The 44,507-nt window shown below is 60.0% G+C and carries 43 protein-coding genes and 6 pseudogenes; 23 read left to right on the top strand and 26 right to left on the bottom strand.

All coding sequences use genetic code 11. From position 1 onward, the window contains the following. The first annotated feature begins 265 nt into the window (after positions 1–265). The 13 genes from M529_RS41650 to M529_RS41595 all read left to right on the top strand — a co-directional run bounded on the left by M529_RS41650 (position 266) and on the right by M529_RS41595 (position 10,948). Complete coding sequence (locus M529_RS41650; protein ID WP_007685993.1) at positions 266–862, top strand: recombinase family protein; 597 nt, start codon at positions 266–268, stop codon at positions 860–862. Next, positions 855–2,507 (top strand): IS481 family transposase, encoded by a 1,653-nt coding sequence (locus M529_RS41645; RefSeq protein WP_007685992.1) that lies wholly within the window; start codon positions 855–857, stop codon positions 2,505–2,507. The genes M529_RS41650 and M529_RS41645 overlap by 8 nt, the downstream gene beginning before the upstream one ends. Beyond that, on the top strand, positions 2,507–3,484 hold the full coding sequence (locus tag M529_RS41640) for an ExeA family protein (protein ID WP_007685991.1): 978 nt from the start codon (positions 2,507–2,509) through the stop codon (positions 3,482–3,484). Before M529_RS41645 ends, M529_RS41640 begins: the two co-directional genes overlap by 1 nt. A 100-nt stretch (positions 3,485–3,584) precedes the next feature. Next, entirely contained in the window at positions 3,585–4,154 is a 570-nt protein-coding gene (locus tag M529_RS49380; RefSeq protein WP_062121710.1) for a hypothetical protein, read from the top strand. Positions 4,155–4,517: 363 nt separating this feature from the next. Continuing rightward, entirely contained in the window at positions 4,518–5,252 is a 735-nt protein-coding gene (locus M529_RS41635) for a sigma factor-like helix-turn-helix DNA-binding protein (protein ID WP_006953917.1), read from the top strand. After that, positions 5,242–5,940 (top strand): recombinase family protein, encoded by a 699-nt coding sequence (locus M529_RS41630; protein ID WP_004213279.1) that lies wholly within the window; start codon positions 5,242–5,244, stop codon positions 5,938–5,940. Before M529_RS41635 ends, M529_RS41630 begins: the two co-directional genes overlap by 11 nt. A gap of 393 nt (positions 5,941–6,333) precedes the next feature. Next, the gene (locus tag M529_RS41625) at positions 6,334–6,648 is read left to right on the top strand and encodes a single-stranded DNA-binding protein (protein ID WP_004213277.1); all 315 of its coding nucleotides are present in this window, start codon (positions 6,334–6,336) and stop codon (positions 6,646–6,648) included. A 108-nt stretch (positions 6,649–6,756) separates the two neighbouring features. Next, on the top strand, positions 6,757–7,008 hold the full coding sequence (locus tag M529_RS41620) for a helix-turn-helix transcriptional regulator (RefSeq protein ID WP_007016081.1): 252 nt from the start codon (positions 6,757–6,759) through the stop codon (positions 7,006–7,008). A 9-nt stretch (positions 7,009–7,017) separates the two neighbouring features. Then, the gene (locus M529_RS41615; RefSeq protein ID WP_004213276.1) at positions 7,018–7,365 is read left to right on the top strand and encodes a hypothetical protein; all 348 of its coding nucleotides are present in this window, start codon (positions 7,018–7,020) and stop codon (positions 7,363–7,365) included. 30 nt (positions 7,366–7,395) lie between these two features. Next, the gene (locus M529_RS41610) at positions 7,396–8,154 is read left to right on the top strand and encodes a ParA family protein (RefSeq protein ID WP_004213275.1); all 759 of its coding nucleotides are present in this window, start codon (positions 7,396–7,398) and stop codon (positions 8,152–8,154) included. After that, positions 8,151–9,176 (top strand): ParB/RepB/Spo0J family partition protein, encoded by a 1,026-nt coding sequence (locus M529_RS41605; RefSeq protein WP_004213274.1) that lies wholly within the window; start codon positions 8,151–8,153, stop codon positions 9,174–9,176. The genes M529_RS41610 and M529_RS41605 overlap by 4 nt, the downstream gene beginning before the upstream one ends. A 190-nt stretch (positions 9,177–9,366) precedes the next feature. After that, positions 9,367–9,918 (top strand): plasmid mobilization relaxosome protein MobC, encoded by a 552-nt coding sequence (mobC, locus tag M529_RS41600; protein ID WP_004213273.1) that lies wholly within the window; start codon positions 9,367–9,369, stop codon positions 9,916–9,918. A 79-nt stretch (positions 9,919–9,997) separates the two neighbouring features. Then, positions 9,998–10,948, top strand: a complete 951-nt coding sequence (locus tag M529_RS41595; RefSeq protein ID WP_236617710.1) for a relaxase/mobilization nuclease domain-containing protein — start codon at positions 9,998–10,000, stop codon at positions 10,946–10,948. Here the strand turns inward: M529_RS41595 and M529_RS48575 are convergent, their stop codons facing one another. Beyond that, positions 10,949–11,179: a hypothetical protein gene (locus M529_RS48575; protein WP_006953926.1), complete on the bottom strand. Its 231-nt coding sequence runs from the start codon at positions 11,177–11,179 to the stop codon at positions 10,949–10,951. Positions 11,180–11,219: 40 nt separating this feature from the next. Further along, a pseudogene (locus M529_RS41590) lies at positions 11,220–11,882 on the bottom strand (Tn3 family transposase); the annotation flags it as partial. Between the two features lie 321 nt (positions 11,883–12,203). On the opposite strand from M529_RS41590, the gene M529_RS41580 reads away from it, so the two are divergent. Beyond that, positions 12,204–12,839, top strand: coding sequence for a recombinase family protein (locus tag M529_RS41580; protein ID WP_021319154.1), 636 nt, complete (start codon positions 12,204–12,206; stop codon positions 12,837–12,839). Here M529_RS41580 and M529_RS50360 read toward each other — a convergent pair. After that, positions 12,796–12,951: pseudogene (locus M529_RS50360) on the bottom strand (transcription elongation protein SprT); the annotation flags it as partial. The gene M529_RS41580 and the pseudogene M529_RS50360 overlap by 44 nt on opposite strands. Before the next feature lie 511 nt (positions 12,952–13,462). Here M529_RS50360 and M529_RS41575 point away from each other — a divergent pair. From M529_RS41575 to M529_RS48560, 3 genes and pseudogenes are all read left to right on the top strand, one after another. Further along, positions 13,463–13,690, top strand: a complete 228-nt coding sequence (locus M529_RS41575) for a DUF4160 domain-containing protein (RefSeq protein WP_017503387.1) — start codon at positions 13,463–13,465, stop codon at positions 13,688–13,690. Beyond that, positions 13,687–14,139 carry a DUF2442 domain-containing protein gene (locus tag M529_RS41570; protein ID WP_021319153.1) on the top strand — a complete coding sequence of 151 codons (453 nt, stop codon included), beginning with the start codon at positions 13,687–13,689 and terminating at the stop codon, positions 14,137–14,139. Before M529_RS41575 ends, M529_RS41570 begins: the two co-directional genes overlap by 4 nt. 8 nt (positions 14,140–14,147) lie before the next feature. Continuing rightward, positions 14,148–14,371, top strand: a pseudogene (locus M529_RS48560) (phosphoglycerate mutase family protein); the annotation flags it as partial. 210 nt (positions 14,372–14,581) lie between these two features. On the opposite strand, the pseudogene M529_RS0124955 reads toward M529_RS48560, so the two are convergent. The 8 genes and pseudogenes from M529_RS0124955 to M529_RS0124950 form a co-directional block, all read right to left on the bottom strand. Then, positions 14,582–14,803 (bottom strand): annotated as a pseudogene (locus M529_RS0124955) (MucR family transcriptional regulator); the annotation flags it as partial. Between the two features lie 168 nt (positions 14,804–14,971). Then, a complete protein-coding gene (locus M529_RS41565) occupies positions 14,972–16,342 on the bottom strand; it encodes an IS1380 family transposase (RefSeq protein ID WP_020817822.1) in 1,371 nt (456 codons plus the stop codon). 110 nt (positions 16,343–16,452) lie between these two features. Beyond that, positions 16,453–16,707, bottom strand: a pseudogene (locus M529_RS48555) (MucR family transcriptional regulator); the annotation flags it as partial. Between the two features lie 219 nt (positions 16,708–16,926). Further along, positions 16,927–18,098 (bottom strand): IS3 family transposase gene (locus M529_RS41560; protein ID WP_096673909.1). Its coding sequence is split into 2 segments (ribosomal slippage): positions 16,927–17,834 and positions 17,834–18,098, totalling 1,173 coding nucleotides; the frame shifts between segments, so codons are not numbered across the junction. A gap of 37 nt (positions 18,099–18,135) precedes the next feature. After that, positions 18,136–18,480 (bottom strand): annotated as a pseudogene (locus tag M529_RS41550) (site-specific integrase); the annotation flags it as partial. After that, the gene (locus tag M529_RS41545) at positions 18,477–18,803 is read right to left on the bottom strand and encodes a hypothetical protein (RefSeq protein WP_021319148.1); all 327 of its coding nucleotides are present in this window, start codon (positions 18,801–18,803) and stop codon (positions 18,477–18,479) included. The pseudogene M529_RS41550 and the gene M529_RS41545, both read right to left, overlap by 4 nt. Positions 18,804–18,845: 42 nt before the next feature. After that, positions 18,846–19,196: a hypothetical protein gene (locus M529_RS41540; RefSeq protein ID WP_021319147.1), complete on the bottom strand. Its 351-nt coding sequence runs from the start codon at positions 19,194–19,196 to the stop codon at positions 18,846–18,848. Between the two features lie 215 nt (positions 19,197–19,411). After that, a complete protein-coding gene (locus tag M529_RS0124950; RefSeq protein ID WP_133058544.1) occupies positions 19,412–20,467 on the bottom strand; it encodes a M48 family metallopeptidase in 1,056 nt (351 codons plus the stop codon). 38 nt (positions 20,468–20,505) lie between these two features. On the opposite strand from M529_RS0124950, the gene M529_RS0124945 reads away from it, so the two are divergent. Beyond that, entirely contained in the window at positions 20,506–21,342 is an 837-nt protein-coding gene (locus M529_RS0124945) for a metallophosphoesterase family protein (RefSeq protein ID WP_051184081.1), read from the top strand. Between the two features lie 59 nt (positions 21,343–21,401). Then, positions 21,402–21,638 (top strand): hypothetical protein, encoded by a 237-nt coding sequence (locus M529_RS41535; protein WP_133066618.1) that lies wholly within the window; start codon positions 21,402–21,404, stop codon positions 21,636–21,638. Between the two features lie 227 nt (positions 21,639–21,865). Here M529_RS41535 and M529_RS49795 read toward each other — a convergent pair whose 3' ends face one another. Next, entirely contained in the window at positions 21,866–22,042 is a 177-nt protein-coding gene (locus M529_RS49795; protein WP_021319142.1) for a hypothetical protein, read from the bottom strand. Between the two features lie 161 nt (positions 22,043–22,203). On the opposite strand from M529_RS49795, the gene M529_RS41530 reads away from it, so the two are divergent. The 4 genes from M529_RS41530 (at position 22,204) to M529_RS41515 (ending at position 27,538) form a co-directional block, all read left to right on the top strand. Beyond that, the gene (locus tag M529_RS41530; protein WP_021319141.1) at positions 22,204–22,545 is read left to right on the top strand and encodes a hypothetical protein; all 342 of its coding nucleotides are present in this window, start codon (positions 22,204–22,206) and stop codon (positions 22,543–22,545) included. Positions 22,546–22,615: 70 nt separating this feature from the next. After that, entirely contained in the window at positions 22,616–24,439 is a 1,824-nt protein-coding gene (gene glmS / locus M529_RS41525) for a glutamine--fructose-6-phosphate transaminase (isomerizing) (protein WP_021319140.1), read from the top strand. A 105-nt stretch (positions 24,440–24,544) separates the two neighbouring features. Further along, the gene (locus tag M529_RS41520) at positions 24,545–26,479 is read left to right on the top strand and encodes a polysaccharide biosynthesis protein (RefSeq protein ID WP_086458014.1); all 1,935 of its coding nucleotides are present in this window, start codon (positions 24,545–24,547) and stop codon (positions 26,477–26,479) included. A gap of 24 nt (positions 26,480–26,503) precedes the next feature. Then, complete coding sequence (locus M529_RS41515) at positions 26,504–27,538, top strand: NAD-dependent epimerase/dehydratase family protein (protein ID WP_031295254.1); 1,035 nt, start codon at positions 26,504–26,506, stop codon at positions 27,536–27,538. 153 nt (positions 27,539–27,691) lie between these two features. On the opposite strand, the gene M529_RS41510 is transcribed toward M529_RS41515, so the two are convergent. From M529_RS41510 to istA, 14 genes are all read right to left on the bottom strand, one after another. Beyond that, positions 27,692–28,330 carry an acyltransferase gene (locus M529_RS41510; protein WP_021319137.1) on the bottom strand — a complete coding sequence of 213 codons (639 nt, stop codon included), beginning with the start codon at positions 28,328–28,330 and terminating at the stop codon, positions 27,692–27,694. A 146-nt stretch (positions 28,331–28,476) separates the two neighbouring features. Then, a complete protein-coding gene (locus M529_RS41505; protein ID WP_084491237.1) occupies positions 28,477–29,589 on the bottom strand; it encodes a glycosyltransferase in 1,113 nt (370 codons plus the stop codon). Next, positions 29,541–30,674 (bottom strand): glycosyltransferase family 4 protein, encoded by a 1,134-nt coding sequence (locus M529_RS41500; RefSeq protein WP_021319135.1) that lies wholly within the window; start codon positions 30,672–30,674, stop codon positions 29,541–29,543. The genes M529_RS41505 and M529_RS41500 overlap by 49 nt, the downstream gene beginning before the upstream one ends. A 3-nt stretch (positions 30,675–30,677) precedes the next feature. Next, the gene (locus tag M529_RS41495; RefSeq protein ID WP_133058545.1) at positions 30,678–31,745 is read right to left on the bottom strand and encodes a hypothetical protein; all 1,068 of its coding nucleotides are present in this window, start codon (positions 31,743–31,745) and stop codon (positions 30,678–30,680) included. Positions 31,746–31,755: 10 nt separating this feature from the next. Further along, on the bottom strand, positions 31,756–32,763 hold the full coding sequence (locus M529_RS41490; RefSeq protein WP_021319133.1) for a hypothetical protein: 1,008 nt from the start codon (positions 32,761–32,763) through the stop codon (positions 31,756–31,758). A gap of 4 nt (positions 32,764–32,767) precedes the next feature. Then, positions 32,768–34,165 (bottom strand): glycosyltransferase family 2 protein, encoded by a 1,398-nt coding sequence (locus M529_RS47835; RefSeq protein ID WP_021319132.1) that lies wholly within the window; start codon positions 34,163–34,165, stop codon positions 32,768–32,770. Between the two features lie 83 nt (positions 34,166–34,248). Continuing rightward, on the bottom strand, positions 34,249–35,955 hold the full coding sequence (locus M529_RS48550; RefSeq protein WP_021319131.1) for an N-acetylneuraminate synthase family protein: 1,707 nt from the start codon (positions 35,953–35,955) through the stop codon (positions 34,249–34,251). After that, positions 35,952–36,521 carry an acyltransferase gene (locus M529_RS50355; protein WP_021319130.1) on the bottom strand — a complete coding sequence of 190 codons (570 nt, stop codon included), beginning with the start codon at positions 36,519–36,521 and terminating at the stop codon, positions 35,952–35,954. Before M529_RS50355 ends, M529_RS48550 begins: the two co-directional genes overlap by 4 nt. Positions 36,522–36,587: 66 nt before the next feature. Continuing rightward, positions 36,588–38,477, bottom strand: a complete 1,890-nt coding sequence (locus tag M529_RS41485) for an ABC transporter ATP-binding protein (protein ID WP_021319129.1) — start codon at positions 38,475–38,477, stop codon at positions 36,588–36,590. Beyond that, positions 38,464–39,747 carry a Vi polysaccharide biosynthesis UDP-N-acetylglucosamine C-6 dehydrogenase TviB gene (gene tviB, locus M529_RS41480; RefSeq protein ID WP_021319128.1) on the bottom strand — a complete coding sequence of 428 codons (1,284 nt, stop codon included), beginning with the start codon at positions 39,745–39,747 and terminating at the stop codon, positions 38,464–38,466. Before tviB ends, M529_RS41485 begins: the two co-directional genes overlap by 14 nt. A 72-nt stretch (positions 39,748–39,819) precedes the next feature. Further along, positions 39,820–40,206: a MarR family EPS-associated transcriptional regulator gene (locus M529_RS48545; RefSeq protein WP_084491235.1), complete on the bottom strand. Its 387-nt coding sequence runs from the start codon at positions 40,204–40,206 to the stop codon at positions 39,820–39,822. A 137-nt stretch (positions 40,207–40,343) separates the two neighbouring features. Then, entirely contained in the window at positions 40,344–41,996 is a 1,653-nt protein-coding gene (gene asnB, locus M529_RS41470) for an asparagine synthase (glutamine-hydrolyzing) (RefSeq protein WP_269078884.1), read from the bottom strand. Between the two features lie 133 nt (positions 41,997–42,129). Beyond that, complete coding sequence (gene istB, locus M529_RS41465; RefSeq protein WP_007686288.1) at positions 42,130–42,897, bottom strand: IS21-like element ISSsp5 family helper ATPase IstB; 768 nt, start codon at positions 42,895–42,897, stop codon at positions 42,130–42,132. Next, positions 42,894–44,387 carry an IS21 family transposase gene (gene istA / locus M529_RS41460; protein WP_031294232.1) on the bottom strand — a complete coding sequence of 498 codons (1,494 nt, stop codon included), beginning with the start codon at positions 44,385–44,387 and terminating at the stop codon, positions 42,894–42,896. The genes istB and istA overlap by 4 nt, the downstream gene beginning before the upstream one ends. Positions 44,388–44,507 lie beyond the last annotated feature (120 nt).

Here is a 44,507-nt window from a genome sequence, read left to right as displayed (position 1 = left end):
GGTTCGAGCGCAGGCGCAGATCGAAGGTGCGCTCGATTGCGAGGAAGAAGTCGGTGTCGTCGCCATCACCGACCCAGCCAACCGTATCGAGCACCTGCATGAACCCGGCTCCTCAGCGGTTCTGCAAAACGACCGTTTCTGACGAGCCGATCGCCTTGCTGGGCCGGCAACGTAAATCTGCGGGCCGCACTTTGTCAAAACTGTTCTGGAAACCCGCGTCGCAAAACGGTATGCCCCGCACGAGTTTGGAGAAGATCAGACGCTCATGCGGGTCGGCTATGCCAGGGTCAGCACCAGCGACCAGAACCCCGAGCTCCAGCTCGATGCGCTGCGGCGGGCCGGCTGCGAGCGGGTGTTCACCGAAAAGGCGTCGGGCGCGCGCGATGACCGGCCCGAACTGGCGCGCATTCTGGAAGACGTGCTGCGCGCAGGCGACACGCTGGTTGTTTGGAAGCTCGACCGCCTCGCCCGCTCGCTCAAGAAGTTGATCGCCACGGCCGAGGATCTGGAGCGCGAGAAGATCGGGCTGGTGTCGCTGACCGAGAGCATCGACACGACAACGCCGGGTGGCATGCTCACCTTTCACGTGTTCGGCGCCATCGCGCAGTTCGAGCGTGCCCTGATCCGCGAGCGAACTACCGCGGGGCTAGTGGAGGCGCGCCGGCAGGGTCGCAAGGGTGGCCGCCCATCGGCAATGCGCCCGAGCGACGTCGCCGCGGCACGGGCGATGATGAAGGAGGGCACGTTGCCGGTGCGCGACATCGCCAAGCGCATGGGCGTGTCGGTCGCGACCCTCTATCGCTATGCAGGCAAGCGCGGCAGCGGTGCATCGATCAAGGAGGCTGCAACAGCCCATGGCTGACCGGGCGAAGCGACCGCCTGGAGAGGCGCTGATCGATCTTCGCCGACGGTTGTCGCTGTTGCCCCCACGCGACCCCGGTCGCACCGAGATCATCGCCCGTGCGGCCGAGGCCTATGGCATCTCCATCTGGACCCTTTACCGGGCGTTGCGCGAGCTGAACCGCCCCAAGTCGGTGCGCCGGTCCGACCATGGTGCGACGCGGGTTGCCCCGCAGGCCGAGATGGAGCGCTACGCCGAGATCGTCGCCGCACTGAAGATCAGGACCACCAACAAGAAGGGCCGGCACGTTTCGACCGCCCGCGCCATCGAGTTCCTGGAAACCGATGGCGTCGAGACGCCGGAGGGCCTGGTCAAGGTAGCACCCGGCCTGCTGAAGCGGGCGACCATCGACCGGCTGCTCCGCTCATCAGGGCTGGACTATGCCCGCGTGACCCGCCCCCACGCAGCCGTTCGTTTTCAGGCGCGGCGATCCAACGAGCTGTGGCACTTCGACATGAGCCCGTCCGACCTCAAGCAGGTCGAGGCGCCGCTCTGGATCGAGCAGGGTCGCGGCAAACCCACGCTGATGCTGTTCTCGGCCGTCGATGACTGCTCGGGCGTGGTCTACCAGGAATATCGCAGCGTCTATGGCGAGGATGCCGAGTCCGCGCTGCGCTTTCTATTCAACGCCTTCGCCGCCAAGCCTGAGCCCGAACTGCCGTTCCAGGGCCTGCCGGTCACGATCTACATGGACAACGGCCCGGTCAGCCGGTCGCGCGTGTTCCAGTCGGTGATGGGCAGCCTCGGCGTGCGCGTCCTCACCCATCTGCCGCCGAAGGCCGACGACCGGCACACCGCGGCCCGCGCCAAGGGCAAGGTCGAGCGGCCGTTCCGCACGGTGAAGGAGGTGCACGAGACGTTGTACCACTTCCACAAACCCAAGGACGAGGCGGAAGCCAATCTGTGGATGCGGCGTGCGCTGGTCACCTACAACAACGGCGACCATCGTTCCGAGCCACACGCGCGGATCGAGCACTGGCTGCGGCACCTGCCCGGCGATGGCGTGCGGGCCATGTGTTCATGGGAGCGGTTCTGCGCCTTCGCTCGTGAGCCCGAGCGGCGCACCGTTGCGGGCGACGCGACCGTCTCGGTTGAGGGCGCTTCCTACGAGGTCGAGCCCGAGCTCGCCGGCGAGACGGTGACGCTGCTCTGGGGGCTGTTCGACCAGCAGCTCTTCGTGGAGCATGACGGCAAGCGGCATGGCCCTTACGAGCCGTCGCGCGGCGCCGTGCCGCTCTACCGCTATCGCAAGTATCAGAAGAGCCGCGCCGAGGAGCGGCTCGACAAGGTGGTCCGGCTCGCTGACCAGCTGGGGCTGCCCCGCGCGACCGTGACGGGCGGCGACCGGCCGCTGCCGTCGCTGCCGCCCTCCACCGCAGGGCTCGCGGTGCGGCAAACACCTTTTCCGGAGCCGGCGGTCGAGACGGCATACCCGACCGGGCTCGCGGCGCGCCACGCCATCGTCGACCAGCTCCGGCGACCGCTCGGCTCGCTGCCTGAGGCAGACCGCGCCTTCATCGACGCGCTGCTGGGCGAAACGCTCGACAAGACCATCATCGCTGACCGCATCCGAGAGCGGTTCCAGTCAAGACGGGGGACAAGCTGATGCTCGCCGACGTTCAATCCAGCTACGGGCTCGCCCGCCCGTTCCAAGGCGTCGGCAACTTCGAGACAGAGCATCAGCGCAACCTCGTGCGCGAGGTCTGTGCGGCCGTGCAGACCGGCAGGTTGATCGTCGTCTCCGGCCTGGTCGGATCGGGCAAGACGCACCTGCTGCGCCGCATCGAGGACGAGCTGGCCCGGGCGGGCAAGGTCGCCGTCGCCAAGTCGCTTGCGGTCGACAAGCGCCGCACCTCGTTGCCCTCGCTGATCGAGGCGCTGTTCTACGATCTCTCGCCCGGTGACCGTGCCCAGGTGAAGATTCCCAAGCAGGCCGAGCGCCGCGAGCGCGACCTGCGCGACATCATGCGCAAGGGCAAGCGCCCGGTCGTACTGGTGGTCGACGAGGCGCATGACCTGCACCACAAGACGCTGACCGGCCTCAAGCGGTTGATGGAGGTGGTGGCTGATGCCGGCGTGCTGCTGTCGGTCCTTCTGGTCGGCCATCCTCGGCTACGCAACGACCTGCGCCGCCCGCAAATGGAAGAGATCGGCTACCGCACGACCACCTTCGACTATGAGGGCATCGGCGCCGAACGCCGCGACTATGTTGCCTGGCTGCTCGGCGCCTGTGCGGCCGAGGGGGTCAAGGTTGCCGACTTGATGAACGAGGACGCGATCGACCTCATCGCCGAGCGCCTGCGCACCCCGCTCCAGATCGAGATGCACCTGACACTCGCCTTCGAGCAGGGCTTCCGCTTCGCTGCCAAGCCCGTCACGGCCGAGATCGTCGAGCAGGTGCTGTCGCGGGCGATTGACGACCTCGAACCCACGCTGACGCGCAACGGTTACGATGCGGGCGCGCTCGCCAGCCAGCTCAACACCCGGCCGTCCGACATACGCGCGTTCCTCGCCGGAACGCTGGACGCCGAACACACCCGCGACCTGACCGAGCGGCTCCGCGAAGCCGGTGTGCCGATATGATACTGGCTGTCCTCGCCTTGGTATCTCCCGCACGCGGACGCAACGCATGTCGTCTGTGCCACCGATTGTGGACGTTGCGCTTCTCTCATAGCCTGCCGGCATGAACAGGCATCTTACCGCAGCTTCTTTATCGATCGTCAGCTTGCTCAGCGCGTGCTCGGCCTCGGCCGAGAGGAGGTTGGAGGGACGAGTCTTCGACATCCCGAGAGCCAACGACATATCCGACAATGATAAGCCGTTCTTTCTACCAGCGCTCGATCCCAGCGACGGGTTCTCGTTCTACCTAAATCCGAGCGCAAGCTTGCCGGAGCGAAACTTGGTGGGCGTGGCAAGCAAGAAGCGGATGTGTGCCCGCGCAGCGGGAACAGAGGCGCTTGTCAACTCGACTGTCTGCGCAAGTCGCCCGCTTTCATGGCGCGGCCGAACACTGCGCAAGGTAAGTGATGGTGTTTTCTGGACATACCAGTTGCCAGCCGAAGCAGGTCAGAAGCGTCCTCCATCGCTGGCGAGTTGCTCCGCCATGGGCGGAGGCTCGCGGCCGGGGCTCTGCACGGCCAATCTGCCGTATGACAATCTCGTGCTGACGATTCACTTCCGAGACAATCAGGTCGGCTCGCTCCAGGCATTATACGATCAATCCGTTGCTAGCCTGAGGAAGTGGGAGCGCTGATGCTTACGGCAAACCCGGCGGGAACGATCGCTGCCAGACCGCTCACCGGCACTCCTCGCTATTGGCAGAAAGCGAGAACAGGCCTTCTCCGTTTGCGAGCAGGCGCGGATGATGGCGAGCACATTGTCGCATAGCGTGAGCAGCATGGCCCACCTGCTGTCAGCAAATCTGAGCAGAAATCCGCGCTGTTTGCGAGCAGAGGCCAGTATCTTTGCAATCGCCTACAGCTAGGCGCAGAATGTCGGCACGGGCAGCATGGCGCAATAGGGTTGCTCTAGAAGCTATTTGCGCCATGGCTTTCGCGCCTAGCGCAGATGGTATAGATTGTGCGCCATATTTGGACGAGCGAGGTTCAAACCCTGCATGGACGGTCAGGACGACGCGATGAAATCGGCCATGGAGCTGTTCGCAGCTCGGCTTGCAAAGCGCGATGTAGAGAGGCCGATCACCGACCATCGAACCGTCGAGCGGTTGATCGCGATGCTGGAACCGCATGAGCAACAGGTTGTCCGCTTGCGGATCGGGCTTGGCCCCTCTCCCGCGCTCACTCTTGCCGCGACTGCAAAGATCGTCGGTGTGTCGCCAAGCCGCATCGGCCAAATCGAGGACAAGGCATTCCGAAGGATCAGATGGGTCTGCAACAACATAGACATTCACGATCGTTCGGCGCTGGATGCTTTGATCGCGCGCAGGCGTGATGAAGCGGCTGAGGCCGAGCGGATCAGGAAACGCGATGCCTTGCAAAAGGCGCTAGATCAGGAGCGGAAGCGCAAAGCCAAGCAAGACCGGGACGAGGTCAGGCGAGCGAAGGCGCGCGATTCCGCTTGGAACCGCAAACTACGCGTGGCGCAGGCTGAGCTTGATCGGATGAGATCCGACGCTCAGTTTTTTGCCGAACAGATCGCTCAAATCGAGCAGCGCGCTAATTGGCTGAGGGCAATTTTGCCGCGCGACCGCCAATTGGCGGCGCTGCGCGAACAGGCCGATGAAATCCGCGATGCGATCGCGAGCGCAGAAGCCAGCATATCCAACATGCTGGCCTCGCCCCCGGATGGTCCCCAGCTAGGCAAGGAAGCTTCAACAAACGATGGCCACTGATATTGAGCCGTCCCCCGCCTTCGCGCCGCAGATCGGCCGCGTTTATTTGCGCGTCAGCACCGATGCACAGGACTTACGCCGACAGGATGCCATCGTAGCCGAGGCGAAGGCAGCGGGCTATTATGTCGCGGCAGTCTATCGGGAGAAGGCATCGGGTGCCCGTGCCGACCGCCCCGAGTTGCTGCGTATGATTGCCGATCTTCAACCCGGTGAAGTGGTGATTGCCGAGAAGATTGACCGGATTAGTCGTCTTCCCTTGGCCGAGGCCGAGCAGCTGGTTGAGACAATTCGTGCGCGAGGCGCGCGACTTGCCATTCCCGGCGTCGTGGACCTGTCCGACCTCGCGGCCGACGCCGAGGGCATCGCCCGCATCGTGCTCGAATCTGTTCAGGCGATGCTCTTGAAGATCGCCCTGCAGATGGCTCACGACGATTACACCGATCGCCGCGAGCGACAGCGCCAAGGTATCGCCTTGGCAAAGGCCGCAGGGCGCAGCGGAGGGCGCAAAGGCGATCGGGCAACGCACGCCCGCATTGTGGCATTGCGCGAAGCGGGCAAGAGCATTGCCAAAACGGCAGAGCTGGCCGATTGCGACCGCAGCACCGTCAAGCGGGTGTGGGCGGCCCATCGTGCCGCCCAGGTGCAAGAACCCAGCCCTCAGCGAAATCATCGTGAGCGGAACCGCTGATTGCCCTTTCTGTTCGGCTTCAAGCCGGTGGCAGCTGCCACCGGCAGTCCCCTGCTCGCGTCAACGGACTGCCAGCTACGGAAAGAGCGGCGGAGCCGCGACAGGGTTTTCCAATCCCCGCCGTGCCGATCGAGCGCAGCGACCTATGGGTGCCAATGGCCAGTGGCAGCTGCCACCGCCGCCAGTCCAAATTGCTGCATCTACTCGGGCCGTTTCCTTTGGGCGTTGCTGTCTGACGGATACGAACTCCACATCGCCACTAATGCGGGCAAGCAGAAAACCGGCCTTCGGCCTTGGGTTTCCGCAAGCGGACCCTCCCATTTTCAGCTTGCCCGCGTAGCTCAGCTCCGCCGCAAAAAATCCGTCAGCAACGCTTATCCAAAGGAGACTACCATGCAGAACATCGCTGAATTTCGGATCATCGGCCGCGTTGGCAGTGTCGATACGACCGATAAAGTCACCCATGTTTCCGTCGCCGCGAACTACAACCGCAAGGATGGCGATGAATGGAAGACCGATACGCACTGGAACCGCGTGACGTTCTTCCGCCAGCTGGCAGAGCGCGCCGCTGACTTGGGCAAGGGCGACCTGGTTCACATCACCGGACGGGTCCGCCAGAACAGCTACGAGAGCAATGGCGAAACCCGCTACTCGGTGGACCTGATCGCTGAGGGGCTGGGTATCTTGGTTCGGGGCGGGGCTGACTAAGCCCCCCCCCCTTTCACCTAAAACGGGCGGCCTGGTGGCCGCCCTTTTTTGTGGACAATGCTTTTCACAGACCCTAACAAGAATAGGGTTTAACTACGTGAGGCATGTGTGGCAGCCAAACTGTTCAATCGTGTAGCGAGCTTGCGCGTCGCTTCCGGACTTACGCAATCCGAGCTGGCAGCGAGGATTCAAGTCTCCCCTGAAACAGTCGCGGCCATCGAGAACGGCAGACAGGACGCCACTTTGCTGACGGCGCTACGTATGTCGCGTGCCCTGCGAACCGAGGTGCCGAACATCTTCAGGGAGCAGCCTTTCCCTAAGCTGATCGGCTCCGAGCGAGGCGAGAGCCGAACAGCTTAGGAGGCCGCTATGCGCCGTGAGATTGCCAGCAAACTTCGGCGCGCAGCCAGCGTGCTACGGACTGTCATGCTTTGGGCATCGCTTGCCCTGTGGCTTGCGATCGCGGCAACCGCGCTGATCGTCGTCCTTGCAGTCGGACTCGCGGCCTATTTCGCTTTTGGCTGGCTAGGAGTGGGAGCCGTCGCCGTCTTCGTGCTGATCGTTTTCTTCGGCAAAGACCCACCAACCGAACAGACCGGCCCGCGCCGCAAGGGCAAGGGCCTCAACCTGAACGACGATCCGAACCCATGGTATATGCAGTCGCAGTATCGCTTCGGATCGGGAAACAGCGCCGCTCATAACCGCTGGCACAAGTAGCCCGTGGCGCAGCCATTGAAGGGATTCTCAATGCGAACAATCGTAGTGACCAATGAGCGCGGCGGCATCGGCAAGACCACGCTTACCTGTCATATTGCGTGGCATCTGGCCGAGCAGGGCAAGCGTGTCGTGGTCCTGGACCTGGACAAGCAATGCCACAGTGCCGGGATGCTGAAAGCCGAGTTCGAGCAGATCGGCCCGGTTCAGTCGATTCTTGACTTCGACCCGAACGAAGAACCTCCGGCGCTGGCCTGTTTCAAGAACACACGGCAGATCGTCGAGTTGACGACTGACAGCCCGCAGCAAGGCCAGCACATCGGCGCTTATGTCCGCGCCATTCGTGCCGGCCTTGCCAAGCACTACGACTACTGCGTGATCGACACTGCGCCCGCGTGGGATGGCCGGAACCTCATGGCGCTGATTGCGTCCGATTATGTCGCGGTCCCACTGGACCCCGACAAAACCGCGCGTCAGTCGCTCAACGAAATCTCGCAAAGCATCAGCCTTGCAAACAAGGTGCGCGGGGAGGGTAACGCGACCCGGTTCGGGATCGTGTTCAACCGCGTTCAGACAACGAGCGAAGTTTCAAAAATGCTGATGGACCGCATTGGGCAGGCGCTTCCTGCCAATGTGGTGCCGCACACCATTCCGCACCGCGAGCACATGCGCGAGGCGGCTTTACTCGAAATTCCCGTTTGGCGCTTGGCAAAGGACACGCGGCGTAGCGCGCCGATCGTGCGCGAAGTCGTCTCCTACATTGTCGATCAAGCTGAGAGGGAAGCCGCATGAGCAAGGCAGCTGTCAAACCGGCGAAGAAGAGCTTTGCCGACTTCGATATGGACGCGATGGACTTTTCGGCCGTCCCCGCGAATACCGAGTTCAAGGCAGCTGGACGGTTTCAGCGCCTTCCGCTCGATGACATTGATCCAGACCCCACGCAGGTTCGCCGGGAGTTCGACCAGGCCGAGATTGATGCACTGGCCGCAACCATCAAGGACCGCGGCTTGCTGCAACCCATCGTTGTCGCGCCAACATCGAACGGTCGCTACATCATCCGCTACGGAGAGCGGCGCTATCGCGCGTGCCGCCAGCTTGGTTTCGACCAGATCGACACCGTTCTGGATCAGGCGGACGCCGAGCGCGATATTGGCCTCGACCAGTTTCTTGAGAACGAGCAACGCCAAGCCCTAAGTCTGGCTGAGCGCGTCAGTTTCATCGCGAGCCGCGTCAGTGACACGCTCTCGACAAAGGATCTAGCCGCGCGCATCGCCAAGCCGCATTCGGAAGTGAAGCGGCTCTACTCGCTGCGCACCTTGCCCGAGGACATTCTTGCCGCGTTGAAGAATTGTTCTCCGCGTGCCGCCGTCGCGATCAAACACGCGATCGAGCTGGACGAGCAGGCCACGCGCAATTTCGTGGCAGCAAACGAAAATCCGACAGCCGCCGCCTGTGAGCAGTTTCTTGCTACGCTCCAAGGCAGCCCCGAGGAAGAGACCGCGCAGGCCGGTGCCGCTAAAGCGATCGACGATCCAGCGTCGCCCCAAGAATCGCGCGCCTTGGTGGCAGCTGCTACCAGTGCGACGGACGATCGTCGGGAGCGGCCTGAACTGGACGCTCACGACGACGAGCGGGAAGGGGAGGGGGCCGTGCTTGCCGATCCTTCCGATCACAAGCCGCGCGCCCCCCGTCAGCCGAAAGAGGCTACCGACGCACCGGCTATCATCATTCAGGGCCGTCGCGGGATTGTTCTAAGTGGCCAGGTCACGGTTCGGTTCGACGGCGAGGCCGCGCCCCAAACCTTCGACTTCTGATAGCTTTTACCGTCCACGTTCTCTCAGCATCGAGGCGACGTGGAATTTAGAGCGGTGGCAGTTGCCACCGCTTTTTGTTTGTGGGGTAGGTATCTACTGTATGGCAGGATAAGCCTTGCGGCGGCTAATGTTAACCGATACGCTCAATCCTATCGGATCGCGCTTCACGGTTGGGAGATACCTACCCCACATGGAAAAGACGCTGGGCTTCAAGATCGAGGCAACCAAGCTCGCAAAGATTGACGCGCTTGCGCAGACGAGGGGAGGGCGCGGCCCCTTCATGCGTCAACTGGTTGACGCCGTGCTCCGGCAGTCCGGGGCGGCCAGCGAGGCCGCACCTCTTGTTGACCGCGAGGCCGCTGGCGAGCATCGCCTTTATCTTCGGCCGACCGAAACCGAACTGGCCGTGATCCGCCATCGCGCAAAAGAGCGCCGCATGACCCCGGCGACCTGGGCCATGGCTCTTGTGCGGCGACACATCGGCATTGCCGCGCCTGTCGATCGCGAATTGCGCGAAGAGCTGTTGAATTGCCGTCAGGCGTTGCAGCGCATTGGGCGCAACGTGAATCAGATCGCCCGAGCCGCTAACAAGATGGCGCTGGCGGACAATGCAGCGGAGATCGCCGGCGAGCTGCAAAAGGTCAACGACCTGCGCGCGGCGATCGGCGCGGCCGTCGAAGGTATCGGCGCCGCTACGAAAGCTGACCTGTCCTATTGGGAGGTTTCCAGTGAGCGACTTTGATAGCAGCTTTGAGGCGGGACAGCTTGCCGCGCTGTTCAAACCAAAGCTGACCAGCGACCCGAACAGGCGCGGGGCCGATATGTTGCTGCGCTCGCTGAGTTCGAGGCGGGCAGGCCAGGGCGGGAGCACGCGGGCGCGGCTTGCTCGCGTTGTCAGCCGTGCCCCGGAGGTCATGGTCAAGGTTACGGGCAGGCCGAAGGGCAAGAACCACGCGGCTGCGCATTTCGACTATATCGGCCGGAAAGGCGATGTGCCGCTTGAAACGCGTGATGGCGACATACTGACTGACAAGGAAGCTCGGGCGGAGCTGGCGCGCGATTGGGGCGATCCTGTCTATTGGCGTGACAATTCTACCGTAGCCGCCGTGAGCATGGTTTTTTCGATGCCGGCAGGGACAGACCCCGACAAGGTTCTTTCAGCGGTGCGCGAGGTCGCGCGCAGCGAGATCGGGCATGAGTGGGATTACGTCCTGGCGCTGCATACGGACACACCGCGGCCCCACGTGCATGTGACGGTTGCCGCGCGCGGCGACACAGGGCAACGCTTCAACCCGCGACCTCAAACGCTGCATCATTACCGGGAGCGCTTTGCAGAGGAATTGCGGGCGAGGGGGGTTACTGCCGAGGCAACGCCTCGCGCAGCGCGTGGTGTCGGCCGAGCCGGTCAGAGCATGGCCCTGAATCGGATGAGGCAGCGCTACATGGCCGGCACCGCACCTGCGCCGTTTGCCAATCAGAAGATCACTGCGGCCGCGCGAGACCAGCTGGCGGGGCGGTCAACCGCTCCGGATTTCGTGGTGCGCGGGCGGCAGGCATGGAATGAGACGCAACACCGCTATCTAGCTGCCGCCAAGCGGCTTGAGACAAGCAGCGATCCAGCTGACCGCCAGCTTGCCGACCAGGTGCGGCAATTTGTGGGGGCAGGGCGAACGCCTACAATTCATGAGCGATCGGTAGCCGCGATGGAGCGGAAGCGGCAGAGCGAACGATCTAGGAACCGCGATCGTTCGCGGGAAGGGCCAGGACGATAGTTATTGGCCGTGCTTGGTCCAACCAACGCTGTTTGCACGTTCCAAAGCGACCAATGCGTCTGATACCGCCTTCTGTGCGACTAGAAGATAACCTTCGGCAATGCTGGGCCATGTTAGCTCATCGAACGGATTTGTGACGTTGCCGTTGAAATAGTCGAGAGCTTCATGAGCGCGTGCAGCCGCCTCGATTACCTTGCCGGTATGTTTCTTTGCCCTGTCAGATTTCTTCATCGTGCCTCATGAGGGGGCGTTTGCGGGAGGGGGCGGAATCCTACGCTAAGGATTTGGGCCAGCGATATTCCCCGGTTAGATTGATGTGTTCCCATCCCAACGGCGAGACGTGGGCGAGTAGATCAGGCGCGATATGGGTACCGCTGGCGGCCCGGGTATTGACGACCTCGCCGAGCTTCATGGTGTTCCAGAATATGATGATGGCGGCGAGCAGGTTCATTCCGGCGATGCGATAGTGCTGGCCTTCGCCGGATCGATCCCGGATTTCACCTCGGCGGTGGAAGCTGATGGCGCGCTTTAGGGCGTGGTGGGCCTCACCCTTGTTGAGGCCGATCTGAGCCTGGCGCTGGAGGCCGGCATCAAGAATCCAGTCGATCATGAACAGGGTTCGCTCGATGCGGCCCACCTCTCGCAATGCGAGGGCCAGCTCATTCTGGCGCGGGTAAGAGGCGAGCTTGCGAAGAATCTGGCTGGGGGCGACGATCCCCGCTGCGATCGTCGCCATGATGCGCAGGATGTCGGGCCAGTTGCGCTCGATGAGCGGTTCATTGATCTTACCTCCGACCAGCGCTCGCACATTGGCCGGCGTCGCGTTGGGCGTGAAGGCATAGAGTCTTTTCTGAGGGAGAGGGCATCGCGTGGAAGGTACGCCAGACAACGCTAAGCGAGAACATTTCAAGAACCGTATGATGGCCGTTACCGCCGGAGGTCGCTAAGCCCCAGTTCTTCCCACATCCATGTAAAGTCATAGGTGCCCATCGGATCGGCGGTGCCCGATTTTGCCGCGCCATTTTCGATATATTTGAGCCAGTCGGCTACCTTTATGGCCGCTTCGACCTCGACCTGAACGACCGGATTGATTTTGGACGGCTTGCAGCGTGAGGCGGCTGATCGGCCTATAACATTTGGGTACACCCCAGAGTGATAGGGCCGAGTGACACCATTCGTCTGTCACAAAAGGGTGGGTTTGCGCTCAATGTGACGATACACTGCAAGAGCCACCCTAATGTGACGGATTTTGCACTTGGCTCGTATCGGATATGCCCGCGTCAGCACCACGGACCAGGATCTGGATATCCAGATTGGCCGCCTCAAGAATGCAGGTTGCGAAATTATCCGTTCCGAGACCGGATCGGGGGCCTCGCGGAGCGGGCGCACGGAACTGGAAACGATCATGCAGTTTATGCACACCGGCGACGAGCTGGTCGTGCTGCGGCTCGACCGGCTCGGCCGCTCCACGCGCGATGTCCTGAACCTGGTGCATGAGCTTGATGAAAAGGGAGCTTCGCTGCGCATCCTTGAGCCAGAGGTGACGACGGCGGGCGACATGGGGCGAATGGTCATCACCATACTCGGCATGGTCGCCGATATGGAGCTGAAGTTCATCAAGGATCGTCAGCGCGCCGGGATCGAAGCGGCGCGCGCCGAAGGCGTTTACAAAGGCCGGAAGAAGAACGTCGATGACGATGAAATCCGCCGTCGCCTTGCCGCCGGCGCCAGCAAGGCCCGCGTTGCCCGCGACCTGAAGGTCTCACGAATGACCGTCTATCGGGCGCTCGACATTATTCCGTCACAGACCAAACTGCCGGAAAAGCCGCCCCCTCCCGCAAACGCCCCCAGCACTCGCCGATCGCCTTGGCCTTGCGGCCCGCGCTGGTGAAGCCGATCGCGACCCGCACGCGCGAGGGCAGGGGGCTTTCCAGCGCCTCGAACAGCGGAGCCATGCCCGCCGCCACCCGGTTGAGCCAGCTTTCGCGGTTGTCCTGCGTCATGCCTTCTACTCCCTTCGATCGCCTGTCCGGCGATGGCCATGCCATCGGCCGGAACACGGACGCCCAAGAACGCCGGCGAAAGAGGGGGGCAGCGGGATTCGACGGGGGTGGAGCGGCCGCAGCGCAGCGAGGCACGGCCCCGTCTAATCCCGTTGCGGGGGAAAGGCGGCCGGGACCGCCTTTCCCCCTTCAAACGAAGATCCACGCCAGAGCACGCCGGCACAGCAGGGCAGGGGCCTTGCCCCGGCCCTCACGCGAGGATCGTCACGCCTATGCGCCAAGACCGCTTGCGGGCTCGGTCGTAGCCTTCAGGCGGAGATAGAGCCGTGCCCGAAGGGACGCGCCAATATGTCTTTCTAATGGCTAACTGGTATCATAACGCCATCGTTTAGATATACATATAATAGCGGATTGCGCTGGATCGCCTCCGTCATGCAGTCCGGCTGAAAGCCCCTTCAGGTGAGAACGACCCTACGCTTGCGCTAGTGCAACAGTTGCACTATATTGAGACATGGTCACGATGTTTCGCGGTCCCCGCTGGAAGATTGCCGTCTATGGTCGCGATCATGGCGTGCCGCATTTTCACATCGAAGGCCCGGATTTCCGCTGCTCGGTGGCAATCGCGACGTTCGAGCTGATCGTCGGCACCGTGCCAACGGCGGTCCTGAAAGACGCTTTGGAATGGGCGGGGCCGAACCAGGCGCTGCTCATGCAGACATGGCAGGAGTTGAACGGATGAACGTCACCGACAAGACCCGCACCATTGCCGCCGTGCGCGCGATTGGTCCTTCGGTGCTGCATGTGTCGTGGTCGGATGGCACGGCCGCCGATATCGAGCTGGGCGCGATCCTCGATGATCGCGCCTTCGCCGCGCTGCGCGATCCCGGCGAGTTCGCCAAGGTCGAGCTAGGCGATTGGGGGCATAGCCTGACCTGGCCATCGGGGGTCGAGCTGGGCGCGGACATGCTGTGGCTCGAAACGCTCTCGGCAACCGGACATGGCGACGTGCGCGCCTTTCTCGAATGGCGGCTGCGCCATGCCCTGTCGCTGTCGAAGGCGGCCGACGCGTTGGGCGTCTCGCGCCGGATGGTCGCCTATTATTCCAATGGCGAAAAGAGAGTGCCCAAGCCGATCCTGCTGGCCTGTCGGGGCTGGGAGGTCAGCGACGGGCTGCATCAGGCGGCATAGGCGGAGCCCTGCGAGCGATCTTCATCCGCCACGGCGAATCCACCGGCAACGCCGGCGTGCCCTGCCATGATCTCGCGACGATCGAGCTGACGGAGCGCGGCTACGAACAGGCGAGGGCGGTCGCGGCGAGCTGGACACAAGCGCCGCGCTCATCGTCACGTCGCCCTATACGCGCACCCGACAGACGGCCGCGCCGACGATCGCGCGCTTTCCCGGCGTGCCGGTCGAAATCTTACAGAAAATGTCATCGTTATGGTGCGAAATTCATTTCGCCGTTGCAATTTATCTGCCTATGGAAAGCCCGCGACCCAGAATGGCTCATCTTACCAGAGGCACTCTTTTTCCTGACCCCTGCCCCGAAACGGGCAGGGGGCGTTTTATATTGGATTCTCGTTTTAACAGCCCTCGCCAGCGCTCCTATGCTAGCAAGATGTTGCCATAATCACTCTGTCACAGGCTTCTCAGCGCTCTTCTTTGTCGACGGCCTGCCTCCAGCAGTCTTTTTGCCCTGTCTTGGCTTACGTCCAAGGCCGATCTTGACCGCCAGGTCCTTGCGCTGCTGAGCATAATTGGGGGCGGTCATGGGATAGTCAGCCGGCAGTCCCCATTTGGCGCGATATTCATCCGGGGTCATCTGATAGCGCGTCATCAAATGGCGCTTAACCCGCACTATTCATGAGGCCTCCGCTCCGGGTTCGTGCGAGCATGGTTTGTCGGTCGTCGGGTGATCAGAGCAAGCTCCTCCGGCGGTTTTTTTCACCGCGTCAGGATCGATGGGCTTTTCGAGGTTGAAGGACGAGGGCTCGGGCTTTGGGCGGCACTGCCGCGCTGGTTATGTGGGTGCCGGCCGGAGGCCGGTGGCAATGGTTCTGAACAGGCTGGCATCGGGACAGGCTGACGCGAAGGCGACGCGGATGCGCGTAGCGGTTTCGATGACGCGGGCGGCGACCTTGAGCAACCGCAGGCGCAGCGTTGCGAACTCGGCGGTGGCGAGCGCGGCAGCCTTCGGGATTTCCTGCTGGATGCGCCACACGAGCCAGTAGGCGGCGGTGTGCAGGATGAGGCGCATCTGGTTGGCATTGGCTGAGCGGCACGAGGTACGATCGCTGGCAAGCTGGGTCTTGTGGCGCTTGATCAGGTTCTCGGCGTTGCCGCGCGCGCAGTAGAGGGTGTCGTAGATATGCTCAGCCGAACCTTCGGCCAGCGAGGTGACGACATAGCGGATGTCCATGCCCAGCGTGCTGGCCTCGATCCGGGCGACGACGCGGCGCTGGCACTTCCAGCTCTTCGCGCCGTAGCGGGTCTCGGCATAGTTGCGCAGGACCGGATATTGGCGCTGAGCCCGCTTAACCGCGCAGGCATCGGCGGCAGCGACGATTTCGGGATCAGCACGCAGCGCGGCGTTGGTCGGCAGGCCGAACACGTAGTCGACGCCGGCCGCCTCGCAGAAGGCCATGACCTCGGGCCGGCCATAGTGCCCGTCGCCGCGGATGGTGATGTGCGTTTCGGGCCAGTGCCGGCGCAGATGGCGCACCAGGCGCCGGATGTGGCCGGCAGCTTCGGCGCCCGACGGTGTCTTGCCGGTGCGCAGCAGCATCGCCACCGGTCGGCCGGTGGCAGTGTCGTAGACATGGATCGGCAGGAAGCAGCGCTCGCCATGATGCCCGTTCCAGAAGGAGAGCTGCTGATAGCCATGAACAACGTCACAGGTGTCATCGATATCCAGCGTCACCGCCGCCGGCGCGGCGGGGTAGCTGGTGCAGTAGATGTCGATCATCGCGGCCATCATCCTGGCCAGTTCGCGTGTGGTCGGCGCATTTTCCCACCGGCTCATCGTCGGTTGGCTGGCCAGCCCCGCGCCCGATCCCGGCAGCTTGCCCAGCGCCAGACGGAAGCCCGGATCGTCGCGCAGAGCGTCGAGATCATCGGCGTCTTCATAGCCGCAGGCGATCGCGAACACCCGGGCACGCAGGATGTCATCAAGGCGATGGATCACCCGCACAGGGTCCCGCGGATCGGCAATGCAAGCCGCAAGCCGCCGGCAAAGCCCCATCGCGCGCTCGGCCTGTGCCAGCAGCAGAACACCGCCATCCGAGGTGAGCCGACCTCCGTCGAACGCGGCTGTGATCTTCTTGCGCCCGATCGCTGGAAACGAAAATCCCGGCGCGCTATCATCGCTCCCGGCGGGTGTGGCCCGTGGCATAAATTGCCTCGCTGCAGGACTGGTCTAGACACCCATTTTCCTACATCAAAGCAATCGCTTACACCACTCCCGCCAACCCTGCTGACTGAGCCCGATGAATAAGCCGGGTTAAGCATCTTGAGTTTTTTGCCATCTTCAAGACAGACGATGTAGTCAGGCTTTACCGATGACCGCACGGACACTGCGGGTTCCTGCTTCTCGGCAGGAGCCTCTACGGGCTGATTTAGGGCTGAAAGAGCGCTATGCACGTTGGCAATGAGCGTAGCGACATCACCGACAGCCACGCTGTTGTTCGATACATGTGCGGCAACAATGTCGCTGGTCAAGGTGACAAGAAGTTCAGTCTGGTTAGCATTTTCGCTCATTAAAGTGCGTCCCGTTATGTTGATGCCCGAAATGTGATAAATTCACCTGATGCGATTGTCGATGCGCCTTATGATACTCACTCGTCAATATCCGTCTAAAATGTGTACATCTCCGCACTATTTTGAATTTAAACCAAACAGAAATGCATAGCTGCTACTGAGGTGGTCCCGCCTTGCTGGACAGTTTGGCGGCTGAGTTAAGCTAATCCCGGTTGTCGTTCATGCCGCCTGCTTGATCATCAGATCATGGGGGGCATGCCCCCCATGATCTGATTGCCCGTTTCGCCGATAGGCCTCAACCGGCGTTCTGCCGGCAAGGCTCGAGTGCGGACGCTGGGTGTTGTAATAGGTGATCCACCGACCAAGACCAACCTTCAGCTCCGAACCGGTCTCAAAGGCATGGAGGTAGACGCATTCGTACTTCAGGGAGCGCCAAAGCCGCTCGATGAAGACGTTGTCCATCCACCGTCCCCGACCATCCATGCTGATGCGGACCTCGGCCTCGCGCAGCACGCTGGTGAAGGCGAAGCTGGTGAACTGGCTACCCTGATCGGTGTTGAAGATTTCCGGCTTGCCGAACCGGGCCAGAGCCTCTTCCAGCGCCGCGACGCAGAAGCCGGCATCCATGGTGTTCGACAACCGCCAGGCCAGGACCTTCCGGGTCGCCCAATCCATGACCGCTACCAGATAGAGGAAGCCCCGGCGCATGGGGATGTACGTCACGTCGGCGCACCAGACGTGGTTGGGCCGCTCGATCGCCAGCTTGCGCAGCAGATACGGGTAGACCCGGTGCTGCGGATGCGGATCGCTCGTGCGGGGACGCTGGTAGATCGGCGTCAGGCCCATCTTCGCCATCAACCGCCGTGCCCGACGGCGACCGATCTCGTGTCCGGCACGCCGCAGGTGCCGCGCCATCTGGCGGCTGCCATACCACGGGCAGTCCAGGAACGTCGCGTCGATCACCGTCATCAGTGCCAGCGTTTCATTGGTCTCCGGCGCCGGCGCATAGTAATAGGACGAGCGGCTGATCCGCAGCAGGCGACACTGCGCCGAGATTGACAGGCGATGGTGAGCAGGTTCGACCATCGCCCGCCTCCGGTCCACGCTCATCGACCGAAGGCTTTCGCTAAAAAATCCCGCTCCACGACCAGTTGCCCGATCTTGGCGTGCAGCTTCTCGACCTCGCTCTCGCTGACAGCCTTGGCTACATCACCGGCTCCGGAAAAGGTGCTCGCCATTCCCTCGATGGCCTGCCGCTTCCACGATGCGATCATCGTATGGTGCACGCCATGCTTGGCAGCCAACTCCGCTAGCGTCAGGTCGCCCCGGATCGCCTCTAGCGCCACCTTCGCCTTGAAATCCGCGCTGTAGCGCTTCCTTGTCGTCTTCATTCCCGTACCAATCCATCAGGTCGGGAGTAGCTTAACACCCTGTCCGAAAAACCGGCACCACCTCAAGATGACCGGTCACCAGCCATTCGAACAGGTGACGCATGGCGGCCAGCTATTGTTTGACGCTGGGCGCGCTCATTTCGTGCGCCAACGCTGCGACCCATCCCGCTACGTGCAGCGGCTGTACCGCTGCGAGCGACGACACACCGCGCGCGGCGACCCAGGCGAGGAAATTGCCCGCCGCCCGCATATAGGCGCGGCGCGTATGCGGATTGCGAATGGTGACCGCGAAAAATTCCAGGAAGCGGGTCCGCGTCTGGTCGTCGGCCGATGCCACGATCGCAGGTAGCGCCAGCGCGGGCGGCGGGGCCAGTAGGATCATAGACCGCATCTCCGGTTCACACGCCCGCGCCGCACATGCGCGGTGGGCGAGATGATCGACACCGCATCGGGCGCCAGATTTTCCACGGCCTCGCAAATCCCAAAAACCTCGACCCGTCCACCGTCATTATAGATGCGGCCCGAGACTGTGCCATGAATAAGGGCACGGCTGCCCGCTTTGACGGTGAGGTTGCCCGCAATCGTGCCGTGCAGGATGAACCGCACGCCTTCCTGCAGCGCCGCGTCACCGACGATTGTCCCATGGAGGGTGAGGTCTTCCGCAATGGCGAAGGGCCCCTCGATGAAATCATGTTCTGCACGCATTATGGCGCATCTCAGTCGAAAGGGGATCAAGGATTGTCGGTGTCATTGCAAGCCTCCTGCTCTTTCATAGAGCGCGACTTTGCCGGAAGCGGCCAGTTGCGCGCCCCATATTTTGACAGAGGGTATGCCTGGGAGGATTTGAGACAGGATCGATACCAGCGGCGCCCAGAGCAGTTCGCTTTCCGCGACAATGAAGATTCGCTCGTCGGCGTCCAGCATGATCGCAATGACCAGTACAGCCATGCGCTGGTCGCCCGCCCAATCGACCAGTGCCAGAACAGCCTCAACCATCGTGATCGCAGACCAAGGGGCAATCTGCTCCTGTCCCTCGACGCTCAGCATCAGGCCGGCTTCGGCGATGCCAATGATCTCGCTTTCCGGGGCCTTGTCCATAGAAGCTCTGTATCCGATTTATATCTACGATAAGGACACTATCACATGTAGGCGGAGTGGAATCCCATGGCAGCAATCGCCTTGTGCCTGTAGGACACCGTTTAAGACGTTTCTGGCGGCAGGGCGCTAGCGTTGCCAGGAGAATATCGAAACCCTATCCTCGCCAACTTGCCGCCGCACGCCATTTCCACGCCTATCGCGTCACCTGACATTCGTCAGTGCTCTTTTTTCAACAAATCCTGCCATTTCCCATCGATTGGCCGATCCCGTGCCGCGATGATGTCAGGATGGAGGGAGCGCTCTGGCGCCATTTCAGCGATTGTGCGTGCCATAATGCCAGTACGCGTCTTCCAACTCGGATGCGTACGGCTACGAAACAGGCTACCAGCATGCGCAGGACCGAAGGCCTGCCAGAAAAGCAGGGCGATTTTGGGGTCGTATCCAGCATTGGTTAGTAGCGATATAGACAGAATATCTGCTTCCAATTCGGTTTGCCGGAAAAACCGGACATTGCGGCCGATACCCGACAACAGGCCATAGCTCACGCCCTTTGCTTCTAACCGCTCGCGGTGACGCAGAATATTATGGGCCAACTCATGCGCTATCGGCACGGGCGCCCACTGTGGATAGTCGGTCAGGAAACGACTGCTGATCTGAACCAATTCACCATCCGCCTGAGCAAGAAAACTATTGCCAAAGGCCACTTCGAACCGCGAGCGACAGGCAGGAACCGGGATGACCCTGCGGATCTGATCGACGCCGCTCCGACGTATATGCAGCGTGATCGGACCATTAGGGGGAAGCGCCATGATCTGGTGGGTCGCTGCTATGAGAGAAGCGGTGCTCGAGTTGGTCTGGGGATCCGTAGGGCGAAAGCGCGTTTGTCCCACGCCAATCACTGTATCATCCTCCTTGATATCCGCTGCGGCGGCAGGAGATTTGGCGATCACCGCTTCAACCCCTACCGGTCCATCGAAATGAAAATGACGGATCGCTGTCTCGCGGATGTCACGCGCATATTGATCGGGCGTATGAAGCAGCAAACCCAAACCCGGTTCCTGCCGGTCGCACAAGGGGGCATTGGCGGTGGCGAGGCGATAGCCAATGCCGGCCATCTCTGCATCAAGTGTGCGAATGACCTCAAAGGGTGGCGCCTCTTGTGCCGGTGCTGGCGCAGCGGAAAGAAGTGGCGCCGATATGATGGCAACGCAGAACATCACATATTTCCAAAGCCTTGCGCGGCAAATCCTGCTAGGGTCGATCAGTGTCATTTCCACTGCTTAAAGCCGTTAAGGGTTTGCATCCAACGATGCTTGTAAAAATTCTCTCTTGCTTTGGCCGCCGCCCTTCAACTGTCGCCCATGTCCCTGATGGCCGCCGCTTTTACGCGATCGGCGACATTCACGGCCATCTCGATCTGCTTGACGGCCTGCTGACGCGGATCCGCGACGACGAGTTGGAACGCGGTCAACCAAAGGGCGAATTGATCTTTCTCGGTGACCTTATCAACCGAGGACCTCGATCGGCCCAGGTGATCGACCGCCTGATCAAGCTCAAGGCTGACCGTCCCGAAACGCGCTTTCTGCTCGGCAACCATGAAGAGCTTTTCCTGACCGCGCTTAGCGGAAACCGCGAAGCGATCCGCTTTTTCGACCGCATTGGAGGAGCAGAGACGATCCTAAGCTACGGCATAACACGGCAAGCCTATGAAGCGGCCAATTATCTCGAACTCGCTGCGATGCTGCAATCTGCCGTACCTCTCTCTCACAAGCGCTTCCTTGAAAGCTTCGAGGACATGATCGTTGAAGGCGACTATGTCTTCGTCCATGCTGGCGTCCGCCCCGGCGTACCACTCGAAAAGCAGCGTGCGGGTGATTTACGCTGGATTCGTGAAGAATTTCTCCGCGAATCTGAGAAACATGCTTCGCCTGCAATTCCAGGAATGGTGGTCGTCCATGGCCATACGATCTTTGAAAATATAGCCGAGCATCATGGCCGCATTGGCCTGGACACGGGTGCCTATCGTTCGGGCATTTTGAGTGCGATGGCTTTCGAAGGGGATAAACGTTGGATCATTCAGGAAATTGCGGAACAGCGCGGCAGTAAGCGGCGTTCTGAAGACGAGGCAACGCAAGTCCGCCAATAATATGCTTGCATGGTTGCAAAGCCAATGCTAATTGAAACCAAACTTTTAGGATGCTTGATATGCGTTTGAAGCTTGTTCTTGCCGGTTTGATGGCGTCGTCGCTGATGGCCGCACCTGTGATGGCAAACTCGGCATCCGCCCTTTCGGTTGCCAAGGCTAGCAACGTGAAGGCGGTTACCGCTCCCAAGAAGGCCAGTAAGCTGTCATCGACCGCAGTTGGTGCCGGCGTGCTACTGGCCGGTGCTCTGGTAGTTGTCGCAGTCACGACGGATGACGATGATCCAGACAGCAACTGAGCATTTGAGAAATAATTGAAATGGCGGCCGTCGAGCCGCCATTTTTCTGTATATCCGGGGGTGGGATAGGCAGCGCTTTGACAAGCCTTGCTTACGCTGGGGCTATTGAGTGCTCGGAGTATCGTCTGTTGCCAAAGTCACTTGGCAACAGACAGCACGAGCCGCCCTCAGAAATTCGCTTGTTGATTTCAATCTAGGGCTGACAAGGCCCCGCAAATTGCCGGGGTTTATTTGGAAGCAGGTATGGGAGGCTTGTCCTGCTTCATCGGCGCCGATTCACCTTCCTCCAGGGTCAGGACATTGACAGGGGTAGATGCTAGCTCCATCGGAACATAGGCCCACCCGTCGAACAGCATAGGCTTGCTATTATCGACCCGGCGCAATTCTCCATCCTGAAAGATCATCGCCCTCTCCCTGTTACTATCGCTTTGCAATAATATAAAGCAGCGTGACTTTAAACCTGCCGTTGGCAGCTCATCCCATTTAACAGTCGTTTAAACGATAAATTAAAGGGTGCAGCCGCGCGGTATATCCGATATTCGCCAATGTTCCGCTTCAGATAATCATGGCTCCGATTATTCCGTATCATCTTGATATCCCACGAGAATATCATCGCCTTATCCTGTGGATCAGTGATAAAACGGGCCTTGCGGACAATCTTCTCCATATTCATAGCGGACTGGCCATATTCGTGCTGACACGGCTGATAACGCGCCGTCCTTATAGCAGCTTCATTCCCTTTTTATGCGTCATCCTCGCCGAAACCTGCAATGAAATTCTCGACTATCTCGCTTATGGGTGGCGACCGACGGACACCTATTTCGATATCGCCAACACACTGTTCTGGCCGTTGATGATCAGCCTCGCTGAACGGGTGAAGCCGGTGTCAAAGCGGAATAATATATGAGTCCCTTTAACTTGCCTTAACTTGCCCATTATGCCTAAGAGGCGCTCACAATTTCAGGGGCAGGATTTCCATGTGCGGAATAATCGGCATTGTTGGCCATGAAGGTGTCGCCGAACGGCTTCTCGATGGTCTCAAGCGCCTTGAATATCGCGGCTATGATTCCGCCGGAATTGCTACGGTCCATAACAATGCGATCGAACGACGGAGAGCCTCCGGCAAGCTCGGCAATCTTGCCAATGCGCTCGAAACTGAGCCACTTTTCGGCGCTATCGGCATCGCCCATACGCGCTGGGCCACGCATGGCGGGCCAACCACCAACAATGCTCACCCCCATGCCACCGACAAGGTTGCCGTCGTCCACAATGGCATCATCGAGAATTTTAAACCGCTACGCGAGGCATTGATCGCCCGCGGCCGCGCCTTCACAAGCGAAACCGACACCGAAGTCGTCGCTCACCTGATCAGTGAAAAAGTAGAAGCCGGTGCCGACCCTGTTGAGGCGGTGCGCGATGTGCTGCCGCAGTTGCGCGGCGCCTTCGCGCTCGCAATCCTTTTCCGCGATCGACCTGACCTTCTCATTGGAGCGCGGCTAGGCTCACCACTGGTCGTCGGCGTCGGGGAGGGGGAGACCTATATTGGCTCGGACGCACTTGCCCTGGCATCGCTCACCCAGCGGGTCATCTATCTGGAAGAAGGCGACTGGGTCGTCTGCAGCCGGGAAGAAGTACAGGTTTTCGACCAGGCCAACCAACCGGTCGAGCGCGCGATCATCCAGTCGGGGGTGGATGGAGAATTGATCTCCAAGGGCAATCATCGCCATTATATGATCAAGGAAATTTATGAGCAGCCGATCGTGGTTGCCCAAACGTTGCGCTCCTACCTCCAGCGCATCGACGAGACGCTGACGCTGCCGATCCCCGATTTCGACCTGTCAGCGATCAGGCGGGTGACGATCGTCGCCTGCGGCACCAGCTTCTATGCCGGCATGATCGCACGCTACTGGTTCGAGCAGTTTGCGCGCGTACCCGTCGATCTCGATGTGGCGTCTGAATTCCGCTATCGCGCACCGGTGATCGAGCCGGGCGGCCTGGCGCTCTTCATCAGTCAGTCGGGGGAAACCGCCGATACGCTTGCCGCGCTACGGCATGCGCGCGAAGAGGGCCAGAAAATCGCCGTTGTCGTCAATGTCCCGACCAGTTCCATGGCGCGTGAGGCCGATCTGCTGCTGCCAACCCATGCTGGCCCGGAAATCGGCGTTGCTTCGACCAAGGCCTTCACCTGCCAGCTCGCGGTGCTCGCCGCGCTCGCTGCCAATCTGGCGCGCGCCAAAGGACGATTGACGCCCGAAGACGAACATGCGGTCGTCAAACATCTGGCCGAAGCCCCAGCTGCGCTCAACGCCGCTCTCGCCTATGAAGACACGATCAAAGGCGTCGCCGCTGACATCGCGATGGCACGCGACGTGCTCTATCTGGGACGCGGCACTGATTATCCGCTCGCGCTCGAAGGCGCGCTCAAGCTTAAGGAAATTAGCTATATTCATGCTGAGGGCTATGCCGCCGGCGAGATGAAGCATGGCCCCATCGCCCTTATCGACGAGAATGTGCCGGTCATCGTCATCGCGCCTTCAGGCCCTCTATTCGAAAAGACGGTCAGCAACATGCAGGAAGTGCAAGCGCGCGGCGGGAAGGTGGTACTGATCAGCGATTATGACGGGATTCGGGAGGCTGGCACCGGTTGTCTGGCAACGATCACCATGCCAAAGGTCCATCCGCTGATCGCGCCTCTGGTCTACAGCGTGCCGGTGCAATTGCTGGCCTATCATGTGGCGGTCACAAAAGGCACCGATGTAGACCAGCCGCGCAACCTCGCGAAGTCGGTAACGGTGGAGTAAGGGACGCAATCGCCATTCGTCAGGCTAAGGTTGGTCACATTAGCCTTTTCCAGGAATATCTTAGGGCGCATTGGCCGCCACGATTATCAAGGACGCTCAAGGCAAATGACGAGGGAAACGCAAAGCGCCCTTCTTAACGCGCTCGAGGCATTAACCAGTCTGCCACGCTCGGCGCGTAAATGGATGGTCTTCGGCTTCGATTGCCTGCTCTGCCTGATCGCTGCCTGGGTCGCCTTGGCTCTGCGGCTAGGTGAATGGCCACATGATCTGCACGCACTCCTGATCCTAACTGCGACGACGCTTTTATTCTGGACCATTATCGCCTGGCCAACCGGACTTTATCGCAACCTTATACGCTTTTCAGGCGCCCGCGCATCGGGCAGGCTGTTCTACGCCTGCGCGATGCTCGGAATTCCGCTGACGATCATCTTCGGTTTCATCCAGATAGACGGCGTGCCCCGCACGATTGCCGTCCTGCATCCGATCATCTTCTTCCTGTTGATGCTTTTTATGCGCCTCAGCCTGCGCTTCGTTGTGAGCGACTATCTCCATCTTGCGCGTGGCAGGACCGAGGAGCGACGGCGGCTGCTCATCTATGGCGCGGGGCGGGGCGGGCAGCAGCTTGCCAATTCGCTGCGGCAGGAGCCACATCTCCTGCTTGTAGGCTATATCGACGATGATGAGCGCCTCAGCAATCAGCAGCTTGATGGTATTACCGTCTGGCATTCCTCCATCCTCGACAGCGTCCTGGAAGAGCGGCGGGTGAACGAGGTTGTCTTGGCGATCCCGAGCGCATTGCGCGTACGTCGGCGCGAGATCGTGGAGGCGCTGCAGGCCCGCAAGATCCGCGTGCGCATGTTGCCAGGCATCGGCCAACTGATCGACGGCCATTTCGCCGTTAATGACATTCGCGACGTCCAGGTCGAGGATTTGCTTGGCCGCGATGCAGTCGCACCAAATGAATTGCTGATGGGCCGATCGCTTTTGAGCAAAAACGTACTTGTGACGGGCGCGGGCGGCTCGATCGGCAGCGAACTGTGCCGCCAGATCATTCACTCGCGGCCGAAGCGGCTGATCCTCGTCGAGCAGTCGGAATATTTCCTCTACGCGATCGAGAGCGAATTGCGCAGATTGGCGCTCGCCGAAGGTTGCGAGCTCGAGCTGATCCCCGAGCTGGCTGACGTCGCTGATAAGGATTCCGTCTTCCGCATCTTCCGCCGTTGGCAACCCGAAACCGTCTATCACGCCGCCGCTTACAAGCATGTGCCTTTGGTCGAGAGCAATCCGATCGCGGGCATGCGCAATAATATCTTTAGCACCCTCTATTGCGCACTCGCCGCCGAGGCGGTGGGCGTCCGGCGCTTCATACTGGTCAGCACCGACAAGGCAGTGCGCCCGACCAATGTCATGGGCGCGTCCAAACGGGTCTGCGAACTGATCCTGCAGGCGCGCGCGCAGGAGCAGGACAAAACGCTCTTCACCATGGTCCGCTTCGGCAATGTGCTGGGATCGAGCGGCTCGGTCGTGCCCCTGTTCAAGCAGCAGATTGCCGCCGGTGGCCCGGTGACGATCACGCACAAGGATGTTACCCGCTATTTCATGACTATTCCTGAAGCTTCGCAACTTGTGATCCAGGCTGGCGGCATGGCCGAGGGCGGCGAGGTCTTCGTCCTAGACATGGGCCAGCCGGTGCTGATCCGAGATCTGGCCGAGACGATGGTCCGATTGTCTGGCCTGACGGTGCGCGATGCGGCGACGCCGGAGGGCGACGTCGAGATTATCGAGGTAGGATTGCGCCCTGGCGAGAAGCTGTATGAAGAGCTTCTGATCGGCGACAATCCGGCGCCGACAGTGCATTCGCGGATCATGCAGGCGCGCGAAGCGGTGCACCCATGGAATTCCTTGTCGGATATTTTGGAAGGTCTGGCTGATCGTCTCAGGCAGGGTGATGTCTCGCAAGCGCTCTCCATCCTCCACAAGTTAGTCCCGGAATATCATCGTCCAACTCACAAAGCTGCCGCCCCAAATTTATCCATCTAAACATAGACAACGGATCTATTCTCAATGCCAGATAGCACGGCTAACCTAAAGCGCATTTTCGTCACCGGCACAGCTGGGTTTATCGGTTTTCATCTTTCCAGGCTTCTGCTTGCCGAAGGATTTGTCGTTGCTGGTTATGACGGAATGACCGACTACTATGACGTCAATCTTAAGCGCTCTCGGCATGCGGATCTGAGTGAAAATGCAAATTTCACCGCGACCGAGGGCATGCTCGAAGACCAAGCGCTGCTCGATGACACCATCGACGCCTTCAAGCCCGACGTCATCGTCCACCTCGCCGCCCAGGCGGGCGTGCGCTACAGCCTCGAAAATCCGCGCGCCTATCTCGACAGCAATGTCATCGGCACGTTCAACGTCATGGAAGCGGCGCGGCGCAACGCGGTGCAGCATCTGCTGATGGCCTCGACCTCCTCGGTCTATGGCGCGAATGAAGACATGCCCTTCATCGAGACCGAAAAGGCCGATACGCAGCTCACCATCTATGCCGCAACGAAGAAGGCCAATGAATCGATGGCGCATGCCTATGCGCATCTTTATACCCTTCCCACGACGATGTTCCGCTTCTTCACGGTCTATGGTCCGTGGGGTCGCCCCGATCTTGCGCTTTACAAGTTCGTCGGTGCGATGCTCGATGGCCGTCCGATCGACATCTACAATAATGGCGACATGTATCGCGACTTTACCTATGTCGACGATCTTGTCCGTGCGATCCGCCTGCTGATCGACGCAGCGCCCGAGCGGCCGGCATCGCGCGCCGACATCGTGGCCGGAGACTCTCTCAGCCCCGTCGCGCCGTTCCGCATCGTCAATATCGGCAACAACGACAAGGTGCGCCTGCTCGACTTCATCGATGCGATCGAGGCGAGCCTGGGAATGAAGGCGATCCGCAACTACATGCCGATGCAGACGGGCGACGTGCCCGCCACCTGGGCCGATGCCTCGCTGCTCGAGCGGTTGACCGGCTATCGTCCGGCGACTGATTTCCGGGACGGCATCGCCAGTTTCGTCGCCTGGTTTCGTGAATATTCGGGGAAATAATGCTGGGTAGTCGAGCAAGGGCAAGCCTATGTCGGCCTCTGCCCTTCTCGCGTCCGACATAATATTTGCTTCGTCGACGTGCTGAAGCTCACAAGAAGGCAGTTCGGCGAAACAACCGATGCTTTACGGAAGCAGAACCGACCTGAAGTGGTATCACACGCGCGAGCTGCTGATCGGCTTTGCCGGCACACCGGCAACAATCATACCTGGTTCGACATCCTCGGTTACAACTGCATTGCTGCCCACGATAGCATTGGCACCAACATTTCGACCGGGCATGATGACGACATGAGCCGCCAGCCAAGCGCCTTGACCAAGCGATACTGGGCCATGATCATAGCCTTGATCCTTGATCGCAGCCCCACTGTTGGCAAAGCGATGCATGCTCGACTGTAGGTAGACAAATCCCGAAATCAGCGATTTTTCACCGACATCGATGCAATCACCGCCATTCAGCACCGAATACAGGCCAATGCGGGCGCCGGCCCCGATACGGACAACCGATTCATTCGCGGCAAGAATACGAACACCACGATCAATGCGGACATCGTCTTCGATGACGAGGCGCGCCTTGCCATGGACCCGCAACTCCACGCCGCTACGGAACTCAACATTATCGCCGATATCAAGTTGGGCACCCGGATCAATCAAGCACCGCGGCAGGCTATCACAGCGAAAATTAGACCCGATCCGCACATTGCTCGCACCATAGAGCAGCCGGAACAAACGGGCGAAGGTTGATGGCGCGCCACTGCGGAGCCATGATTGCATTGTGCGCGCCAACATCTTCATCTGCGATCCTTCGGGGTGCCGCGCAATCCTAGACCATGGCTGGCTTTGCGGCAAAGCAGGACCTCCCCATGTTCATGGGTATCCAAGGTGCGCCTATATCCTCCGCTCACGCCAGCATCAGCTAGCCATGCGGGCATGGGTCATGATCAAGGCGCCCTGCTGTTTGTGATCTGGCGGTAAACCATTTCATGCATTCGCGTCGTTGCAGCGATGGAGTGGTGATCGTCGATATAGCGCCGTAGCCGTCGTCCGGCGGCCAGCGCTGCCGTTGGGTCCGCGATCATGCGGACCAACGCACTGCCGAATGTCTCGGCGGCGGCGATCGTGCCGCGGTCGACACCCAGAATCCGTGCATTGGCACCCACGGGTGTCGCGACAACCGGCATTGCTTCGCTACCGGCTTCCAGCATCGCCATCGGCATACCCTCGAACTTTGACGGCATGACTAAGATGTCAGCCTTACGCATTACCGTCCGCACGTCACGGGTCAGACCCTTCAATTGTACCCGGTAACCCAGGTTAAGTTGCGCAATCAGGTCACGCATCTCTGTTTCCAGCGGGCCTTCTCCATAGAAATCCAGCTTCAGGTGCGGATTGTCGATCGCCGCCATGATATGAATGAGACCAAGCGGATCCTTCTGGTCTGCCAGACGCCCGATGGAGACGAGTTGCACTGGCCCGCCTGGCTCCCAAGGGGTACGGACCGGCTCAGCCAGCGGGACATCCACTCCATTGGGAATCACCACCACATTGTCTGTGTTCAGCGGCGGATGCTGACCTTCCACAAACACGATATCCGCCGCGCGACGACCACGCAGCGCGCGCACGATTGCGGACCGCAGCGGTGGGAAAGCCAGTTCGTTGCAATGGCTGGTAAAGCACAAGGCAGGCAGCTGGCGGATGCCGGTGGTGGCAATGGCGGCAGCGGCCAGTGAGTGAAACATGTGCGCGTGGATCACATCGGGCACTGTTTGCCGCACATGGCGTCGTAGGGCCAAAAGCGACGCAGGCGCACCCACGCCACGCATATCGAACACATCGACCGACCGGCCCTGATGACCATAGACATCAAGTGCCCGTTGGTCATCCAGCAGGATCGCAAGCCGGACATCGAAGGCGTCCGGGTTGAACCGAGGCATCATTTCGAGAACCAGACGTTCCGCCCCGCCAGGACCCAGGCTGGTTAGGATTTGCAATATCTTAAGGCGCCTCACACATGTTCCCCTTGCACCGGTGCGATTTCGAGCGCGATGTCCCATTGAGCAAGTATGGCGTCCATCGAGAAACGCCGGCTAACGCCGCGCGCGGCATCGGCAAGTGCCTGCCTTTGCCGATCGTCCGTCATCAGCATGATCAGCGCCTGCGCCAGCTTATCCGGATCGGGTGAACGACCCAGCAGCAGGCCGTTTTCGCCCGTAACGATCATGTCCGCCGGACCGGTGTCGCAATCGAAACTGACGACTGCGCAACCATGCGCCATCGCCTCAAGCAGCGTATTCGGAAACCCTTCGTAATAAGATGTCAAAGTGAATATCTGTGCCCGCTGATACCAATCCGCAATATTCCCCGCCGCGCCGAGCAAATGCACCCGACCGATCATGTCCACGGCTGCGATCCGCTGTTCCAGGGCGGGGCGCTCCGGCCCCTCGCCGACGATCGCCAACTGCCAGTTGGACTGTCGGTCGCACGCGCTAGCAAAGGCGTCGATCAACACATCGAAGCCTTTCTCAGGCACTAGTCTCCCGGCTGCGAGAATCAACCGCGTTTCCGCGTCCAGCAGCACGGCAGGGTCGAGCGCGGGACGGTTTGTCGGCAGCGGCAGGACGACAGGGTTCGCGATTGCCATTCCTCGAGCTGTCGGTATGGCTCGCGTGACCCATTCCAATCCCCGGCGGGTTTGTATGACCACGCGCTCCGCATAGGGATAGAGCAGTTGTCGGGCCTTGCCAAAAAAGCGCGAACCGCCTTCAGCAGGCGGATAGTTGCGTTCGCTGACGATCACTTTGATGCCAAGGCCCAGGGATGCAGCGATGGCGAACAGGTTGGCATCTGTGACGAACGCTACGACGCGATCGGCCTGTCGGGCCTTGATCAGGCGGCGCAGTGCGAACACGCGGCATATTTGCCTCGCGATCCGTCCGCCCCATCGAAATTTAACGAGATCGGCAAGATACACGACCTCCACGCCGGCCGGAATGTTATAATAGCTGGCGGACCCCCCGCCTGAATAGGTCACCACGAGCGTGATCGTCCAGCCACGCGCCTGCCATTCCCGGATCAAATTCACCGCGACCCGCTGAGCGCCTCCCATGTCCAGACTGCTGATGGCAAAGACCAGCCGCATATATTAGCGCTCCACCATCGGCACGATCTGGACGCTCGAACCTAATACTTCCTCTATCCACCTTATGCTGGAGGAAGGGTAGGCGACAATAATCGCAGGGATTTCTTCCTGTTCCAGAAAATCGACCTCGAGACTATATTTCGGATAGCTGAAATATAGTCGCCGTTCTCGAACACCGCATTCTATCATGCTGCCATAGGCGGCATCAAGCTTCGCACGGTTGCGGTCCGTGGGATGAAAGCGATATTCAATGGCTGCTGCGTCTCTTGGCAGGCCTGCGGCTTCCTGTGCATCGAGTGCGCGTTGAATATAGGCGTCAATATGCTTGAGCAGCGGAATCCCGAGGATCATGACACTCGGCCGCACCCTCTTCTCGCCTAGCAGCAGCCGACAGTTGGCGTAGCTGTTGGAGAGCACGGGATATCGGCAATCTGCCGATATCTGATCATGATAGCAGGTAAAAAAGGGCGTGGCATCCGTCGCGCGGCGAATTGCCAGGTGTCGCAACACGGCGGGCATCAGCGGCCGTTGCTTGTGCAGAGCCCTGCGGATCAAAGCGACCGCTCCGCCACTTTCAAAGGCGGGGCATAATCCATAGTGCAGGGTTGAAAATCCACCGTCCATCAGAACAAGGAAGGCTCCGCGGGGCATGGCTGCCACATAGAGACATTTGGTGCGCCATGCATCCAGCAGGACCAAGTCATATTGCTGCTGACGCGCTTTGAATGCCAACCTACCAAAAGAAAAAAACCAGTAGAAGTAGGCGAGCGGGAGAAGCGCTGCTTTTATGGACAGGATGAGTGCGCGGGGCCAATGGCGCTTGGTATTCAGATAAGCCGCGCAATAGGCGTAAAGGTCCGGATCGGCCACCCTGGTCAGCGGAATCCGGCGTTGCTGGCATATTTCCTGCACAGCCACTGCATTGGCATGAGTACCGATTACAATAGCGTGAATCTCGGCCTCTGGACAATGGGCGGCCACATATTCGGTCGCATTTATCAGGTCATAGGGCTTTTGCAGCAGACACAAGACGCGTCGGTTTGTGCCATTATTATGTGCGGATATTGGCATGGTGGCTGGATCAGAAATTCGGCTGCACATACAGCGAGATGGCCGTGCACAGCCCCAGCGCGACAAGCGCTCGGTTGTTATCACGGCACATCAAGGCCGCAAAGATGATGAATGGCATCACATAGGTCTGCATACGTAAAAAGTCGAAGGTAAAAGGCAGCACGATAGCGATGGAAATAGTGGCAAACAGCATGAAGCTACCGATCGGCCCGCGAGTCTTTGGATATAGCAGCCATGCCATGAAAATCATGGCGGATGAGGCCAGAAACCTTTTTATAATATCGGCTTCATAAGTAATGTAACCAGCAATTCGATCTTCCGGAAAGAGAACTTCTTGATAATAGGTCAGCAAGGCCCAGCTGGCGATCATGACGACAATCACGATCCGATCGTACCAGATTTCTGCATAGCCAGATGCCCCATCTGACTGCCGTTCCTTTCGAAAAAAGATCATACGTAGCAACACCACTGCGGCAAACGGCGCATATGTCATGTGCAGCATCACGCCAAGCAGCATCAATATGCCAGCAACCGGCAAGGAAGATGCGAACAAGGCGTGCAGGACGAAGGCGTTTGCCGCCCCCTGCCGGATCACCTGTGTATAATTAAACCCCATCAGGGGAAGGATCAGGAGAAGCAGGAAAGCGGCGATCCTGTACCAATGTGCCTTGGACCGGAACCCAAGGTAGAGATAAGACGCGCAGGTAAAAGCGCCTATGATGATGAACGGATCAGACTGCGGAAACTGTTCGACGAGGGTGCGGACCAACCATGCGAACAGCGACGGGTCGCGATGGGCGTCATAGGCGCCGGTTTGCAAGTTCAGCCGATATTGAAACGCATCCTGCTGATCGATGACGACCAGAAAACTGGCAAGTACATAGCCGACACCTACGGAAAATAACGCAAGAAGAAGCCGCTTCACGACGCTGGCTTGCGGCAGCCGACCAAAAGGGGGGAGGACAGAGGCTTGCCTGACCATGGGCAAACGGATGTCGTGCTGCGTTAGGGTCATCATGCTATCACAGGGAAAAGGCGGAAACGGCATCCGCCTTCAGCTGGATCGAATCCTTGCCCGACATTTCGATATAGGCGATATTTTCGCCCAACAGGCTGCCCATGCCGATCACCTCATGCCACAGCGCGAGTATCGCGCCGTTGAACCGATACAGGCGTTCGCGGACATAGGATAGCTCATCCAGTCGTCCTGGATTGAGCAGCCGCAAGCCTTGCTGGCCATGCGTAAAAACCGGCTCGCGCTCCTGATGCACCGAAACTACTGAATCGCATTCGGTCAGCCGCAGAACACTTAGCGCCTTGTCGACATGCTCGGCGCGGCGATTGAAGGCATGAATGCTGAGGAACGCCAGACAATCCGGTGCACTGTCATACACCCCGCGATGTCCGGCGGCAGCTTCCGACAGGATTTCGCGTAACGGCACGGCGCTTTCGACAGCGACGGTCTGGCGCAATTGCCGGCGGTGGGGCGGGACCCGTCCGTCACGTTCCAACTGTTCGGCAAAAGTGAGCACCCGTTCGCTGTCCGACGTAACGACCGTGTCAGTGACCCGTGTCGCGCCCGTCGCAGAAAGGATGGCCCGTTCCAGCAGGCTCTGCCCGTCAACCTCGTGATACGGCACGCCGGGGAAATCGGGGTAGGATTCGCGCGCACCGATCACTGCCAGGCAACTTGGCTTGTAACTTCCCTCCAGCGTATCGCACAGCCGCGACAGGATTTTCGACCGCGCGGCCAGCAGGCGCTGCGAGTTACGGCTCAGCGACGTTGAATGTTGCCGGTAGTAGAAGACAGGCGTGTCGAGATTGGCGGCCTTGACCCGACGCCGCAGTTTGAACCAAAGTTCCCACCCGTCCTGGGCATTGATATCCTCCGAATAGCCGCCGACAGCCTTAAGCGCACGGGCGCGCACCATGGTGCAGGCGCCGTGCGGCGGCAATTGACCCGACTGTTCTTCGGCATTGATATCATAGCCGCGTTCGACACCCAGAATTTGGCCGTCAGCGTCGGTATAATAATAATTACCATAGACCAGACCGAGTTTATCGTCCGATTCCAGCTTCGCCACCATGACGAGCAGGGCGCTTTCATCCAGCCAGTCGTCAGCGTCGAGGCGGACCAGATATTTGCCGTTCGCCGTTTCAAGTGCACGGTTGGCGATCCACTGCAGGCCGCGCGGTTGAACGTTGTGGACCAGCCTGATGCGGCGCGGATCGGCGCGACGCAAGGATTCTGCTATTTCAAGTGTATCATCATCGGACGCTTCGTCGAAGATGATCATTTCCCAGTTGGCATAGAGCTGGCGCTGCACGCTTTCTACCGCCTGGCACAAAAACCGGCCATAATTGCGGCACGGGACATAAACGGTCACCAGTGGGCCGGAACCTACGAAACTGTCAGCCATGCCGCCGCCGTCCTCCCCTGCACGATGCCGAATCGGTCATGCGTGGTCCGCATAGGCCATTAGCTATGGCTAATTCGGACGCTTCATTCATAGTCTGCACCAGATACAATCGCGCGAAACGGTTCGAAAGCATGGAGCGCCGTCGCGCCGACGATCCGATCAAAATCGCGCGCGTCGGTGCCATGAGCCGGACGCAGCACGCACAGATCATCGGCCGTGATCGTCGCGCCGGCCGCTACGGGGCGGCAGGCATAGGCGGCGCGCCGGAACGATGTGGTATGCCCGGTCGACACTTCGCTCGGTTGGGGGACCTTCACACCCCGCCCGCGCAGGGCGATGATCTGAGCGATATCATCTTTGAGGGCACGTACTTCATCGGCGGTCAGCGACACCAGATGGTCACGGAATGTCTGCCCCTCCCGACCAAGTGTGAAATGAAATTCCAGCGCCTCAGCGCCCATCGCCGTGGCGGCGCGCAGTGCCATCATGCCGGTGGTGTGGTCCGAATAGCCGATCGAAAGTCCCGTCATCGCCCGCAGCGTGTCCATGACGCACAGATTCGCATCGCTATCGGGAATGGGATACATGGATGTGCACTGCATCAGGCACAGCCATTCCGGCTGCCGATAACGGTCATCGACAGACTGAATGAACGCCACCGTCTGCAGGATCTCGTCCAGCGTGGCGAGGCCTGTCGACAGCAGGATCGGCTTACCGCGTTGGGCAAAGTTACGCAGCAAGGGCCATGCGGTCAGATCTCCAGAACCGATCTTGTAGAAATCCATATAGGGGTCGATCCATTCCAAGCTTTCCAGATCCCATACGGATGAAACATAACCGACACCCGCCGCGCGGCACATTTCAGCGAGCGCGATATGTTGGTCCGGCGTCAGTTCAAAACGTTTAAAATGGGCGTGGCGGTCCGGACTTTCGACCGGACTAACTAGCGCCGTCCCGGTATAGATTTGGAATTTGACGACATCGGCACCTGATGCGATGGCCGCTTGCGCCAGCGCTTTGGCAGCCTCGAAATCCCCCTCATGATTGCCCCCGATTTCCGCGATCAACATCGGACCAGCAGCACCGCGCCATGGCGATACGACGGATTGGCGCCGTGCCAGTCGGGCAATATCGGACATGTCCAGCCGCGCCACATCGGGACCGGCAGCGTCCAGTACGGCGCTGATACGATCCAGATCGTCCGCATCGTCCAGCGCAAGGTCCAGCCCGGTCGCAGCCGGACAGCGAAGGTTGCGGTAAAGATAACGATTGCCGATGTCCGGATTATCGTACAGCCAGGACGTCACATGCTCACGATGGCCCATGTCGCTGACCGCCGCCATCTGGTCCCGGTAAAACGCCGTGCGGACGACTTCGACGCTCATACCGTAGGGAAAGGTACGACCGGGCACATTTGTCACCAGATCGAAGACGCCTGTATCTGCAATCGCCGTCATTTCTGCCAGGGTGCGCTGATCGACGAACACATTGTCGCCGTTGATCCGGACGGCATAATCCCAACCATTTTTTTCAGCGCACTCCAGAAAGCGCCCCGCGACATCGTCGAGACTGCCACGGAAACAGGCCACGCCCGCGCGTCGGCAATAATCCGCGATCGGATCGTCGCTCGCCTCGTCCGATGTCGCAACGACCACGGGCCTGTCGGGAACAGCCTTGTTAATACGATCAAGGATCAGGCCGAGCACGGTACGCCCGCCAAGTTCCCTCAAAATCTTGCCTGGCAGCCGCTGCGAATTGTAACGACACAGAATGATGATACCGGTCTTCATGAGCGTCGCCCAATCTCTCTTGCGGGAATTCCACCGTAAATCGCTCCGGACGGCACCGTGCCGCGGACAACCGACCCGGCTGCAATGATCGCCCCTGAACCTATGGTGCTGCCGGACAGGATGACCGCCTTTGCGCCGATCCAGACATCGTCACCGATGCTGATCGGGCGTGTGACATTGGGTTGACGGTTCATGTTGGTCCCGGCCGCAATGCCATGGTCGCTGTCGACAATATAGACGAAGGGCGCGATCATGCAGTCATCGCCAATATCGATCCGTTCCGATGCATAGACAAAGGTATGAAAACCGATCGTCGTGCGCATCCCCACCGACACGATGGCCGTAGGGCGGCAGGGGCATAGGTGCGCGTCCGATTTGATGATCGCTTCCGCGCCGATGCGGATATTGCCCGGATAGCGCAGCAACTGCGCGCGCGGGAAAATCACGGACCCCGATCCCAGATGCGCCCCGCGCGCGCTATGCCACAGGGAACGCAGGCGCGACGGCAGCGCAGCCGGCAGATGCGCCCGTAGCTGGCGATTGGTGGCCTGTCCGGTCTTGATCATCTGCCTTTCCCCGATGGTGCCGGCCGGACCGGGCCACGCAGCGACACCAAGCCGGATTTTATGCGGTCAGCCAGCATGTTGCGCTAGTTGCCTGAAATGAGGACTGGTTTCCACCAGTTCGTCATAGGTTCCTTGCGCGCAAAGACGTCCCTTTTCCAGCATGTAGATGGTTTCGCACGAACGCACAGTAGACAGTCGATGTGCAATGATGATGGCGGTGATGGAAGCACCCAGATTATAAATGGCGTTCATCACCGTCTGTTCGGTCTGATTGTCAAGCGCGCTGGTGGCTTCGTCCAGAATGAGCACTTGCGGATCGCGGTAGAGCGCCCGGGCGATGCCGATCCGCTGACGCTGCCCACCTGACAAGCGTACTCCGCGTTCACCCACCATCGTGTCGTAACCGTCTGGCATGTCCGCCATAACGAAGGCATCGAGATCGGCGATGGTCGCGCATTGGATTGCTCTGTCACGATCCACATCGTCCGGATGCTCGCCAAGAGCGATGTTGCCGATCAGACTGGTGTCGGCAAGGAAGATGTCCTGCTGCACATAGCCCAGCGTTTGTTGCCAGGCGCGGCAATTATTGTGATTCACCGCCGCATCGTCGACCATGATCTGGCCGTCTGTCGGGTGGAGCAATCCGAGCAGAAGATCAACCAGAGTGGTCTTGCCACAACCAGTACTGCCGACCAGACCGATCTTGGCGCCAACGGGGATGTCCAGGCTGATGTCAGTCAAGGCGTTGCGGGCGGCGCCGGGATAGCGATAATGAATATGATCGAGCCTGATCCGCCGGGTTACTGGCAGGCGCTGCGGAGCGGCAGTCGGCATTTCGGCCAGCCGCTGGCGTTCCTGCATGTCGGAGTAGACTTCGTCTAACGCGGCAACACCGAACCGCATGTTGGCGATGGAACTGTAAATATTCTGCGCTGCCGGCAGCAGGCGCAGACCGGCAAAGGCATAAATGCCCAGCACCGGCAGCACCTGCCCTAGTCCAGTGCCGGATCCACCGCCGCTGGTGATCAAAAGGATCAGCGCCAAGGCGATCACCCCGCCAAAGCCAATCGCTTCTATGAGGAATTTCGGCAGTTGCGCGACGGTGGTGTTGATGGCCTGCGTTTTCGACTGACGGATAGACGGTGTCTGGAAACGGTTGAGATAGGCGCTTTCCCGCCCCAGCAATTTGATGGCCTTGATGCCGCCCAATGCCTCGCTCGCCGCAGAATAGCGTTCGCGGTTAGCGGCCACCCGCTCCCGACCGACGCGTCCCAGAACCCGACGGACGGCCATGAAGATCGCAGCATAGGAGCCGCCAATGATGACTAGCGCGCTCACTGCAACGGCAAAATCGAGCACGAGCAGGAAAATGATGATGCAGATGGCAACCACGCCATAAGAGACCATCTGGATCAGCGGGCGGACGAAATTCTGCGTGATCTGGTCCACCTCCGACAGGATGCTCTTGGCAAGGTCGGAACTATTGCTCTGAATGAAAAATTCATATGGCTGGCGGAGATAGGTTTCGAGAAGGCGCTCACTCAGGCTGTGGCGCATCATCTCTGTGTAGTCATTGAGAAAATAGTTGGTGACAACCCGAAAGGCCGCCGAGAAGAGCACAACGATAAATGACGCGACGCCGAGTTGGATAAGAAAGCTGTTCATGTCCGGGCGGCCGAGTTGGTCGTACAGCGCGGCCAACCAGGGATTAGAACCGACCAGCATCGTGTCGCCGAGCACGGCGAGGAAGGGCATGATGGATGCTACGCCCAACGTTTCGAGGATCGCCATGATCGCAGCCATACCAAGCAGCAGCAGGCCGCGCCGCCGTTCCCGCGGCGTCAACAGATCATAGAATCTGGCGGCGGCGCTGCGCGGGCGACCGGCATAGGCCAAACCCGCTCCGCCCCGGACGGAACCGATCGCGCCATTGCCCGGCATGTCAGAGGCGGGCATCGGACAGCTCCGCCGGAAGTATGGACTTCAAGTCATAGATGATGCCACTCGGCGTGGCGAGCGCACGAATATCTTGCGGCGCCATGTCCTGAAACTGCCTATGGGCCACTGCGACAATTACGGCGTCATAGCTACCTGGCTCAGGCTGCGCGATGGTTGATATACCGCATTCGTGACGCGCTTCCTCCGCATCGACCCAAGGGTCGTACACATCCACATCCACGCCATAGCTCTGCAATGTACTGACGATGTCCACGACCCGCGTATTGCGAAGGTCCGGGCAGTTTTCCTTGAACGTCAGCCCCATAACCAGCGCCTTGGCGCCATTCACATGAATACGGCGCTGCAACATGGTCCGCACCATCTGATCGACGACGAACGTGCCCATCTCGTCATTCAGTCGACGACCAGCCAGAATGATCTGAGGATGATAGCCGATCGCTTCAGCCTTGTGAGTCAGATAATATGGGTCGACGCCAATACAGTGCCCCCCGACCAGCCCCGGCTGAAACGACAGGAAATTCCACTTCGTGCCAGCCGCAGCCAGCACTGCCTGCGTGTCTATGCCCATCTTGTTGAAAATGATCGCCAGTTCGTTGACGAGCGCGATGTTGAGATCCCGCTGCGTATTTTCAATCACCTTGGCGGCTTCCGCGACACGGATGCTGCCGGCCTTGTGGGTGCCAGCGACGATGATTCCGCTATAAAGGCTGTCGATCAGATCAGCGGCTTCCGGGGTCGAACCGCTCGTCACCTTGCAGATATTGGGCAATCGGTGCGCCTTGTCGCCCGGGTTGATCCGTTCAGGACTGTAACCGACATAAAAATCCTGATTGAACGTCAGTCCGGATTGCGCCTCAAGGACTGGAACACAATCCTCTTCGGTACAACCGGGATAGACCGTGGACTCATAAATGACGATGTCACCAGACTTCAGAACCTTGCCCACCATTTCAGATGCGCGCAGCAGCGGAGTAAGATCAGGACGCTTATGCGCGTCGATCGGGGTAGGAACCGTGACAATATAGACATTGCAGTCGGCAATATCGTCAAGCTGCGTACTGAACGTCAAATGGCTGGCAGCGTCCAATTCATCGGCATCGACCTCAAGCGTCGCGTCCTGACCTGCACGCAGCGCGTCAATGCGCGCCGTATTGATATCCAAGCCAACGACAGGCCTTTGCCTGCCGAATTCCACCGCCAACGGCAGGCCCACATAGCCAAGGCCGATAACGGCAATTTTGAGATCGGCAAGGTTCCGGATTGTCATTGAAAATGCTCCATCGGACTGGCGTGCAGCCCCTGCGGTTGGTTGCGACCGAAGCGTGGTGGGCGAATATGGTCAATTGTCTGATTGCAGCCGCTCGGATGCAGGCCTGCTGTGGTGGAAAATAGCTTCTTCTTGTTCCAACGCCTCAATTTCAGCCTTTAGGGATTCATATTCCGCGACCCTGCGACGAAGGAAGTTAGCGGCCATCGCGGCTCTTATTGCCAAACCTTCCGGTGTCAAAACATAAATATAGTTTTTCTTGTTACCTGACTTTTGAAAGTTCTCAACTTTGACATGACCTTTGGCGATCAGTCCTTTCAAGCAGTAATTAATCGCTCCAAGGCTGATGCCAGCCGATCGCGCAATCTCTCGTTGCGTGAAATCCGGCCGCTCGCCCACGGCACGCAGAACGCGGAATTCGCTGTCATATCGGTCGTCGCGAGATTTGATATTACCCAATTCATCAGCCTCATGTCCCAGCGCGATCGCTGAACGACGACGATCGTACCTTTATACCGCGTTCAAATTTGAACTACCGGACATGCCGGACGAAAGCAACCTCGTCGACAGCCCCCCGCTTGACGCTGGTACAGCGCTTAACTGATAGCGCGATCACCCAGCCAATGATCCTGCCAAGCCTGAAACATCAGGATCGGCCACAAGCGTTGCATCAGATTCTGGCCATCTTTCAGGTGCGTGGTCCATGCCGCTCGCACCTGCTCGGGATTGAAATAACCCTCGGCGCGGATACGGCGATCATCCAGCAACATTTCCGCCCATTCACGCAGCGGTCCACGCAACCAGGCGTCGATCGGAATGCCGAACCCTGCCTTGGGACGTTCGATCAGCGTCTGCGGGACATGACGATACAGGATTTCGCGCAAAGCCCATTTGCCGGTCCGTCGGCGAATCCGCATGTGCATGGGCAAGCGCCATGCGATCTCGGCCACGCGATGATCCAGAAATGGCGCGCGCGTTTCAAGACTGATGGCCATAGCGGCGCGGTCCACTTTGCACAAAATGTCATTGGGCAGGTACAGCATCGCGTCCGCGAACATCATTCGCGCCGTCGGATCGGCGCATGCCAATGTAGAAATCACGTCATGATCTTCATGCGCCGCGATACCGCTCTGACGCAGTACCAGATCCGGCGTGCGCCATTCGCTGATGAGATGGCGATAAAAATCGTCGAATGTCCGTGCGCCAACTATAGCGTTGGAGACTTTATGAACTTTGTACCCCACATGGCGGGCATCGACGCCACTCAAAAGTCGGTCCCACGCCTCACCCGGCACTCGTTGCACGCTCTTGGCCATCAATTGCCGCAGCGCAAAGGGAACCCGTGACGCCTTGTTCCACAGCGAAGACCCCCATAGATAGCGATTATAACCGCCGAACAATTCGTCGCCGCCATCGCCCGATAGCGCCACGGTCACATGCTGACGCGCGGCGCGACTAACCAGATGGGTCGGGATCTGGGATGAATCCGCAAAGGGTTCGTCATACATGGTCGGCAACGCCGGAATGACGGCTTTTGCATCGGCGTCCGACACGAACAGTTCGTAGTGATCGGTGCCGAGATGATCCGCGACGGCCCGTGCATGGGTCGCTTCGTTATATTCAGCATGTTCGGACCCAACCGTGAAGCTGCGAACGCGCTGGCCGGATTGACGCTGCATCAAAGCAGCGATCAGTGACGAATCGATGCCTCCGCTCAAAAATACGCCTAACGGCACATCGGCCTGCAATTGCAGCGCCACAGCCTCGTTCAGCCCAGCTTCCAACGTGGCCAATGCTTCGGTTTCGTCTGCAAACTGGTTATTGAATCCGGCGGCAAAGCGATCGGGAAGAGACCACCAGCGGCGAATTTCCAGCGTTTCATAGTGGGTTCCGGCGCGCGGCGGAGTGCGCGGCGGCTGCGCGGGCGGGGTGCCCGCCACCGTGAGCAGGCACCCTGGCTCCAGCTTGAAGATACCCTTAAAAATGCTGCGAGGTGCGGGAATCGCCAGATAGCGCATGAGAAGTGCCAGCGCGTCACGGTCGATTTCTCGTGTGAAATTCGGCCAGGCGTCAATCGCCTTCAACTCAGATGCGAACAGGAAAGTCTGTCCGGACCAGCCGAAATAGAGCGGTTTTTCACCAAACCGGTCGCGGGCAAGGTGCAGTTTCTGGCACTGCCGGTCCCAAAGTCCCAGAGCAAACATGCCGACCGCGCGTTGCAGGGCAGCGTCGATACCCCAATGCTCAATGGCAGCCAGCTGTCAACGGCGGAGCAAAAGTCGGCCATTCGGCGGCGTAAAACCAGGCCATCGTGTTACATGCCGGGGGTAGTGGCGTGAGGGCGTAGCCCGAGGGCCACTCCCCCCGGCATTGGTGTAATTTTCAGGGTCTGGTTTTGGCCTTGCGGGCCCGGCTGTGCGCGAGGCGATAGCTTTCGCCGTTCATCTCGAGGATGCTGACGTGATGGGTCAGGCGATCGAGGAGCGCGCCTGTGAGACGCTCAGATCCGAAGGTTTCGGTCCATTCGTCGAAGGGCAGGTTGCTGGTGATGAAGGTGGAGCCGCGTTCGTAACGCTGGGAGATCAGCTCGAACAACAGTTCGGCGCCGGTCTTGGAGAGCGGCACAAAGCCCAGTTCGTCGATGATGAGCAGCTTGTATCCGGCCATCTGCTTCTGGAAGCGCAGAAGACGGCGCTCGTCGCGGGCCTCCATCATTTCGCTGACCAGCGCTGCCGCGGTGGTGAAGCCCACCGACAGTCCTTTCTGGCATGCTGCCAGTCCGAGCCCCAACGCTACGTGCGTCTTTCCGGTGCCTGATGGCCCCAGAGCGATGGCGTTCTCACGCCGCTCGATCCACTCGCAGCGCGCCATCTCGAGCACCTGCATCTTGTTGAGCCTGGGGATGGCGGCGAAGTCGAAGCTGTCGAGGCTTTTGACGGCGGGGAAGCGCGCGGCCTTGATGCGCCGCTCGACCATGCGACGCTCCCTGTCGATCATTTCCATCTCGACGAGGCGGGCGAGGAAGCGGATATGATCGACGCCTTCAGCGGCACATTGCCGCGCGAGCTTGTGATGCTCACGCAGGCACGTAGGCAGCTTGAGCGCCTTGAGATGGTGAGCGAGAAGGATCTCCGGGGCCTGATCGCTCATGCGGCCTCCTGCCGGTCGGAGAGCAGGCTCAGATAGGCTCTGGCAAAGGTCTTCTCGACCGTGGTGCGTGGCAGGAAGGGATAGACGTCCAGGTCCAGCCTGGGCGGTACGCGTTCGATCCGGCACAGGACGAGGTGCTTGACGGCATCGAAGCCGATGGCGCCAAGATCGATGGCCTGTTCGACCGCCGCCTGGAGATCGGCGAGGGTGAACGTTTCCAGCAGGCGCAGTACCTGCACATATTCGCGCTTGCCATGTTTGTGCATGCGCCCTTCCATCAACCGCTGCAGTGTCGTGAACGCTTCGGGCAGGTCCCAGCCCTGCAAAGGCGCAGCCTGGTCGAATGCGTTGATCTTCTGCTCGATCAGCGGGAGATAATGGAGCGGGTCGAAGGCAACCTCCTCGCGGGCATAGCAACGAGGATGACGGGCGATGACTTCGCTGCGGCAGCCGATCACCACCTCATCGACATAGGCCCTGATCCAGACCTCCTGATGGCCCCAGGCCACCGGAACCGAATAATCGTTGGTCCTGTAGCGCACCAGGGATTGCGAGGAGACCCGCCCGCCTTTCTGATCGCAGGCCTCGAAGGGTGTAGCGGGCAGAGGCTGCATGGCGGCAAGATCGCGCTGCAGCCGCTCACCGATCGTCTCGCTCTGCCCGCGCACCTTGTCCTGCTGGCGCTCGCGGCATTGCTCCTCCAGCCACAGGTTGAACGCCTCCCAGGTCGGGAACTTCGGGATCGGCACCATGAAGTTGCGCCGGCAATAGCCTACCAGCCCCTCCACATTGCCCTTCTCGTTCCCCTTGCCCGGGCGAGCATAGCGGTCGCGGATCACGTAATGTGACAGGAAAGCGCTGAACAATGTTGCACGCTGCCGCGTGCCGTCGGGCAGGATCTTCGCCACAAGGCAGCGATCGTTGTCATAGACGATCGAGCGCGGTACCGCGCCGAAAAACGCGAAGGCATGCACGTGTCCGTCCACCCAGGCCTCCGCCACCGCCGCCGGATAGGCCCGCACATAGCAGGCATCACTGTGCGGCAGATCGAGCGCGAAGAAGTAGGCCTTCTGCTCCACCCCGCCGATCTCCACCAGCGCTTCCCCGAAATCGGCCTGCGCATCTCCCGCAGGGTGCGCCAGCGGCACGAACATCTCCCGGCTGCGCTGTTCGCGCTCCCGGATGTAATCCTTGATGATCGTATAGCCGCCGGTGAAACCATGCTCGGTGCGCAAACGGTCGAATACCCGCTTCGCCGTATGGCGTTGCTTGCGCGGGACACTGCGGTCACCCTCAAGCCATCCATCAATGATCGCCACAAACCCGTCCAGCTTCGGGCGCTGCGGTACGGACTGGCGCCGGTAACCCGGCGGCGATGAAAACGACAGCATCTTGCGTACCGTATCGCGCGACACATTGAAACGCTTCGCCGCCGCCCGTTGGCTCATGCCATCCGCGCAAGCCAGACGGACCTGAAGATAAAGTTCCACGCTGTAGATCCCCACACCTCCCTGACTCGGCAGAAAGGCTTCAAGGTGGACGACTTTTACGCCGCCCGCAGCAGGACTATCCCGCCGCTACCGTGGTCGAATATTGCTCCGCCGTTCTCA

The sequence above is a fragment of the Sphingobium ummariense RL-3 genome (assembly GCF_000447205.1).
Lineage (GTDB): Bacteria > Pseudomonadota > Alphaproteobacteria > Sphingomonadales > Sphingomonadaceae > Sphingobium > Sphingobium ummariense.
The sequence above is the reverse complement of the archived record's forward strand: the minus strand, read 5'-3'. Positions and strand labels throughout refer to the sequence as shown.

Bases quoted from the DNA above. Each gene is read 5' to 3' on its own strand.
- M529_RS41645 (WP_007685992.1), top strand. From the start codon at position 855: ATGGCTGACCGGGCGAAGCGACCGCCTGGAGAGGCGCTGATCGATCTT.
- M529_RS41615 (WP_004213276.1), top strand. From the start codon at position 7,018: ATGCGCCGTGAGATTGCCAGCAAACTTCGGCGCGCAGCCAGCGTGCTA.
- M529_RS41595 (WP_236617710.1), top strand. From the start codon at position 9,998: ATGTTGCTGCGCTCGCTGAGTTCGAGGCGGGCAGGCCAGGGCGGGAGC.
- M529_RS50355 (WP_021319130.1), bottom strand. From the start codon at position 36,521: ATGATCAAGACCGGACAGGCCACCAATCGCCAGCTACGGGCGCATCTG.
- M529_RS41490 (WP_021319133.1), bottom strand. From the start codon at position 32,763: ATGATGACCCTAACGCAGCACGACATCCGTTTGCCCATGGTCAGGCAA.
- M529_RS41505 (WP_084491237.1), bottom strand. From the start codon at position 29,589: ATGGGACATCGCGCTCGAAATCGCACCGGTGCAAGGGGAACATGTGTG.
- M529_RS41540 (WP_021319147.1), bottom strand. From the start codon at position 19,196: ATGGACAAGGCCCCGGAAAGCGAGATCATTGGCATCGCCGAAGCCGGC.
- M529_RS41625 (WP_004213277.1), top strand. From the start codon at position 6,334: ATGCAGAACATCGCTGAATTTCGGATCATCGGCCGCGTTGGCAGTGTC.
- M529_RS41545 (WP_021319148.1), bottom strand. From the start codon at position 18,803: ATGCGTGCAGAACATGATTTCATCGAGGGGCCCTTCGCCATTGCGGAA.
- M529_RS41565 (WP_020817822.1), bottom strand. From the start codon at position 16,342: ATGCCACGGGCCACACCCGCCGGGAGCGATGATAGCGCGCCGGGATTT.
- M529_RS41530 (WP_021319141.1), top strand. From the start codon at position 22,204: ATGGCTCCGATTATTCCGTATCATCTTGATATCCCACGAGAATATCAT.
- M529_RS41535 (WP_133066618.1), top strand. From the start codon at position 21,402: ATGCGTTTGAAGCTTGTTCTTGCCGGTTTGATGGCGTCGTCGCTGATG.
- M529_RS0124950 (WP_133058544.1), bottom strand. From the start codon at position 20,467: ATGACACTGATCGACCCTAGCAGGATTTGCCGCGCAAGGCTTTGGAAA.
- istB (WP_007686288.1), bottom strand. From the start codon at position 42,897: ATGAGCGATCAGGCCCCGGAGATCCTTCTCGCTCACCATCTCAAGGCG.
- M529_RS49795 (WP_021319142.1), bottom strand. From the start codon at position 22,042: ATGATCTTTCAGGATGGAGAATTGCGCCGGGTCGATAATAGCAAGCCT.
- mobC (WP_004213273.1), top strand. From the start codon at position 9,367: ATGGAAAAGACGCTGGGCTTCAAGATCGAGGCAACCAAGCTCGCAAAG.
- M529_RS47835 (WP_021319132.1), bottom strand. From the start codon at position 34,165: ATGGCTGACAGTTTCGTAGGTTCCGGCCCACTGGTGACCGTTTATGTC.
- M529_RS41500 (WP_021319135.1), bottom strand. From the start codon at position 30,674: ATGCGGCTGGTCTTTGCCATCAGCAGTCTGGACATGGGAGGCGCTCAG.
- M529_RS41570 (WP_021319153.1), top strand. From the start codon at position 13,687: ATGAACGTCACCGACAAGACCCGCACCATTGCCGCCGTGCGCGCGATT.
- tviB (WP_021319128.1), bottom strand. From the start codon at position 39,747: ATGACAATCCGGAACCTTGCCGATCTCAAAATTGCCGTTATCGGCCTT.
- M529_RS48550 (WP_021319131.1), bottom strand. From the start codon at position 35,955: ATGAAGACCGGTATCATCATTCTGTGTCGTTACAATTCGCAGCGGCTG.
- M529_RS41635 (WP_006953917.1), top strand. From the start codon at position 4,518: ATGGACGGTCAGGACGACGCGATGAAATCGGCCATGGAGCTGTTCGCA.
- M529_RS0124945 (WP_051184081.1), top strand. From the start codon at position 20,506: ATGCTTGTAAAAATTCTCTCTTGCTTTGGCCGCCGCCCTTCAACTGTC.
- M529_RS41630 (WP_004213279.1), top strand. From the start codon at position 5,242: ATGGCCACTGATATTGAGCCGTCCCCCGCCTTCGCGCCGCAGATCGGC.
- M529_RS41650 (WP_007685993.1), top strand. From the start codon at position 266: ATGCGGGTCGGCTATGCCAGGGTCAGCACCAGCGACCAGAACCCCGAG.
- M529_RS48575 (WP_006953926.1), bottom strand. From the start codon at position 11,179: ATGAAGAAATCTGACAGGGCAAAGAAACATACCGGCAAGGTAATCGAG.
- M529_RS41640 (WP_007685991.1), top strand. From the start codon at position 2,507: ATGCTCGCCGACGTTCAATCCAGCTACGGGCTCGCCCGCCCGTTCCAA.
- M529_RS41485 (WP_021319129.1), bottom strand. From the start codon at position 38,477: ATGCCCGCCTCTGACATGCCGGGCAATGGCGCGATCGGTTCCGTCCGG.
- M529_RS49380 (WP_062121710.1), top strand. From the start codon at position 3,585: ATGAACAGGCATCTTACCGCAGCTTCTTTATCGATCGTCAGCTTGCTC.
- M529_RS41605 (WP_004213274.1), top strand. From the start codon at position 8,151: ATGAGCAAGGCAGCTGTCAAACCGGCGAAGAAGAGCTTTGCCGACTTC.
- M529_RS41520 (WP_086458014.1), top strand. From the start codon at position 24,545: ATGACGAGGGAAACGCAAAGCGCCCTTCTTAACGCGCTCGAGGCATTA.
- M529_RS41610 (WP_004213275.1), top strand. From the start codon at position 7,396: ATGCGAACAATCGTAGTGACCAATGAGCGCGGCGGCATCGGCAAGACC.
- M529_RS41495 (WP_133058545.1), bottom strand. From the start codon at position 31,745: ATGCCAATATCCGCACATAATAATGGCACAAACCGACGCGTCTTGTGT.
- glmS (WP_021319140.1), top strand. From the start codon at position 22,616: ATGTGCGGAATAATCGGCATTGTTGGCCATGAAGGTGTCGCCGAACGG.
- M529_RS41515 (WP_031295254.1), top strand. From the start codon at position 26,504: ATGCCAGATAGCACGGCTAACCTAAAGCGCATTTTCGTCACCGGCACA.
- M529_RS41510 (WP_021319137.1), bottom strand. From the start codon at position 28,330: ATGAAGATGTTGGCGCGCACAATGCAATCATGGCTCCGCAGTGGCGCG.
- M529_RS41575 (WP_017503387.1), top strand. From the start codon at position 13,463: ATGGTCACGATGTTTCGCGGTCCCCGCTGGAAGATTGCCGTCTATGGT.